The organism is Bifidobacterium sp. B4081 (assembly GCF_026537335.1).
Classification (GTDB): Bacteria; Actinomycetota; Actinomycetes; order Actinomycetales; family Bifidobacteriaceae; genus Bombiscardovia.
The window spans coordinates 57672-115342 of record NZ_JAFNMM010000005.1 but is presented as its reverse complement, the minus strand read 5'-3'; the positions used below and the strand labels follow the sequence as shown (position 1 = coordinate 115342).

The 57671-nt window shown below is 60.9% G+C and carries 41 protein-coding genes and 2 tRNA genes (1 of these 43 only partly in view); 20 read left to right on the top strand and 23 right to left on the bottom strand.

The window, feature by feature from the left end; all coding sequences use genetic code 11:
• Window positions 1-178: 178 nt before the first annotated feature.
• A complete protein-coding gene (locus J3T92_RS08420) occupies window positions 179-1243 on the top strand; it encodes an Abi family protein (protein WP_267401046.1) in 1065 nt (354 codons plus the stop codon).
• 340 nt (window positions 1244-1583) lie between these two features.
• On the opposite strand, the gene J3T92_RS08415 is transcribed toward J3T92_RS08420, so the two are convergent.
• A tRNA-Ala gene (locus J3T92_RS08415) sits at window positions 1584-1656 on the bottom strand.
• 38 nt (window positions 1657-1694) lie between these two features.
• Window positions 1695-1768: transfer RNA gene (locus tag J3T92_RS08410), tRNA-Ile, on the bottom strand.
• 104 nt (window positions 1769-1872) lie between these two features.
• Between J3T92_RS08410 and J3T92_RS08405 the strand changes: the two genes are divergently transcribed.
• Complete coding sequence (locus J3T92_RS08405; RefSeq protein WP_267401044.1) at window positions 1873-2481, top strand: M48 family metallopeptidase; 609 nt, start codon at window positions 1873-1875, stop codon at window positions 2479-2481.
• 478 nt (window positions 2482-2959) lie between these two features.
• A complete protein-coding gene (locus J3T92_RS08400; RefSeq protein WP_267401042.1) occupies window positions 2960-3727 on the top strand; it encodes an SDR family oxidoreductase in 768 nt (255 codons plus the stop codon).
• A gap of 110 nt (window positions 3728-3837) precedes the next feature.
• Here the strand turns inward: J3T92_RS08400 and J3T92_RS08395 are convergent, their stop codons facing one another.
• The 3 genes from J3T92_RS08395 to J3T92_RS08385 form a co-directional block, all read right to left on the bottom strand.
• On the bottom strand, window positions 3838-5097 hold the full coding sequence (locus J3T92_RS08395) for a Na+/H+ antiporter NhaA (RefSeq protein WP_267401040.1): 1260 nt from the start codon (window positions 5095-5097) through the stop codon (window positions 3838-3840).
• 423 nt (window positions 5098-5520) lie between these two features.
• The gene (locus J3T92_RS08390) at window positions 5521-6000 is read right to left on the bottom strand and encodes a Dps family protein (RefSeq protein WP_220236604.1); all 480 of its coding nucleotides are present in this window, start codon (window positions 5998-6000) and stop codon (window positions 5521-5523) included.
• Window positions 6001-6232: 232 nt separating this feature from the next.
• The gene (locus J3T92_RS08385; protein WP_267401035.1) at window positions 6233-7618 is read right to left on the bottom strand and encodes a hemolysin family protein; all 1386 of its coding nucleotides are present in this window, start codon (window positions 7616-7618) and stop codon (window positions 6233-6235) included.
• 157 nt (window positions 7619-7775) lie between these two features.
• Between J3T92_RS08385 and J3T92_RS08380 the strand changes: the two genes are divergently transcribed.
• Both J3T92_RS08380 and J3T92_RS08375 read left to right on the top strand, forming a co-directional pair.
• Entirely contained in the window at window positions 7776-8339 is a 564-nt protein-coding gene (locus J3T92_RS08380; protein WP_015021096.1) for a peroxiredoxin, read from the top strand.
• A gap of 121 nt (window positions 8340-8460) precedes the next feature.
• Window positions 8461-10212, top strand: coding sequence for an FAD-dependent oxidoreductase (locus tag J3T92_RS08375; protein WP_267401032.1), 1752 nt, complete (start codon window positions 8461-8463; stop codon window positions 10210-10212).
• A gap of 148 nt (window positions 10213-10360) precedes the next feature.
• Here the strand turns inward: J3T92_RS08375 and J3T92_RS08370 are convergent, their stop codons facing one another.
• Window positions 10361-11374 (bottom strand): LacI family DNA-binding transcriptional regulator, encoded by a 1014-nt coding sequence (locus J3T92_RS08370; protein WP_267401031.1) that lies wholly within the window; start codon window positions 11372-11374, stop codon window positions 10361-10363.
• 313 nt (window positions 11375-11687) lie between these two features.
• On the opposite strand from J3T92_RS08370, the gene J3T92_RS08365 reads away from it, so the two are divergent.
• The 5 genes from J3T92_RS08365 to J3T92_RS08345 are packed head-to-tail and all read left to right on the top strand — an operon-like array spanning window position 11688 to window position 18670.
• Complete coding sequence (locus tag J3T92_RS08365) at window positions 11688-12941, top strand: ABC transporter substrate-binding protein (protein WP_254478401.1); 1254 nt, start codon at window positions 11688-11690, stop codon at window positions 12939-12941.
• Between the two features lie 31 nt (window positions 12942-12972).
• The gene (locus J3T92_RS08360; protein WP_267401029.1) at window positions 12973-13956 is read left to right on the top strand and encodes a carbohydrate ABC transporter permease; all 984 of its coding nucleotides are present in this window, start codon (window positions 12973-12975) and stop codon (window positions 13954-13956) included.
• Window position 13957: 1 nt separating this feature from the next.
• On the top strand, window positions 13958-14821 hold the full coding sequence (locus tag J3T92_RS08355) for a carbohydrate ABC transporter permease (RefSeq protein ID WP_267401028.1): 864 nt from the start codon (window positions 13958-13960) through the stop codon (window positions 14819-14821).
• A gap of 45 nt (window positions 14822-14866) precedes the next feature.
• Window positions 14867-16987: an alpha-galactosidase gene (locus J3T92_RS08350; RefSeq protein ID WP_267401027.1), complete on the top strand. Its 2121-nt coding sequence runs from the start codon at window positions 14867-14869 to the stop codon at window positions 16985-16987.
• 45 nt (window positions 16988-17032) lie between these two features.
• Window positions 17033-18670, top strand: coding sequence for a glycoside hydrolase family 36 protein (locus tag J3T92_RS08345; protein ID WP_267401026.1), 1638 nt, complete (start codon window positions 17033-17035; stop codon window positions 18668-18670).
• Between the two features lie 295 nt (window positions 18671-18965).
• Here the strand turns inward: J3T92_RS08345 and J3T92_RS08340 are convergent, their stop codons facing one another.
• Together J3T92_RS08340 and J3T92_RS08335 are read right to left on the bottom strand one after the other, a co-directional pair.
• Window positions 18966-21746, bottom strand: coding sequence for an InlB B-repeat-containing protein (locus J3T92_RS08340; RefSeq protein WP_267401025.1), 2781 nt, complete (start codon window positions 21744-21746; stop codon window positions 18966-18968).
• A 277-nt stretch (window positions 21747-22023) separates the two neighbouring features.
• Complete coding sequence (locus J3T92_RS08335; protein ID WP_267401024.1) at window positions 22024-24783, bottom strand: phosphoenolpyruvate carboxylase; 2760 nt, start codon at window positions 24781-24783, stop codon at window positions 22024-22026.
• A 306-nt stretch (window positions 24784-25089) separates the two neighbouring features.
• Between J3T92_RS08335 and J3T92_RS08330 the strand changes: the two genes are divergently transcribed.
• Window positions 25090-26982, top strand: a complete 1893-nt coding sequence (locus J3T92_RS08330) for a threonine/serine ThrE exporter family protein (RefSeq protein ID WP_267401082.1) — start codon at window positions 25090-25092, stop codon at window positions 26980-26982.
• Here the strand turns inward: J3T92_RS08330 and trpS are convergent.
• A complete protein-coding gene (trpS, locus tag J3T92_RS08325) occupies window positions 26979-28064 on the bottom strand; it encodes a tryptophan--tRNA ligase (protein WP_267401023.1) in 1086 nt (361 codons plus the stop codon). The two genes, J3T92_RS08330 and trpS, sit on opposite strands and share 4 nt — an antisense overlap.
• A gap of 153 nt (window positions 28065-28217) precedes the next feature.
• Here trpS and J3T92_RS08320 point away from each other — a divergent pair, with 153 nt between their 5' ends.
• Entirely contained in the window at window positions 28218-28601 is a 384-nt protein-coding gene (locus J3T92_RS08320) for a DUF3073 domain-containing protein (protein WP_267401022.1), read from the top strand.
• A gap of 31 nt (window positions 28602-28632) precedes the next feature.
• Here the strand turns inward: J3T92_RS08320 and J3T92_RS08315 are convergent, their stop codons facing one another.
• Window positions 28633-29052: a sterol carrier family protein gene (locus J3T92_RS08315; RefSeq protein WP_220236617.1), complete on the bottom strand. Its 420-nt coding sequence runs from the start codon at window positions 29050-29052 to the stop codon at window positions 28633-28635.
• A 133-nt stretch (window positions 29053-29185) separates the two neighbouring features.
• Window positions 29186-29416 carry a hypothetical protein gene (locus J3T92_RS08310; RefSeq protein WP_220236618.1) on the bottom strand — a complete coding sequence of 77 codons (231 nt, stop codon included), beginning with the start codon at window positions 29414-29416 and terminating at the stop codon, window positions 29186-29188.
• Window positions 29417-29569: 153 nt separating this feature from the next.
• On the opposite strand from J3T92_RS08310, the gene J3T92_RS08305 reads away from it, so the two are divergent.
• A complete protein-coding gene (locus tag J3T92_RS08305) occupies window positions 29570-30331 on the top strand; it encodes a rhomboid family intramembrane serine protease (protein WP_267401020.1) in 762 nt (253 codons plus the stop codon).
• 342 nt (window positions 30332-30673) lie between these two features.
• On the opposite strand, the gene crgA is transcribed toward J3T92_RS08305, so the two are convergent.
• Window positions 30674-31093, bottom strand: a complete 420-nt coding sequence (gene crgA, locus J3T92_RS08300; RefSeq protein ID WP_229133395.1) for a cell division protein CrgA — start codon at window positions 31091-31093, stop codon at window positions 30674-30676.
• Window positions 31094-31183: 90 nt separating this feature from the next.
• Here crgA and J3T92_RS08295 point away from each other — a divergent pair, with 90 nt between their 5' ends.
• Entirely contained in the window at window positions 31184-31936 is a 753-nt protein-coding gene (locus tag J3T92_RS08295) for a DUF881 domain-containing protein (protein WP_267401019.1), read from the top strand.
• Window positions 31937-33052 carry a class E sortase gene (locus J3T92_RS08290; RefSeq protein ID WP_267401018.1) on the top strand — a complete coding sequence of 372 codons (1116 nt, stop codon included), beginning with the start codon at window positions 31937-31939 and terminating at the stop codon, window positions 33050-33052. It begins immediately after the preceding gene.
• A gap of 241 nt (window positions 33053-33293) precedes the next feature.
• On the opposite strand, the gene pknB is transcribed toward J3T92_RS08290, so the two are convergent.
• From pknB to J3T92_RS08250, 8 genes are all read right to left on the bottom strand, one after another.
• Window positions 33294-35453, bottom strand: a complete 2160-nt coding sequence (gene pknB / locus J3T92_RS08285; RefSeq protein WP_267401017.1) for a Stk1 family PASTA domain-containing Ser/Thr kinase — start codon at window positions 35451-35453, stop codon at window positions 33294-33296.
• Window positions 35450-36442 carry a serine/threonine-protein kinase gene (locus J3T92_RS08280; protein WP_267401016.1) on the bottom strand — a complete coding sequence of 331 codons (993 nt, stop codon included), beginning with the start codon at window positions 36440-36442 and terminating at the stop codon, window positions 35450-35452. The genes pknB and J3T92_RS08280 overlap by 4 nt, the downstream gene beginning before the upstream one ends.
• On the bottom strand, window positions 36439-37902 hold the full coding sequence (locus J3T92_RS08275; RefSeq protein ID WP_267401014.1) for a peptidoglycan D,D-transpeptidase FtsI family protein: 1464 nt from the start codon (window positions 37900-37902) through the stop codon (window positions 36439-36441). Before J3T92_RS08275 ends, J3T92_RS08280 begins: the two co-directional genes overlap by 4 nt.
• On the bottom strand, window positions 37899-39440 hold the full coding sequence (locus tag J3T92_RS08270; RefSeq protein WP_267401013.1) for an FtsW/RodA/SpoVE family cell cycle protein: 1542 nt from the start codon (window positions 39438-39440) through the stop codon (window positions 37899-37901). The genes J3T92_RS08275 and J3T92_RS08270 overlap by 4 nt, the downstream gene beginning before the upstream one ends.
• Before the next feature lie 2 nt (window positions 39441-39442).
• Entirely contained in the window at window positions 39443-41011 is a 1569-nt protein-coding gene (locus J3T92_RS08265; RefSeq protein WP_267401012.1) for a BofC C-terminal domain-containing protein, read from the bottom strand.
• A gap of 6 nt (window positions 41012-41017) precedes the next feature.
• Window positions 41018-41533: an FHA domain-containing protein FhaB/FipA gene (locus J3T92_RS08260; protein ID WP_396020000.1), complete on the bottom strand. Its 516-nt coding sequence runs from the start codon at window positions 41531-41533 to the stop codon at window positions 41018-41020.
• Window positions 41534-41569: 36 nt separating this feature from the next.
• Window positions 41570-42274 (bottom strand): FhaA domain-containing protein, encoded by a 705-nt coding sequence (locus tag J3T92_RS08255; RefSeq protein ID WP_267401011.1) that lies wholly within the window; start codon window positions 42272-42274, stop codon window positions 41570-41572.
• 197 nt (window positions 42275-42471) lie between these two features.
• Window positions 42472-43341 (bottom strand): InlB B-repeat-containing protein, encoded by an 870-nt coding sequence (locus J3T92_RS08250; protein WP_267401010.1) that lies wholly within the window; start codon window positions 43339-43341, stop codon window positions 42472-42474.
• 345 nt (window positions 43342-43686) lie between these two features.
• On the opposite strand from J3T92_RS08250, the gene J3T92_RS08245 reads away from it, so the two are divergent.
• The 5 genes from J3T92_RS08245 to J3T92_RS08225 all read left to right on the top strand — a co-directional run bounded on the left by J3T92_RS08245 (window position 43687) and on the right by J3T92_RS08225 (window position 53766).
• Entirely contained in the window at window positions 43687-46116 is a 2430-nt protein-coding gene (locus J3T92_RS08245; RefSeq protein WP_267401009.1) for a S9 family peptidase, read from the top strand.
• 57 nt (window positions 46117-46173) lie between these two features.
• Entirely contained in the window at window positions 46174-47481 is a 1308-nt protein-coding gene (locus J3T92_RS08240; protein ID WP_267401008.1) for a chloride channel protein, read from the top strand.
• Window positions 47482-47675: 194 nt separating this feature from the next.
• Complete coding sequence (locus J3T92_RS08235; RefSeq protein WP_267401007.1) at window positions 47676-50312, top strand: YhgE/Pip domain-containing protein; 2637 nt, start codon at window positions 47676-47678, stop codon at window positions 50310-50312.
• Window positions 50309-52639, top strand: a complete 2331-nt coding sequence (locus J3T92_RS08230; RefSeq protein ID WP_267401005.1) for a YhgE/Pip domain-containing protein — start codon at window positions 50309-50311, stop codon at window positions 52637-52639. Before J3T92_RS08235 ends, J3T92_RS08230 begins: the two co-directional genes overlap by 4 nt.
• Before the next feature lie 35 nt (window positions 52640-52674).
• Complete coding sequence (locus tag J3T92_RS08225) at window positions 52675-53766, top strand: alpha/beta fold hydrolase (protein ID WP_267401004.1); 1092 nt, start codon at window positions 52675-52677, stop codon at window positions 53764-53766.
• Here the strand turns inward: J3T92_RS08225 and J3T92_RS08220 are convergent, their stop codons facing one another.
• The 3 genes in view from J3T92_RS08220 to J3T92_RS08210 are tightly spaced (at most 36 nt apart) and all read right to left on the bottom strand, a layout consistent with a single transcriptional unit that may run on beyond the window.
• Window positions 53767-54387, bottom strand: coding sequence for a hypothetical protein (locus J3T92_RS08220; RefSeq protein WP_267401002.1), 621 nt, complete (start codon window positions 54385-54387; stop codon window positions 53767-53769).
• Window positions 54380-55675, bottom strand: a complete 1296-nt coding sequence (locus J3T92_RS08215; protein WP_267401001.1) for an AAA family ATPase — start codon at window positions 55673-55675, stop codon at window positions 54380-54382. Before J3T92_RS08215 ends, J3T92_RS08220 begins: the two co-directional genes overlap by 8 nt.
• Before the next feature lie 36 nt (window positions 55676-55711).
• Window positions 55712-57671: the 3' portion of a heavy metal translocating P-type ATPase gene (locus tag J3T92_RS08210; RefSeq protein WP_267400999.1), read on the bottom strand. The gene runs 899 nt beyond the window's last position; 1960 of the gene's 2859 nt are visible here — the last part of the coding sequence; its start codon lies off the right edge, out of view; its stop codon occupies window positions 55712-55714.

The following is a 57671-nucleotide window of genomic DNA, read 5'->3' as shown; positions in this document are numbered from 1 at the left end:
CTTTGTTTGCGTCAAAACCATATTTTCAACACGCGCGAAATAAATTGACAGATGCTTATATGTAATTAGCATTGTAGGTACAAAGTCAAAAGGGAGTTGGTCACATTGGCCAGCTCTTCACTAATGGGGCAGCGCTTTTCGAAGCGGATGCCCCATTAGTTTAGCTGCGGGGGCCAATGTGGACAGTTCAAAGCGCATGTGTCTGGCTAAAAGCCTCGATTTTCAAATTGCTAATTTGCAAAACGACGGCATCGTATTCGATATCTGTAATGAGGAATCCGCTAAAGCATATCTATCTGCGAACACCTACCTATTTCGGATTAAGCGATATGCTTCTAATTTCAACAAGCACGAAGACGGGAAGTACAAGAATCTCGATTTCGCTGTACTCAAAGATTTGGCGGTCATTGACTATGAACTCAGGATGGCACTGGAATATTTGGTAGCAAACGCGGAACATGATTTGAAAGTGCGATTCAATAATTTATTGATGTCAAATTCTGAGCTTGACGGCAGACGAATTGCAAAGCTGGTTGATCCATATGATCGCTTTGTATTTGATGAAAAGACTGGCTATCGAAATCAGCACGATGGCAGGCCTGGCAAGACAGGAATTAAGCTTAAATATTCTCCTTATTCAGATGCTATGGTTCGCAAATATTTCCCTGACCCAGAAATATGGAACTTATGGGAATGCTTCAATCTGGGTGATTTGATTGATTCATATATGAAGTATCTGGAGTCATTGCATCTGAGAGACAATGCTACAAAATTTTTTGGCAACTTCCGTAGGTTGCGAAATGCGGTATCGCATAGTGCCCCGTTACTGTTGGATGTGGATAGGACAAACAAGCATGGCCATGTGCCTCAGACTGAGTTTGTTGATGGATGTTTGTGCGATTTATTCCAAATGGATAACCCCCCGGCGCCTATTCCGAGTACGATTAAGAAGTCGCAACTTGTCTATGACTATTCAAGTTTCTTGTGCATGTTTCTTATAGTCTGTAACAGTATGCCCATACGACGCATAGCAGCAAAATTGATGTCAGATCTAGAACAAAGAATATGCAAGAATTACGAGCAGTATTATCAGGGGAATTCGGAGTGCATCCACTTAAGGAATACTCTTGCATGCATTATTCGTATTTCGCGAGCGTTCTCGGAATACATTAAAGCTGAAAGTGACCAGCCGCATCAAAGCGGAAGATTGCATTTTATCCCTCAGCCTTTTTCAGTTAAGTGAATCCTGCTCAGTCACCGGTTTAAGGTGGTCATTTTATCGGAGAGCAAGAGTTCTGACCATTTCCTTCTTCATCAGTGTTGAAACCGACTGTGTAACTCAATAGTGATTGCAGGCTTTTATAATTGATTTCTCTGTTCCTGCTTGCAGTATTGTTGAAAGTTCTCTTTACATAGAATGATTCGGCGGGGTGTGGTCATACATTCGGTTGTATGAGCTTCAGCTGCTAGAGTGTCCACCCCACTGGATCAGTGTTATCCACGCTGTAGTAGTCGTAGTTGGATAGTCGATATTTGCCAAAGATGATGTAAAAAAGCCTCGAAAGCCTCGGAAATACTATCTGTGGAGCTAGCCGGATTCGAACCGGCGACCCTCTGCTTGCAAAGCAGATGCGCTACCAGCTGCGCCATAGCCCCGTGAATGTGAAAAGAACTTCAACCGCGCAAGAAATGCGTGGGCCTGGGAGGACTTGAACCTCCGACCTCATCCTTATCAGGGATGCGCTCTAACCAGCTGAGCTACAGGCCCATGCCGTGTGACCGAAGAATCACACAGATGGTTAGCTTACCATAGTGTCCCCTCAAGTCAATCTCGGCGGCGTCGCGTCGCGTCTTGGCGGAAGAATGGGGGTCATGAGGCGGAAACGGCGTGCGGAACCAGTCCGGTCGGAGCAGCTGGAGGTCGGTGGTGAGACTGTTTTGGTTATCAGGAAGCGGATCGCCAACGTCTATCTGCGGGTCAAGCCGCCTGACGGCCATCTGGAAGTGACGGCGCCTCTAAAGCTGGGCGACGACCAGATTCGTGCCTTTATCGACGGCAAGCACCGCTGGATTGCAACCACTAGAGAACGTCTGGCCCACTCACGCGATGTCTACGCCCAATCCGGAGCCGATGGTCAGCTACAGCCAGGACGATCCGAGGACGAAGCCAAGAGAATTCTCCAAGAGAGGCTGCCGACTCTGCTTGATCGGTGGGTCCCCGTAGTGGGTCGTCGGCCCGAGCGCATCAGTCTGCGGAAGATGAAAACGCGCTGGGGCTCCTGCACCCCCGCCACTGCCAGTATCCGGCTCAACACCGACCTGGCTTGGCTGGATTCCGATCTGTTGGAGTATGTGTTGGTTCACGAGCTGACTCACCTCTACGAGCACGGTCACGGCCCCGGCTTCCGCGCGCGGATGGATCGCTATATGCCCGACTGGACTGAGCGCCGTCGTCGACTCAACCGCTATTTGGCTTTGTGACTACAGAAGCTAGACATATGAAGATATGACTTCGAGAGCCATGAATTCCGGAGCCATCAGCTCCACGTGATTTCAGAATTTGTGCAATGTGAGCTTGTAAATTACGAATCTGTGGCATCATACGTGCTGATGATTTCGCGTCCGAACCTCTGCTGTGTCTTTTGGAGCGAAGTCGGATTGGTTTTTGATGCGTTCTGTCTGTGCAGATCTAACCTGCCTATGCGGTCTGATTCAGACCGAACTGACTGTGAGCTGTTCTGACTCAGCTGATCTGCATTTGATTCGTGCTGACTCTACCCGAGGCTGGTTTAATGCGCCACATTTGTCCTCCAAAGCCGACAGGAGACTGCCGCAGCCCATGCTGGTGCGCTAGCGTTGAGGAAGAGGGGCGATCCTGCAGCAGCTAGGCAGGCTCCCTGCGGCCCGGAGGCGAGTGTGGAGCCGATCCGGGGCAATCGATCATGAAGGAGCAGATGAGATGACGGAATCCAAGAAGACAATCAAGCGTGCTGTGGTGACCGGCGCTTCGAGCGGCATCGGTCAGGCCAGTGTGCGAGCCTTGGTGGACAAAGGCTGGAAGGTGGTCGGACTGGCTCGGCGCGAGGACAATCTCAAGGCCCTCGCCGACCAGCTGGGTCAGAACTTCACCTATGAGGTATGCGATGTGACCGACGAGGACTCCACTCAGGTGGCCGTCGATGCTGTACTCAAGGGTGGACCGGTCAAGGCTCTGGTCAACTGTGCCGGTGCGGCATTTGGCAAGGACCCGGTGGCTACCTCCAGCCTGGACGATTGGCGCGGCATGTACGAGCTGAACGTCATCGGCACCCTGCGGGTCATCCAGAAGCTGCTCCCGGCCCTGAAAGAGTCGGAGGGCACGGTTCTCGTCATCTCCTCGACGGCAGGCATCGAGCCCTACGAGGGCGGCGGTGGATACTGTGCTTCCAAGGCGGCGGAACGGGTCATGGCCCGCATTCTGCGGCTGGAACTGATTGGCGAGCCAGTGCGCGTGGTCGATATCGCCCCTGGTCTGGTCCACACCGATGAGTTCTCCCTGAAGCGGTTCGGCGGTGATAGCGACCGGGCTGACGCGGTCTACGCCGGTGTGCCCGACCCGCTGACCGCCGACGACATCGCAGGATGCGTCACCTGGGCCTTGGAGCAGCCCGACACTGTGGACATCGACCAGATTGTGGTTCGTCCTCGTGCCGAGGGCTCATACACCAAGCTTTACCGTCGCAGCTGAGCCTGGTAAGGGACCGATTCTGGCAAAACTGATTCTGCCAAAAACCCAGTTTGACAGGTTGATTCTGGCAGGAACCGGGTCTGGCAGAGGTTGAGTCTTGGCAGCTAAGCCTATGTGTGCCTAGCGGAACGCAGTCGACCGGGGATAGTGCCGACGGCCACGATGAGCACGGACAGGACCGATCCCGCCAGCACGCCCAGCAGTGCTGGCTTCAGGCGCGGGGATCCGGCGAACGCCAGGTTGGCGATCAAGAAAGACATGGTGAAGCCGATTCCACAGAGCTGGCAGAGGCCGATCATGTTCCCGGTCGTGGAGCCAGCAGGCCGCCGTAGCCCCAAATGACCTGCTAGGATCACCACGGTCATGATTCCTAAGGGTTTGCCCAAGGCCAGTCCCAGCGTGGTGCCCCAAAAGACGCGGTCAGTCAGCAGTCCGGGCCCCAGCTGATCTAGGGAGATGGATAGCGAGAAGAAAGCAAACACGGGCAGGACAACTAGGGCGCTCAAAGGCGTCAGCAGGCGATCCAACTGTTCGGCAGGCGATGGTGCCCGGGAGTAACTCTGCTCAATTCCTATTGTCTTGGTCTCAGCTGGATTGGCCCCGGTAGATTCTGCTCCGGATGGTTCAGCCTCGCGTGACCTGGCCACAGGGGTCAATAGGCCCATCGCCACTCCCGCCAACACTGGGTGGATTCCAGCCTTGAAGAGGCCGTACCAGGCCAGAAGTCCGCCCGCTAAGGCGCCCAACAGGAACAGCAGCATCAACGGTCTCCAGAGTTGGGAGGAACGGCTCACCGCTCGGACCAGCAGGGCCCAGACCACAAGGCCGGCTAGGCAGACAAGCAGCCAGCTCTGTTGTCCCAAACTGGAGTAGCCCAGGGCTATCAGCAGGACGCCAATCAGATCGTCGAAGATGGCCAGGGTCATCAAAAAGGCCTGCAGGGCGGGCCCGGCCTTGGGCAGAAGCAGTTGCAGCGCCGCCAGGGAGAAGGCCACATCGGTGGCCGTTGGGACAGCCCAGCCACGCAAACCAGCGGGGGAGCCCAGGTTGAGCAGGCAGTAGATCAGGATCGGAACGGCCACACCGCCTAGAGCGGCCAGCATGGGCAGTAGGACCTGCCTGTGGTCGCGCAGAGTGCCCGTGGCAGCTTCCTGGCGCAGGTCAAGACCCATGGTCAGGAAGAATATGGTCAGCAGCCCGTCCTGTATCCAGTCCTTCAAGGACAGGTTCAGCCCGCTCGGCAGATCCAGAGGTACCCAGGCGGCAAGCGCATTCAGGCCTGGCCCGGCCTTCGGCAGATTGGCCAGGATCAGTCCGGCTACTGCGCAGACCATCATGAATGGCCCGGTGATCCGATCGTTTTCAGCCAAGGATGATAGGGTTGCGAAACAATTTGAACGATGATGTCTGTTGTGCTGGTCCCTGTCAGATCCGCCCTGCCCACGCTGTGGATTTGATGGTTGGGCATTCGATGGCTTGGAATTCTGCTGAGAATTCGAAAGTCGGGGGTCTGATGGTTCGGGGTCCTGACGACGTGGATTGATTTGAGATGTTGGGAATGTGGGCGTGGGCGGCATGATGCTCCTGGTCGGGCGGATAGGGTTCGGTCTTCCGTGGCCGACCAGTCTTCCCGGCATGAGGCGGCGCCCGGCCGTCTCCCAAATGTCAATTCTATCTTGTCCAAAGAGTTATGCCAGCGGCCCTGCACCTTTTACGATGCAGGGCCGCTGGCATACCGCCTATCGGAGGCGGCGATGAGCTCTCAGAGCTCAGAAATCGAGTAACTCAGTAACTCAGAACAGATGGCTGCGCATGAACCACTGGAAGTGCTCCAGCTCCTGCACGTGGTCCTGCAGGATGTTGGAGCTGACGATGTCCAGGTCGTCCAGCTTCTCAATGGCCTCGCGGTCGCGCTTGATGAAGGTGGTGTAGTAGGTGTCCAGGGCCTTCAGGTAGTCCAGGGCATCCTGGCGGCCGGTCATGGTGATGCCATCCCAGTCGCGGTTCTTCATGATGTCGTCGGGCCGTCCGGCGGGGGAGCCGCCCAAGGTGGCGATGCGCTCTGCGGTTTCGTCGGCCATGTTCAGCACCGAATCGACCTCGGGATCCATCATCTCGTGGATGCCGATGAATTCCTTGCCCTTCATGTTCCAATGGGCGTGCTTGAGAATCAGGGCAGTCTCCTGTTCCTGGCTCAGACGGCTCTGCAGGATGGAGATGACCTTCTCGCTGGTCGCTTCGTCGAGTCCCGGTACGGTAAAGTTCAATGCCATAATCGCTCCTTAAATATGAAATTATGCCTGCGGTCGGGTCAGCCCCGACCTTGTATCTCCAGACTAGAGGAAAAGGCAAGGAAACGCTTGGATTTTGCGGGAATCAACCAGTGAAATCATTCACGGACCATCGGCTACGCTGACAGTCATTTTTCCTTGACTAGCGTGGATGCTCGTAGGCTGACGGCCAGCCTCGGTCAAATCAATCTCAGTCAGATTAGAACCGCTCTGGTTATTCCCGGCCTGCTCCTGCTTCGGGATTCGACTTGTCTTCATCCGCTTCGTCTTCTCCGGCTTCGTCATTATCGCCAGCCTGGCCCTCAGCCTCCCGCCGGCGCCTGACCTCAATGGTCTCGATGCGCCGCCCGTCCACCTTGGTCACCACCATGTCATATCCGTCGTCGGAGTGGACCACGTCGCCCACCTGCCCCATCCGCCCGGTCTGGGCCAGGAAGTAGCCGGCCAGGGTCTCGTAGGGTCCGTCCTCCAGCTCGATTCCGGTCAGGTCCGCGAAGTCCTCGATCGTCATGCCGCCGTCAACCGTGGCCACGCCGTTGACGAAGGCGGTTGCCTGGGGATGGGCCGGGTTCTGTTCCTCAGGCAGGTCGTACTCGTCGCGGATGTCGCCTACCAGCTCCTCGGTCATGTCCTCCAGGGTGACGATGCCGTCGGTGCCCCCGTACTCGTCGATGACCACAGCCAGGTGGATGCCTTTCTTGCGCAGCTTCTCCAGGCTGGGCAGGAGCTTGGAGGTGCCGGGCAGGGCGATGCCGGGCCTGGTTACGTCGGCCACGGTCTTGGCCTGGGGATTGCGCACGTCCATCAGGTCGCGCACGTGGACGAAGCCCAGCACGTCGTCGAAGTCGCGTCCGGTCACCGGGTAGCGCGAGTAGGGCTCGTCGTGCACGAATTCGACCGCCTCCTGCAGTGGCATGTCTCCGGCGATGAAGACCACGTCGGCCCGGGGGCGCATGACCTCGGCCACGCTGGTCTCGGAGGCATCGAAGACGTCGCCCAGGATCATCCGCTCGTCCTTGCTCAGGTTGGTGTTGGAGGAGACCAGCATCCGCAGCTCGTCATCGCTGACCTCGGTGTCGGTCTGCTGGGGGTCGAAGCCCAGGATGCGCACGATGAGGTTGGTGTTTTTGCCGATCAGCCAGATCAACGGCCTGCACAGGGTGGTGAAGACGTCGATGGCCGGGACGACGGCCCTGGCGATGGCCTCGGTGCGCTGCATGGCGATCCGCTTGGGCACCAGCTCGGAGATGACGATGGAGCAGTAGGAGATGATCAGGGTCAGGATCACTGTGGTCAGGGTGCCGGCCAGGCTCTCGTGCACTCCCCACCCGGTCAGGACGGGCACTACGTAGGGGGCGATGGATGATGCGCCGAAGGAGGCCGAGAGAAAGCCTGTCAGTGTCACGCCGATCTGCACAGCGGAAAGAAAGGTATTGGGGTCGCGGGCGATGCGGGCCACCCGGGCGCCGCGTGCGTCCTGCTGCTCCATCTGTTCCAGTTGCGATCCGCGCAGGGAGACCAGCGCCAGCTCGGTCCCCGAGAAGACGGATCCGATCAGGAGGAAGAAGAGAATGAGCAGGATGTTCAGCCATAATGCCATAACCTCAATGCTAGGGTATGGACGCCCCATGTGCCCTATGTCACACCCCAGCGGCGAACCTCTGTCTTCCCCATGCAGTGCTTCCTGACTAGCATGAAATACGGAGACAGGTTCGGCTTCAGGCCGACGTTCCCAACGCTCCCGAAAGGATTTTCCCATGTCACAGCTTCAGCACGAATTGACTGAGTTCACCACGCAGGCCTACCAGGATAACAAGACCTTCCCGGTCTCCAAGAAGGATCTGCTGGGACACTGGTCCCTGCTCTTCTTCTACCCTGCGGACTTCAGCTTCGTCTGCCCCACCGAACTGGAGGATCTGGCCAGCAAGTACGAGGACTTCAAGAAGATCGGCTGCGAGATCTATTCCGTCTCCTGTGACACTGAGTTCGTCCACAAGGCCTGGCACGAGGCCAACGAGAAGATCGCCAAGGTCCAGTACCCCATGCTGGCCGATCCGACCGCAACCCTGGCCAAGGACCTGCAGACCTACAATGAGGCTGAGGGCAAGGCCGAGCGCGGCGACTTCATTCTGACCCCTGAAGGCAAGGTCGTGGCCTACGAGGTCATCTCCTCCAACGTGGGCCGCAACGCCGACGAGCTGCTGCGCCGCGTTCAGGCCTCCCAGTTCGTCTACGAGCACGGCGATCAGGTCTGCCCTGCCAAGTGGGAGCCCGGCGAGGACACCATTGAGCCCAGCCTGGATCTGGTCGGTCAGCTCTGATCTGCAGCTGCCAATATCGGGAACTCGCCGATCGGAAGCGACCAGGGCGGGTTCCCTTTTCTGTATTCACGACCAGTATCCAACACCAGCACATCCGTGCATTCCTTCGGAAGAGGCATTCATGACGGAAGACAAGAATCTCTATGACGTGGTCGTCATCGGCGGTGGTCCTGCAGGCCTGAGCGCAGGCCTCTATCTGGCCCGGGCGCGGTATCGCACCCTGATCCTGGAGAAGGACGACTTTGGCGGCCAGATCACCATCACGGCCGACGTGGTCAACTACCCGGGCGTGGCCAGCACTGATGGCCGCAGGCTGACCGATACCATGCGCCAGCAGGCCCAGAACTTTGGAGCCGAGTTCATGAGCGCCGAGGCCACAGGTATCGAGGCCCAGGGCGACATCAAGGTGGTCCACACCTCTCGGGGCGACCTGCGCACCTTCGGCATCCTGATCGCCACCGGCGCCAGCCCCCGCAAGATAGGCTTCCAGGGCGAGCAGGAGTATGCGGGCCGCGGTGTGGCCTACTGCGCCACCTGCGATGGCGAGTTCTTCACCGGGCGCGAGGTCCTGGTGGTCGGCGGCGGGTTCGCAGCCGCTGAGGAGTCGGTCTTCCTGACCAAGTACGCCACCAAGGTGACCCTGCTGGTGCGCGAGGAGGACTTCACCTGCGATGCTGCCGTGGCTGACGAGGCCCGGAAGAACGACAAGATCGAGATTCATTACTCCACCGAGCTCAAGGGAGTCTCCGCTGGCCCCGGCGGGCTGGTCGAGGCCGCTATCCTGGACCGCAAGAGCGGGCAGACCACCACTTGGAAGCCCCAGGATGGCGGCACCTTTGGCGTCTTCGTCTTCGCTGGCTACGTGCCCCAGACCGGCATGCTCAAGGGCGTGGTGGATCTGGATGACCACGGGTACGTGCTGACCCACGACTACCTGGAGACCTCGGTGCCAGGCATCTACGCCGCCGGGGATCTGCGGGTCAAGAACCTGCGGCAGGTCATCACCGCCGCCTCCGATGGGGCTGTGGCCGCCGTGGAGCTGGAGCGCTACGCCTCCAACATGTCGGACAAGACCGGCCTGGTGCCGCCGCGGCCCGAGGACTCCCCCTACGCCCGTTCCGAGCGGCAGGCCGAGAACTCCGCCCTGGCCTCGGGCACCTCGCCCGCGCCTGTGGCCCAGGAGGACGGCCAGGCCCTGGCCAAGACCTCCGGCTTCTTCGGGCCGGACATCCGCAAACAGCTGGGCATGGTCTTCGGCAAGATGACCGGAAAGCTGGAGCTGGCCCTGGATCTGGACGGCAGCCAGGTCTCCAAGGAGCTGGAGGCCTTCGTGGATGAGCTGGTCGGGCTCTCCGACGGTAAGCTGACCGTCAGGGTCGACTCCCGCACGGACGAGGACAGCAAGGACTACGATCCCGCCAGCGACCTGCCTGATGCACGTCCCAGCGTGCGCATCTGCCGGCTGGACGACCAGGGCGTCTCCCAGCCGACCGGGTTGGCCTTCCATGGCGTGCCCAGCGGCCACGAGTTCAACTCCTTCGTCCTGGCCCTCTACAATGCGGCGGGCCCCGGGCAACAGGTGGACCAGCCCACCTCGGACCGGATCGATGCCATCAAGGACCGGGTGGACGTGATGATGCTGGTCTCCCTGACCTGCACCATGTGCCCGACTACGGTCCTGTCCGCCCAGCGGGTGGCGGCCCAGAACGGCAAGGTGCGCGCCGAGGCCTACGACCTGGCCCACTTCCCCGAGCTGAAGGACCAGTACCAGGTCATGAGCGTCCCCTGCATCGTGATCCGCAAGGACGGCCAGGAGACCGTGGAGTTCGGCAAGAAGTCCGTTCCTGAAATGCTGGATCTGATCGGGGCCTGACCCTGGGTCTGAGCCTGAACAGAGTCTGAATGGGCGCTGGCATCAATGCCTTTGTGGCGATGATGTCAACGCCTTTTCTGATGTATATTGCAGGCCTGTATTGATGAGAAACTGTGAATATTATCCACGGTTTGATTAGTTTGCCATGTCAGCAGCCGCAGGAATGGCGGATGACCAGATCCGCCTTGATCAGTTGCACGTCAGGGACTTGGTCCGGATCCAAGGCCGCATTCATGGCGCAGGCGGTGATTTTCTGGGTGTCCTGCTGCATGGTGGTCAGCTGGGGCCAGGTGTAGAGGGAGTCGACGGTGCCGTCGAAGGAGACGATGGCCACGTCCTCGGGAATGCGCAGCCCGCGCTCATGTAGAGCCCGAAGAGCACCCATGGCTTCCATATCGGAACCAGCGAAAATGGCCTGGGGCTGGTGGTCGCTGTCCAAAAGCTGTAGCGTCGCCCGATACCCACCCTCGCGAGTGAAGTAGGACCGAATGATGCGGCCGGCCGGCAGATTGTTGTTCTGGTGGGCGGCATACCAGCCCCGTACGCGATCATCGGTTCGATCCTCCTCCGGGCCGCCGTAGAGCATGTCCACGCTGCAGAACTTATGCCCTATCAGATGTTCGGTGGCCGTCATGGCGGAGGAATAGAAGTCAGTTGAAACGCTCTTGGCATTCCTGACTCTCCGAGGCTGATCCATAAAGATAAATCGGCTCTGGTCGAGGGGTGCCATGCTGATCTGGTCGTAGGTGCGCGAGGTTGAAAGGAAGACGGCATCAACATTGCGTTCGATTAGTTTGCTGATTGCATCCTCCTCCAGTTTCGGATCACCTTTGACGTTCATGAACATCAAGGAATACCCATGGCGGGATGCGGCCGATTGCAGCTCGTTGTAAATGCCGGCGCTGAAAGGGTTGGAGGAGTCCGGGACGATGACGGCCATCATCTTTGAAAACCCGGTACGCAGGGCGCGGGCAGTGGTGTTGGGGCGATAATCGAGGAGCTTGGCTGCGCGTCGCACCTTTTCGGAAGTTGTAGGGGCAACCCTTCTTGGCCCGTTGTTGAAGACATAGCTGACCACAGCAGTCGAAACTCCCGCTAGCTGTGCCACATCAGCCCTGGTGGCCCGCTTTCGACGTTGTTCGTGCGTAGGAACCTCTGCCATTGCCCGCCCCTTTTTAAGCATGAAAACACTTTCAATTAAAGTGTATTCAATTCTTATGTTACTCGAGTATATTCCAATCAGCAACGGCGCCCAGAGGCGGGGAAGAGGCCCCGCATGGCATGGCAGGTGTCTGCTCAATGCTTTTAAAACAAGGGTTATGTATGCGTTATTTGAGCAGTCATGACTATCGGACAAAGCCTAGATCATTTGACAAGAGAATCTACTCGAATATACTGAGAGATTACCGGAACACCTATTGCGAGGATTTGCTTTAAGTGATTCGGGTAGATGACAACCTACAAAGGAGTGGTTGATGAAGAACGGCAAAGTAATTGCTTTGGGTATCAGTTGCGTCTTGGCCCTCGCACCTTTGGGGGCATGCGGATCATCTTCATCCTCGGGTGGTACAAAGACCTTGGAGTTCATGACCATGCAGTCTACGGGCACGCCACAACTTAAGGTCATTCAGAAGCTTACCAAAAAGTTTGAAAAAGCCAACCCCGGTATCACCATTAAGGCGAATCCGGGAACGAATAACAATCAGAACGACATAAGAGTACGTTTGGCTGGGCACAACCCGCCGGATATCTGGGCCACCCATGGATGGTCGAGGGATCGTTATGGCAACTTCCTCGAGCCGATGCAGAATCGTCCCTGGGCAAAGAGGTTGAAGCCGTTAGGCAATGAAGTCTACAAGACTTCTGATGGCAAATTCTATGCCCTGCCTGCGGATATACAGGTTTCCGGAATTATGTACAACGATACGGTTATGACGAAGGCCGGTATTGATACCAAGAGCATCGATTCCTGGGATGCGTTCAAGGATGCCTGCGAAAAACTGAAGGCAGCTGGCATGACGCCTATAGTCAGTACCCCAAAGGACATGGGTGCCGTCGGCGATATTGCAGACTATATCCTTCCCGGTATGTATACCGACGCTCAGCTCAAGGAACTCAAGGGCGGAAAATTCGATCCTTCCATCTACCAGAAGTATGCCGAAATGGTCAGCCAGTGGACTAAGAGCGGTTACTTTAATGTTGACTACACCTCCGCGACCCCAGATGACATCGCGCGTCTCATGGCTTCCGATAAGGCTGGTTTCTACTTCCGTTCGAACGGGAACGCACAGTTGATAGAGTCATACAATCCCAATGTCAAATTAGGTATGATGCCCATTCCTTCCGCTACGGGCAAGCCTTACTTCTCAACAGGCGAGGACATGCTGACCTTCGGAGTCTCCAAGACGAGCAAGAACAAGGAAGCGGCCTTGAAGTTCATCGACTTTCTTGCAGAGCCCGAGAATCTTCAACAGCTGGTCAATGTCAGCATGAACAATTCGGCTTTGACTGGTGTCAAATCTGCTTTGGGACAGTTCCAGACCTCTTATGACTACTGGATGAAAGATAAGAAGACAGCTACGGTCCCCTTCTTCGACCGCAAGTATCTTCCCGGCATGTACAGCACCATGTCCAAGTCGACCGACGGCATTATCACAGGTCAATTGACTCCAAAGGACGCTGCCGATCAGGCAAAGACGGCCTTTGAAAATCTGAAGACCAAGAAATAGTCGCTACCACAAGAGTTTCTTCGGGAGCTTGATGATGATCGATAAAGATGAAATAAATGCGTTGCGGAGCCAGCCGGATCGTTTGCCTGACCCAGCTGGTGGCGACAGTACGAGTAGAAATGCGCAGACGGTGGTTCATAAACGCAGAAGGTTCAAGGGTTCTTCAATCAACCTGTTCTATCTGCCGGCTGTAATCCTGCTGGTGGTGTTCATCATCTATCCGTTGATTTCGGGTATTGGCCTGTCGCTAACGAACTGGGATGGCTATAACGAGGCGAAATCTTTCGTTGGCTTGGCCAATTACAAGTCAATGTTCACGGATATGAATTTTATGCAGATCATCATCAACACCTTTATTTATGGTATTGGATCTACAGTAATTCAGCAGATTCTGGGTTTGGGCCTAGCGCTGTTGCTGAATACCAGGATTAAGGGCCGTACCTTGATGCGGGCTATCATCTATCTTCCCGCACTGGTTGCATCGGTGATTATGGGTATCATGTACTACTTTGTTTTCCAGTATCAGCAGGGAGCACTGAATGCCATACTGGGTGTATTCGGCATACAGAAGATACCCTGGTTCAACAATGCCGCTTTTGCAGTAGCCATTGTAGTTTTCGTTAATTCGATGCAATACGTCGGTATTTCAATGATTATCTATTTGGCTGGTCTGCAGACTATGGATCAGGAAGTGGTTGAGGCTGCAGAGGTCGACGGTGCATATGGGTGGAAGAAGTTCTGGAACATCACCCTGCCTCTTTTGGCTCCTTCTTTTACGACGAGCGTTGTCCTGAACCTAATTGGGGGTTTGAAACTCTATGACCTTGTCAAGGTTTTGACGGGTGGGGGCCCAGGTTATGCAACCAACTCCATATCAACGTACATAGGAACCATGTACTTCGATAATCAGACGGCTGGGTATGCCTCTGCAATCGGCGTATTCCTCTTTGTCTTGATTGCGCTGGTGACCTGGCTGGTCAATAAAGGCTTGGCCAAGCTCGATTGGGAGGCCTGATATGGCAAGAGGTAAGCAAACGAAACAGATGTCATATAGCCCTTCTGACTACCAGCGTGGAAGATGGGCGATTTATCTCTTTCTGATCATTGTCTGTATCTGCCAGCTGCTGCCGTTCTATCTAGCAATCACGACGTCGCTAAAGCCTTCCGACGACATGTCTCCATCCTTGGTGATGAGGACGCATGATCTGGCATGGAGCAACTGGATGCAGGCTGTCAATGAGGGTGGAATTCTGAAGGCAGTGTTCAACAGCGCAGTTGTGACTGTGTGCTCGACTTTCCTGGTCTGTGTGCTTGGAGCGGCTGCTGCTTATCCTCTGGCTCGCAGACTGACCAAGTGGAATAAGTTTATTTCAGCTTTCATTCTTTCCATGATGATGATTCCGCCCATGAGCATTCTTGTGCCCTTGTACACCTTCTTGGTGCAGATCGGAGGGATCAATAATTATTGGGGCATCGTGATAGTATTGACGGCTGAGAAACTGCCTCTTTCGGTCTTCCTCTATACAGCCTTCATCAAAGCTATCCCTCCGGCTATTGATGAGGCTGGCGCTCTTGATGGAGCCAATCATCTTCAGGTGTTTAACAGACTGATACTGCCAATGCTTAAGCCCGTGACGGCGACCGTCGTCATCATGACTGGTTCGGCTGTATGGAATGAATTTGCATTGTCGAGTTATATTCTGACCGACCCTCAATCTCAGACCATCGCTCCTCGCGTCGCTTCCTTCTTCTCTGTGAATACCAACAACCTCGGTATTGCTGCTGCGGCCGCTTTGATTGCCGCAGCGCCCATGGTGGTGGCGTACATGTTCCTGCAGAAGTACTTCATTGCAGGCATGGTCGCGGGTTCGGTTAAGTAATTGAGGTAGGAAACCGATCAAGCAACAAAGGAGTTGGTGACACCCATGATTGTCTTCCCAAGGAATGACCTTAGTAGGCTCGAAACTACCCGTCTGGCGCTGGCCTCACCACGGCCTGGCGGGGACCTGCCGAAGGTGCTGGGCGTGCAGGCTACACCGTGTTTTGACAGTTGCGGGAGCGCTGAGGCGGCCAACCTCAATACTTCTCTCCTTCTTGAGCACGCTACGGGTGTCTACCTGCATCCGGGCCTGACCGGGCATCGGATCGCGCAGGGCCCCGAGGGCATCCAGGCCGGACTCTCCTGGTCGCCCCGCTTCCTGGTGGAGGGCCAGCCCGAGCAGACGGCCGACTCGCTCGCCATCCGGGCACGGGACGAGGATGCCCAGCTTGGTTTGGAGACCAAAATGGAGGCCATGGTCGGTGGCTCGCTGCGGATTCGACACACCCTGCGCAACCTGGGTGCCGACCCCTTCCTGGTGGAGGGTCTGGAGGTCCGCCTGCCCCTGGACGACCAGCAGACCCAGATTCTGGACTTCGCCGGCAGGCATGAGCGTGAGCGCAGCCCCCAGCGTCATGATATGGCCGACGGGGCCTGGGTGCGTGAGTTTCGTTGGGGCCGCACCGGCTTCGAAGGGCCCGTAATCATGGTGGGCACCCCCGGGTTCAACTTCCACCATGGCAGGGTGCTCTGCGTCCAGCCGGCCTGGAGCGGCAACACCGTGCTCCGGGTGGACCGGAACAGCGCCACCCCGGCCGGCGTCAGCGCTGGCGAGCTCCTCCTGCCCGGCGAGGTGGTCTTGGACCAGGGCCAGGAGTACAGCACGCCCTGGATCGTGGTCACCGCCTCCGACCATGGCATGGATCCGATCATGAACAGCCTGCACGCCTGGGAGCGCACCCTAACCGAGCATCCGCGCGAGCAGCCGGTCATCCTGAACGTCTGGGAGGCCATCGCCTTCAACCACGACTTCAATACCCTGCGCGACCTGGCCGACCGGGCCGCCCGCATCGGAGTGGAGCGCCTTGTTCTGGACGACGGCTGGTTCCACCTGCGCCGGGACGACAAGGCCGGTCTAGGCGACTGGTGGGTGGATCCTGCTGTCTGGCCCCAGGGCCTGGAGCCTTTAGTTGATTATGTCCACAAGCTAGGGATGCAGTTCGGCCTCTGGTTCGAGCCGGAGATGATCAATCCTGATTCGGATGCCTTCCGCGACCATCCTGAGTGGGTCATGAGGGCATCCTCCAGAAACCCGGAGCTGCAGCGCAACCAGCTGGTCCTAGACCTGACCAACCCCCAGGCCTTCAACCATGTGCTGGAGGCCATGACCAAGGTTCTGGGGTCCTGCCAAATCGACTACGTCAAGTGGGACCACAACCGCGACCTTCTTGAGGCCGGCTCACAGGCCCATGGGGGCGCGCCGGCCATCCACGAGCAGACCATGGCTTACTACCGCCTTCTGGATGCCCTCCGCGCTCGCTTCCCTGAGGTGGAGTGGGAGTCCTGCGCCTCGGGCGGTGGCCGCATCGACCTGGGCGTGATCGAAAAGATCCGCCGCTTCTGGAACTCCGACATGACCGATGCCCTGAGCAGGCAGCTGATCCAGCGCTGGACCGAGCAGACCGTGGCCCCCGAGTACATCGGCGCCCACATCTCCCAGCCCTCCTCCCAGCAGACCGGCAGAACCTACAGCCTGGATTTCCGGGCCGCCACGGCCGTCTTCGGGTCCATGGGCATCGAGTGGGACATTCGCCAGGCCAGCGAGGAGGACCTGGAGCGGCTCAAGGAATGGATCGCCTGGTACAAGGTCAACCGCGGCTTCCTCCACTCCGGCCGCGTGGTTCGCCTGGACCTGGCTGACCCCTCGGCGCTGGCCCATGGCGTGGTGGCCCCCGACCGCAGCCGCGCCATCCTGGCCCATGTCCAGTTGGATGAATCTCTGCATAATCGTGGTGTTTGTCTACGTATTCCCGGTCTGGATCCCATGGCGCGGTATCGGCTCACCTGGACCGGCCCCGCCAAGCCCAGGGCCTCGTTGGAGCATTTGGATCCAACAGGTCCGCTGGGCACCGCCGAGGTCACCGGCACCTATCTGGAGCGTGTGGGTATCCGCATACCCCGTTGCCAGCCCGAGACCATCCGCCTGATCGACCTGGTCCGGGTCTGACCCGCCGCCGTCTGCCACACCACAGGGATGAAGGAGCACTGAGTCATGAACCCAACCAGCCTTAGCCTTGGAGAGCCGGATTGGATCACGCTGACCACCGATGCCGACAGGGAGACTGTGCCTGCGGGAAGACGCTTTCACACAGCCCCTGACGTGAGGGCCAGCCTTAAGGGCGGGTCCGCTCTGACAGTCAGCCTGACCGCCGGTTCAACCCCCATCCGGTCCCTGGTGCTGCGCTGGACCAGGCCCATGCCCTCTGATGACTTCTACCTGGGCGACGCCTGGGAGCGCGGCTACGGCCGCATGGGTTTCCAGACCATGCGTGCCAACCGGTTCATGCCCTGGTACTTCTTGGCGGTGGGTCAGGAGCAGGCCGAGGGGTACGGGGTGGTCACCGGGGCCAACGCCTTCTGCTTCTGGCAGGTCGATACGGCCGGTGTCACCCTCTTCCTTGATCTGCGCAATGGAGGCACAGGCCTGGTCCTGGACGGCAGGGAGCTTGAAGCGGCCACCATCGTTTGCCTGCAATATCCGCTTCAGGAGCGGGCTGGTGGTCCGGTCTTTGCTGTGGCCAGTGACTTCTGCTCCCGGATCAGCCGCAAGGGCCTCATACCCACCGAGCCAGTCTACGGGAGCAACAACTGGTACTACGCCTACGGGGACTCCAGCCGCTCCCGGATTCTTGCCGATGCCGAGTATTTGGCCTCCCTGACCCAGGGCAGCGCCAACCGCCCTACCATGGTCGTGGACGACGGGTGGCAGGACCACCACCGGCTTGAGGACTACAACGGCGGTCCCTGGCGGCGTGGCAACGAGAAGTTCGGAGACATGGGCGCCCTGGCCGACCAGATCAAGGCCATGGGCATCAAACCCGGCATCTGGTACCGTCCGCTCCTCAACGATGACAAGACCATTGCAGACCAGTGGAGGCTCCCGCACAACGGATGCCTGGACCCCTCAAACCCGCAGGTCCTGGACTACATCCGCCAGGACATTGCCCAGCTGGGGGAGTGGGGCTACCAGCTGGTCAAGCACGATTTCAGCACCTTCGACCTGCTGGGCAGGTGGGGCTTCCAGATGAACCCCTGGCCCAGCCCGGACGGCTGGCACTTCTACGACCGGAGCCTGACCAGCGCCCAGGTGGTCAAGCAGCTCTACCGGGCCATCTTCGAGCAGGCCGCTGAGACCGGGATGCTGGTCCAGGGATGCAACGTGGTCGGTCACCTGGGCGTCGGCTTTATGCAGATCAACCGGACCGGCGACGACACCAGCGGCCTGCAGTGGGAGCGGACCAGGCAGATCGGGGTCAACACCCTGGCCTTCCGTCTGCCCCAGAATGGGAGCTTCTACGCCACTGACGCCGACTGCGTGGGTATATCCGACTCAATCGACTGGGAGCTCAACCGCCAGTGGATGGATCTCTTGGCGCGGACCGGCACCCCGCTCTTCTTCTCGGCCCGCCCAGGCAGCCTGACCGCTGAACAGGAGGGCCAGCTCAGGCAGGCCTTGGCCATGGCCTCGACCGGAGGCGCCCATGCCCTTCCCTCGGACTGGCTGGTCAATGACTGCCCTGAGATTTGGACTGACGACGGCGGCACCCGCCGATACTCCTGGTATCAGCCGGCTGGCCTGGAATTCGCTGACATGCCTGAGCGCTACGATGGGTACCTTTCAGCCGTATAGAGGTAATTGGCATAGGCGTACATGGCTGGCGCGCTCGGTTGGGGTGGGCGCAACCGCCAGTTCGCCGAATTGCAGTGATGGAAATCTGACCATACTTGCAAAAGGTACAGTGGCAAATGCATTGAATGCATGAGCCTGTTTTATCAGACTCTTCCAGGACGAGCCTGCGCGCATCGCGTCTTCGACTGCTTATCCGGCAGCTGGCTCATGCTTTTCTTTTCTGCTCCATTGTGCGAAGTGGTTGGGCTGTGCCATTGTGCGGAGACTATGGCACAGCCCTGTCCTGGTTTGCTTTTCAGCGGCCGGTGCGGGCTTGCTCGTGTCGGCGCCGCCGTGAGGCCAGGATGGCGCCTGTGCCGGTGGCTCCGGCAGTCAGGGTGAGCAGGATGCCTGCTCCTCCCGCCTTGGGCAGGGCCAGGGGTTGGTAGGTATAGGTCAGTGAGGTGTTGGTCATGGTGGGACCTGTGCCGCCTAGTGTGTAGTCGATGCTGACGGTCACCGGGCCGGGCTGATGGGGCGGGGTCACCGCCGTGACGGTGTTGCTGGCGGTGCGGGACCGGCTGATGGCAGCGGGGGAGGCATCGAACCTGGCTGCGGTGATGATCGGTGCCAGGCTGGACTTCACCTGCACTGGAACATTCGAGCTGACGGTGCTGTTGTTGCCGAGTTCGCCGTCACCATTGTATCCCCATGCCCAAATGCTCCCCTCCTGGTCATCGAAAGCCAGAGAATGATAGAAGCCTGCACCGATGGCCTGTGTGGCTTTGAGTCCGGCGTTGGGGTCGTTGGGGTGGGCTGGGTCGCGCACGCGCACGGGGACGTGTGAGTCGCTGGTGCTGTTGTTGCCGAGTTCGCCATACTGGTTCCGCCCCCAGGCGTATACGTATCCGTCGCTGCCTATGGCCAGAGAGTGGGGGCCTGCAGCGCTGACTTGCGTGTAGGTGAAGTCCTTTGATGTTCCCGTGGGTTTTCTGACGGTGATTGGTGCGCTCCTGTCGATGGTGGTGCCGTCGCCGAGCTGGCCGTTGCTGTTGCTTCCCCAGGCATAGGCGTTGCCGTCGCTACTTATGGCCAAGGAATGACTGGTGTCGGGCCCGCTGCTGATTTGGTTGAATTGGATGCCGCGGGTGGCTGGGGGGGTGATGGTTGTGGCCTGTCCGCCGAGCTGACTGCCTTGCTCTGGGTTGATGGCCCAGGTGTCAGGTGTCCAGCGGGCGGTAAGAGCGAGGTTCTGGGTGACGGGTCTGCTGAAGTCGTAGGCAGCCTTGCCATTGAACCATCCGTCGAACAGGAAGCCGTCTCGTTCCGGGTCGGGTGTGGGCCGTCTGACTCTTTGGTAGGGGCTGGCGATTTGTTGGCTGACGGGCTGGGGGCTGCCCCCGGCTGTGTCAAAGCTGACAGTGAAGGCCGCGTCTGGCTGGGCCGTCCGGGCGAGGCCCGGGGTCTGGCCAGCATCTTGTTCGAAGGTGTATTCGAGATTTTCGGCAAAGGGCTGTCCGGCTTGCCTGCCAGAGATGGCGATGCTCGCTGGTCCGGGCTTATGGGCGGGTGTGGTGGCCTGCCAGGCATTGCGGATCCAAGTGAGTCTGAGGGGCTGGCCGTCAAGGCTGGCCGCCTCCAGCAGCGGGGGCGAGGCAATGGTGATGACGACTGGTTTGCTGGTCTGGCCTGGACTCCATGAGGCGAGGCCGCCCTGCCTATCCAGGGCGGTGATTCTGCCGTCCGCGCTGGTGGCTTGTGTCCAGACGCGCCCGTCGTCGTGGATGCGGGCTGTGGGCTCGCCTGGTTTCCAGGCCCAGAGGTGTCCGTCTGCGTCCGTGATCACGGCCTGACCCTCGTTGGTGTTGATTAGGCTGGCCGGTCTGCCGCCGGTCAAGTTGACTGGATTAGCGTCGTTCGCTTCGTCAGCCAGCCAGTGGGCCTGGCCGTCTGCGTCCAGAAGGAGGATCCCCTGGCTGAGGGGCTCGGCCTGGATAATGCGTCTGGACGGATTCTGACTGATGCGTGTGATGTGCGGGTCTGCTTGACCGGGGCTCCATGACCAGGCCTGCCCGTCCTCGTCCACGGCCAGGAGTCGGCCGGCTGAGGCGACCGCGAGCACGGCCCGTCTACCCTGAGGCAGGACTGTTTCGGCTTGCCTCAGGGTAGACGGGCCGTGGTCCTGCCGGCCTGTTTGGAAGACGTGGACGCGGCCCTGCCGGTCCACGGCCATGAGCCATTCTCCATTGCCGCTGATGTGCATGTACCGGGTGCCACGTCCCGCGTCCAAGGGGACGGGGGTGGGATGAGAAGCGGTCCAGACGTAGATCTGCTGGTCGGAGCCCAGGATCATCTGCCAGTCTCCGACTGAGACGGCCTGCAGGTAGCGGAACTCGCTCCCGGCCTGGGCGGGGGCGGGCAGACGCGTGAGCGAGGAGGTCGCGGTCCATGTGTACAAGCTGCCGTCTCCGCCCAGGGCTGTCAGTCTGCCGCCGGAAGCCTGGACGCAGGTTAGGGTCGGCTCTTGCCCGGAGGGCGGGTTGATGGTCAGGTGGATGCCGCCTGCGGCGGGTCCGCGATCCGGGCTGAGCGCCCAGTCCCCACTTCGGGCCCACTGGGCAGTCAGGACCATATCTTGAAGGACGGGGGTCCGGAAATCGAAGAGCCTGCCCTCCTGCATCCATCCGTCGAATCTGTAGCCGTCGCGCTGGGGATTCGCGGGAGGGCTGGTGAGACCCCCCTCCCGCACAGTTGACCTCACTGGCGCACTTCCGTTTGCAGGATCGAAGCGCACCGCGTGCACGGTCTGGCCGCCAGTTACCGACGAGGACGAAGGCCTGCCGACGGATGTCCCGGCATCCGCCAAGGGGGAAGGCGAGACAGACACGCCCCCCTCACCACGAGGGGAAGGCGAGACGGCTGAGGACCCGTCCGTTAGGCGGAAGGACTGCTCCTCCCCGGCGGGGATAGAAGGTTTCGTCTTGTCGGCAACAGCAGCCGAGCCTCCTGCGGCAGCGGCCACTACGCCCAAGCTTGACAGCAGGATCAGCAGGACCAGCGCCAGCATCAGCTGGCGTAGTCTGGACCTTAAACGCATGACAACCCCTTCGCCGGCAACGTCAGCCGTCGCCTGTCATCCCCTAAGGCAGAGTAGCCAACACAGCAGTCCCAAACCAATTGCCCCCACACCGACCATCAACACTATACCACCACAAATGCCCGGCGACGTCCTCGGTCGCGTATGGGGGAGACAAGCGTTCGCAGCTTCTGCGGTTCCGCCGCTTGACGGCCATGCCTGCGTGAATACAGGAGGAGCCCCGCCTCCTGCAATATGCGGGAGAGCCGAGCTCCGCAGCTGGACTGCCTGGCGCGGATCAGCCGGTGTTCTGCAGACCGGCGGCGACTCCCGAAACGGTGCAGAGGATCAGGTAGATGAAGTCGGCCTGTTGGCTCTTGCTGAGCTCCTCCTTGTCGTTGCGACGACGCAGGGCACGCAAGGCGCGCACCTGGGTCACCGACAGGGCGTCCACATATGGAGAGCGGATTCGGATGGCCTGGCCCAGCACGTGGCGGTGCTGCAGGGGCCACTCGTCGCCCACGATCTGCAGAACCCACTTGCGGGTCAGCTCCATCTCCGAGAGGACCTTCTGGCTCAGGTCGTCCCGGTCGCCCAGGGAGAGGTACATCTTGGCGATACGCTCGTCGGTCTTGGCCAGGCTCATCTCGATGTTGTCGATGAAGGTGCTGAAGAGCGGCCACTCCTCGTAGGCCTGACGCAGGGTATCCAGGTCGCCGAACTTCTCGCAGGCGGTGCCCAGGCCGTACCAGGCGGCCAGGTTGATTCGGGCCTGTGCCCAGGAGAAGACCCAGGGTATGGTCCGCAGATCGTCCAGGGACTTGGCGCCCAGACCACGCTTGGCAGGCCGGGAGCCGATGGGCAGCAGGCCGATCTCGTTCAGAGGCGTCACGATGGAGAACCAAGGGGCGAAGTCCGGAGTATGCAGCAGGTCCAGGAAGCGCTCGTGTGCGGCTTGGTCCAGTTCGTCGGCCATATCCGCGTACTTCTCGGTCATAGTGGTGTTGCGCTCCTCCACGCTGGGCGCGGATTGGAGCAGGGTGGCCGCAGCCACGGACTCGATGTGGCGGATGGCCAGGACCGGGTTGCCGTAGCGGGCGAAGATGACCTCGCCCTGTTCGGTCAGCTTGAACCGGCAGTTCACCGAACCCACAGGCTGGGCCAGCACGGCCCGGTTGGCAGGGCCGCCTCCACGGCCTACGGCGCCGCCGCGTCCGTGGAAGAGGGTCAGGTCAATGTCATGGCTCTCAGCCCACTTGGCGATGCGCTCCTGGGCGGAGTGCAGGGCCAGGGTCGCCGAGACAGGGCCGGCATCCTTGGAGGAGTCGGAATAGCCCAGCATGACCTCCATCTTGTTGCCGGTCTCCTTGAGCCGGGCCTGGACCTCGGGGATCTTGATGATCTCCTCCAGCACGTCCACCGAGTTCTGCAAATCCTCCAGCTGTTCGAACAGGGGGATCACGTCGATGACCGGCACGTCCTCGGCATGTTCGAAGGCCAGCCGGTTGAGCTCGTAGACGTCCTTGACGTTCTGCGCCGACTTGGTGAAGGAGATGATGTAGCGGCGGGCGGCCTTCTGGCCGTTGCGCTTCTGGATGGCTCCCAGGGCCCGGAAGGTGTCGAGCACCTCGTGGGTCATGGGCTGCAGCTCGCCGCGCTCGCCATGCAGGCCATGCTCACGGATATCCTCCAGGGCGCGGGCGTGGACCAGGGAGTGCTGGCGGAACTCCATCTCCACCATGTGGAAGCCGAAGGTTTGGGCCTGCCAGATCAGATCCTGCAAGGGGCCGTAGGCCTGACGGACTGCGCCCGCCTTGGCCAGGGAGTCCTGGACCACGCGCAGGTCGGCGATGAAGTCGTCACAGTCGGCATACATGAGGTCGGCGTCACGCTGGATGGTGGCCTGCAGGCGGTCTGCGATGACCAGGACTACGGCACGGTGCAGTTCGTTGTGAGAGATGGTGGCGGCCCGATCGGTCAGCCGTTCGCTCATCTCCTTCTGGTGGCTCCACAGGCTCCTCAGCTCGGGGCTGGGGGGTGTGGTGGTCACCTCCATGGTCATGTTGCGGCCCACGGTGGTGGTGGCCTTGACCAAGGCCTTGAGCATGTGGTCCGAGAACTTGCGGGCTACTTTGCGCGAGACCTTGGCAGTCACATTGGGGTTGCCGTCACGGTCGGAGCCGATCCAGCTGCCCGGGTGGAAGAAAGCAGGGCAGACCGGCTTGACCATGCCGGCCTTCCTGCCCAGCATCCAGTCATCGAAGCGGCGGTAGACCCTGGGAATGGTCTCGAAGAGCGTGGAGTCGAAGATATCCAGGATGGTGTTCGCCTCTTCGACGGGCGTCGGCTTCTTGGCTGCGATGGGCGAAGTCCGGAAGAGGGCGTCGATCTCGTTATGCAGCAGACGCTCGTTCTCCTCCAGTTCGGAACCGCCCAGACCACGGCGAACGGCCAGCAGGTTGGCGATGCGCCGGATCTTGCCCTCCACGGCCTTGCGCCGCGCCTCGGTGGGGTGGGCGGTGAAGACGGGGTGGAACTCCAGCTTCTCCAGCAATTCTAAAGCCTTGGCCGGGCCCATCTCCTGAAGGAGCTGGCTGTAGGCGCTGGTCATCTCGTTGATGGGATCGGTGCCCTTGGCCTCAAGGTTCACCTTGCCCTCACGCTCATGCAGGACCTTCACCCGGTAGTTCTCTTCGCAGAGGTTGGCCAGGTGGAAGTAGGTGGTCAGGGCGCGGGCCAGCAGCTGGGAATCCTTGACTGAGGTGTCGTCGATCAGGGCCACGGCCTTGGACAGGCCGTCCTCGTCAGGCACGGGGTCCGAGGGGTGGCGGTTGAAGTGCTCGGCGCTGGCCGTCATTACGTCCTCGCGCAGGGAATCGAACCGCTTGAGCAGCTGTTGATCGAACTCCCCCAACACATCCCTGAGCAGCCGCAGGCACAAGGCCATGTCCTCGTCCAACGATTGAGGCAGCTTACGTTCCTCCGGCCCCTTGGTCCCGGTGCCGGATGTGACCAGGGTCGCATCGGCAGCCGTGATTTGCTGATTACTATCTGTCATCAGTCCTCCTTGTCAAATCGCAGGTTGCCCGGTCTTCGGCCATTCCACGGCTCCTCCGCGGTTATTGGTGGTCGGCGTTGCAGGCCCACAGCCTTCGATTCGATGGCTCGCGGCCCATTCTAGGACGTTTTCGGGTCGAATACGTTTCATGGTCCCATGCGGCGGTGCAGGGGCACGTGACCCGGGTGGAGTATGAATGTGGGTGTGAAATTCAAGAGCAGAAGTTCCAAGGATGGCTATCGCGGCAGGACCGCAGCCGAGGTCAGACGGGTCAGCAAGTACCACACCCACTCCATTCCGCTGGACATGGAGGATATTGAACGCGATTACGACAAGCCCATTGTCGAGGCTTGCATCGCGGCCAAAACCAGTCTGATTGTGCGGGTGGGCATGCTGGAGCTGGGGGCCGGCACGGGAAGCTTCCGCGTGCGCGAGATGATGCACAGGATTGCCTACCCCATGGGCGTGCACGTGCGGGCCGACGTGAACCTGACCGACATCGAGGCCACCTGCACGGATGGCGTGTCTCGGATTACCGAGGTGGTGGACCTGCCCACTACGGGGGTCAATACCGAGCGGATCTGGCTGCTGGAGCACTTCGCGGACTGGCTCAGCGTCAAGTGCGGGCAGGCGGGGACGTACCACGCCATGTCGGTGGTCTCCCGGGAATTGGTGGACAACCTGGACGAGCCGAACATCTACGCGGCGGCCCGCAAGGCGGTCAAGGAGGTGCTGGCCCAGGACCAGGATGCGGCCAAGGCGCTCAAGGATGTGGTGGCCACCGCTGTGCACAACGAGGACGAGATCAGCCAGAGCCGAATCGATGCGGCGGCCATGGACACCAGGACGGCCGCCGGTCTGGGCACTGTAGGCTCCACGCCTCGGTCCGAGGATTCCAACGATCCCAAAGCCGCTTCCGCTTCTGCTGCTGACGTGGTTGAGAATTCAGATTCGAGTGCCGCCAGCTCTGCAGCCGCTGAATCTTCTGCAACCAGTCAAGGACGCGATTCGGGGGCTGGGCGGCCCGCTTCCGGACAATCTGCGTCAACTCAAGGCGGAGCGCGTGAGAAGGCCAGGTCTTCCGAGGGCGCCGCGTCCTCCGAACAGTCGGTGTCTTCCGTCTGGTCCGCGTCTTTCAAAGAGGCTGTATCTTCCGATGGGCCTGTTTCCTCTCACGAGTCCGCATCCTCGCAGACGCGGGCTACGGATGGCATCACAGTCCGACAGGCGCATGAACGCCTGGACCTGATCGAGCGACGCAGACCCCTCTACTCGCCCCTCTTCTCGGGCTTCGCCTCGGCCGTGGCCTGCGCGGCCTTCGTCTTCCTGCTGGGCGGCGGCCCCTACGACATGGCCGGAGCTTTCGTCGGCGCTGGCATAGGACAGTGGGTGCGTCGTCAGATGCTGGGCAGGCGGATCAACCAGTTCTTCGCCACCGGAGTGGCGGTCATCATCGCCGCCCTGGCCTGTGTCGGCACGCTGAGGTTGGCGGGTATCTTCGACCCCGTGGCTCTCAAGCACGACACGGCTTACATTGGCGCCATCCTCTTCGTCATTCCTGGCTTCCCCCTGGTCACTGGCGGCCTGGACATCGCCAAGCTGGACTTCCCCTCGGGAGTGCAGCGCATCACCTACGCCTTCTCGATCATCCTGGTGGCCACACTGGGCGGCTGGGCCGTAGCAAGGATGGTCATGCTCAATCCCCAGGGCTTTGAACCCATGAACCTGAGCCCCTGGCTGATGGCTGGCCTGCGCTTGGTAGCAGCCTTCTGCGGGGTCTGGGGCTTCTCGGTCCTCTTCAACTCACCCCAGCGCATGGCCCTGGTGGCCGCCGTCATCGGCGCCCTGACCGACACCATGCGCTTGGAGATGCAGGATCTGCTCCACGTTCCTCCGGAGATGGCCGCCTTTTTGGGCGCCTTTCTGGCTGGCATGCTGGCCACGGTCTGGCGTTCCTCAGTCCGCCACGGCCTGCTGCCGCCCGATCTGGGCTATCCAAGAATCAGCCTGACCGTGCCCTCAATCGTCATTATGGTGCCCGGCCTGTATATGTACCGGGCCATGTTCTACCTGGGGCAGTTCAATACGCTCAACGCCCTGGACTGGGCCTTCCGGGCCTTCATGGTCATCATCTGCCTGCCTATCGGCCTGGTTACGGCTCGGGTGCTGACCGACCGCTCCTGGCGGTACGACGTCTAGTAGCGCATGCCCATGGCCGAGCGGACCTGATCGAGGGTCTCCTCGGCTACCTGGTTGGCACGCTTGTTGCCTTCAACCAGGATGTCGCGCACGGTGTCCATGTCCTTGGCCAGCTCGGCGCGGCGCTCGCGGTGGGGTGCCAGGAATTCGTTGACCGACTTGGTCACATAGGCCTTGAGGGCGCCCGAGCCGGCATTGCCGATCTCCTTGGCGATATCCTCGGGCTTCCGGTCGGTCACCAGGCCGGCCGTGGTCAGCAGGGCCGAGACTTGGGGGCGGTTGACAGGGTCGAAGGTAATCCTGCGCTCGGAGTCGGTGGGGGACTTGCGGATCAGCCTGGCTGTCTCCTCCGCGGTGGCGCCCAGCATGATGGAGTTGCCGTAGGACTTGCTCATCTTGCGGCCGTCCAGACCTGGAATCTCAGGGGTGTCAGACAGGATGGCCTCAGGCTCGGGGAAGACCGGAGCCTGGCCGGGGTAGCGCTCATCGAAGCGGCGGGCGATGGTCCGAGTCAGCTCCACATGCGGCAGGTTGTCCTTGCCGATGGGCACTACGTTGGCCTTACAGAAGAGTATGTCGCAGGCCTGGTGGACCGGGTAGGTCAGCAGCAGGCCGGTCAGGGCGTGGCCACTGGCCTCCATCTCGGCCTTGACGGTGGGATTGCGATGAAGCTCGGCCTCGGTCACCAGGGAGAGGAAGGGCAGCAGCAGCTGGTTCTCTGCTGGGGTGGACGAATGGGTGAAGATCATGGTCCTCTTGGGGTCGATGCCTGCGGCCAGATAGTCCAGCACCAGGTTGAGCACGTTGTCGCGGATGTGCTCGGTGGTGTCCCGGTCGGTGATGACCTGGTAGTCGGCGATGACGATGTTGGTGTGTACGCCGCGATTCTGCATCTGGACGCGCTCGCGGATGGAGCCGAAGTAATGGCCCAGATGAAGCCTGCCGGTCGGGCGGTCGCCGGTCAGCATGGTGTAGCGGCTCGGATTCTTGCCCAGCTCGGCCAGCACCTGGTCGGACCGATGCTTGGCGGCTCTGAAGCTGTCGCTGATCTCGTTGCCTGCCGCTGTGACTTCTTCCTGCATGGTCCCACCCTCGTCGTCGTGCCGAATGTCCTTCTGGGAATTGCTTTTATGGTAAAAGTCCGAGCCGACAAGATACTCAGGTGGTACTCTCATAAATGATGCAAATTCACATTCAAGTTGCCTAAGCGCACTTTACCTGGCGAAGGGGGTCGGATGGGCCGCGGACGTCAGAAGGCTAAGCAGACGAAAATAGCCCGGAAGCTCAAATATCTGACAACGGACACGGATTACGACGAGCTGGCCAAAGAGCTCAGCAGCAAGGAACCCGGAACCAGGGGCAAAGATCCCTTCAAAATGGTTGAAGAGGAGTACTCCAAACCGGATTCTCGCAAATCGGGGAGCCAGGACCCCGAGGATTCCCCGGACGATGATCTGGATGATTACGCCCGGTGGGCCGCCGAAGCTGCTGCCAAGGCCACATCTGGGGAGATGCCGACCACGCCCAAGCCGCACAAACGCATACCAATTCCCGTGCCCAGCGCGCTCAAACATCACAAGGAGCAGAAGACCGCAGCCAAGGGGTCATCAAGCAAGTAGCCCCAGCAGCCAGAGGTAGTCGACTAATTGGTCATACCAGGGGCAGCAGCTCGTGCAGATCGTCGCGCTCGCCCACGGCGCTGATATGCCCGGCTGCGGCTTCTTCGGTCCAGCTGGTGATGCCGGCGGCCAGCCGTAGCCAGACATCCGGGTCCAGTTCGATTACGTCGGGCGGGGTCAGGTTATGCGGGTCGGATGCCGGTCCGTCCAGAATCTTGACGGCTCCCCAGGGGGCCACCCTGACCTCCACGCCGGGGCCGGGGGCCTTGATCTCAAGCATGTGCAGGGAGTAGCGGACGGCCATGGCCTTGCTGCGTCTATCGATTTGCGGGGCCACTGACAGGCGGTCGTCCCCAGGGCCCAGATTATTCGCGGCCTCCTTGGCCGCATCGCGCCAGGCCAGAAAATCCCGGCGGCCTTCTTCCATGTCTGCTTCCCGTATGGCACTCATGGCTCCATTGTGACGCGCCGCCCCAACAGGCGTGTCCAGCAGGCTGCGGTCGAGCCAAAATCAGGCATGAAAAAAGGAATCCGTTGCCCTCACGTTCTTGACGCTGGGTCGGATTCCTTCCCGACCGGAACGGTCAGGCCTGTGCGCCCGCTTGCAGAGGGGTCTCGGGATCCTCGGGCCCCTTGTCCTCCTCATCCTTGGCCAGGCCCAGGTCGACTGGCGATGAGCTGTTCTCCCAGGGCTCCTCCCAGGGATCATAATCCGGGTTCTGCTGCTTGTATACGAACAGAGCGACAACGCCGGCCAGCAGCGTGCCGAAGAGCAGTGCAAAGAACTTCCAGCCGTTTGAAGATGAATTCTCCATGTTTGGCTCCTTTCGACGACTTTCGTCGGTCCTGCCCACTTCGACCGACCTAGTCAACATCCTAGTAGAACGCAACGAATTGTGGGATGCATCGATGCCATTGCGGCACGGAAACCGCACACCCCGGCCGGACGGTCAGGTAATGTATGGTTCATGGTCAATGGCATGGGCACCAGTTTCACAGGCGGAGGGAATGGTCGGGGGCCGCTGGGATGGATCCGGCGGCGCTGGGGTGACCATGCTCCGGTCGTGACCATAGCCATCACCCTGATCTGCCTGGCGGCCTGGGTCATCCAGATGGCCTTGTATCTGTTGGCTCCGCTTCGCTATCAGCGGCTTTTGCTGGGATACTGGGCTTTCGTGCCGATTACGGCCATTCATGAGCCCTGGATGTTTGTGACCAACATATTTCTGCACGCCACCAATGTCTCGCACATCCTCTTCAACATGATCACCCTTTGGGTTGTGGGGCCGGTGCTGGAAAATCTGATAGGGCACGGGCGTTTTCTGGCCCTCTACCTGATCAGCGGGCTGGGTGGAGACCTGGGGCTGATGGTCTATGCGGTCCTGGCGCCCAATGGATGGGGCACCTCGGCCATCGGGGCCTCGGGCGCACTCTTCGGGCTCTTCGCCGCCATCCTGGTGGTTTACCGCCGTCTGGGGATTGACATCGTTTCCATGGTGGTCTGGATGGCCATCAACTTCTGCATGCCCCTGTTTGTGCCCGGCATCGCCTGGCAGGACCATGTGGGCGGATTTATAGTCGGCGGCCTCTTCATGCTGGCCCTGCTGTACATGGGCCGGCCTAGCTCGCGGGTGCATGGCCTGCTCTCCTGGCTGCTGCCCACGCTGATCTTCCTGGCGGTCCTGGTTCTACTGGCTCTGGGCTGCAATATGGTCAACCCAATGCGCTGAAAATCGGCATCTGTCTGCTGCGTTGCTGCCTTCCGTAATTGATAAATGACATGGGTGTCATCTATCCACATTTGTTGACAATCGTGTGGATAACCTGGGAATAAGTATCCAGAACTGGTGCATATATAGCAGCAAAAAGTGGATAAGTGAAGGCAGAATCCAATCAGCAGTACGGCTGTGGACGAGTGTCCTAGTGCGTCCACGAGAAATTCGGGCGATTGTGGATAACTTTGGCTTGAGTCTGGAACTGGTGGATGAAATCGGTGGAGCTGAGTAGCCGAATCCACACATGCCTGATGCTCAGGTGTGGATGGGTATACAAAGAACAATGTGGCAGATGGATCAGTGCCACCACATGGTCATGAGGAAGCCGACCAGCAGAATGCCAAAGCCTACGGCCAGGTTCCAGTTGCCGATGCCGGGGATGGGGAAGACATTGCCCCGAGTGGAGGCGATGTAGTAGACCACGATCCAGATCAGGCCCACCACCATCAGCGTGACGAAGAGAGGCACGAACCAGCGTGGATTAGCCTTGGTGCTCTTGATGGTGTCCTCCACGCGGCGGGTGTTCTCCTCCTGTCGCTGCACGATGCGACGCATCTGCGGGGTCATATGCTTTTTGTCAACGCTCTGGTTGAGCACGGCCTCCACCTTGTCCATGGACAGGCCGTACTCCTCGTCCTCGGCATCCTCACCAGTGTCAGCGGTCTTGGCCTCGTCCACCGCCTGGTCCTCGTCATCATGGAGTTGATGCTCTGCCATGAGGTTATTCTCCTTCAGTAGATCTACTAAGCCATAGTAGCGGTTAGACTCGAACGTAATACTATCGCAGACGAGGATGAGGGTATGCCTATGACCAGACGGACGGGACGGCACGGTGCGCGCAGGTCCCTGGTCGGCACAGTGTCCGTGGCTGTGGTGCTCGCCTTGGTGGGGTACATGCTGACCACCAACATCCGCGTCAACAGGACGGTCACGGTCACCTCGGATACGGCCGGGCTGGTGGAGGAGCGCCAGAACAAGGCTGCCGAGCTGCGCAAGGACATCAATGACATGAGCTCGCAGATCAACGCGCTGAAGACCCTGACCGATGACAAGGGCAGTTCGGACCAGTCCCGCGAGGACCCCGGCTCGGGCACGGTGCTCAAGGCCGTCCAGGGGCCGGGGCTGACGGTGACCCTCAACGATTCCTCGCTCTGGCAGCAGAAGGTGGGGTCCGACGGGTCGACGGCCAACATCAACGATTACGTCATCCACCAGCAGGATGTGGAGAGCGTGGTCAACGCACTCTGGGCCGGGGGAGCCGAGTCCATGCGAATCCAGGATCAGCGGGTGCTGCCCACCACGGCCGTTCGATGCGTGGGCAATGTGCTGCTGTTGCACGGCCGAAAGTACTCGCCGCCATATAAGATTTCAGCCATAGGACCAGTCGATCGGATGACCAAGTCCCTGAATGCTTCGCCATCCATCCGCGTTTACAAGGAGTATGTGAACACGGTGGGTCTGGGTTGGAATGTCGAGTCTTCGGACAATCTGAGATTCCCTGAGACGACGGCTGTCCTGCAGCCACTCCAGTACGCATCGCTAGATGAGAAGGCACGGTAAATGACGACAGAAGACTCGGAGAACGACAAAACGCCGGCCGATAAGCCGGCGGATAAAGGGCGAACTTGGCTGGTGGGCATTGCAGAAATCATAGGGGAGCTGCTGATTACCCTGGCCGTCATCTGCGCACTCTACGTGGTATGGCAGCTCTGGTGGACCGGTGTGCAGTCCGAGCATCAGCAGTTGCAGGCCCGGGCCTCGACCTCCTGGAGCAACCCGGGATCGGGCGACACCCGCAAGGTGGCCAAGCCTCAGAAAGGGGCGCCGCCGGTGCAGCCCAAGCAGGCCTCCGAGGGTGAACTGATGGCTCAGGCCTATATTCCTCGTTTCGGACAGCATTGGGAGCGCAACGTGGTTCAGGGCACGTCGCCCCGAGAGCTGGCCTACGCGGGACTGGGGCACTACCCCAATACGCAGATGCCGGGCGAGATGGGCAACGTGGCCATAGCCGGACACCGTGCCGGCTATGGTGAGCCGCTGGGCCATGTAGACGAGCTGCGAGTGGGCGATGCCATCGTTCTGCGCACCAAGGATTACTGGTACGTCTACCACTACACCCGCTACAAGATCGTCTCGCCCGAAGAGGTGAGCGTCATCGCCCCCAACCCTTATTCGCCCAACGACGCTCCTGATCGGCGCATGATCACACTGACCACCTGCGAGCCCAAATACACCACGGCCACCCATCGGTGGATCAGCTGGGGCGAATTCGGCTACTGGGCCAAGGTGTCAGACGGTGTGCCCAAGGAACTGCTGGGCGACCGGGGCAGCAATGTGGCCTTTGCCGACGACAAGGGCTCGATCATGGCCAGGCTGGGTTCTCTGCAGCCGGTCTTCCTGGTTTTGGCAGCAGCCTATCTGATCATCTACCTGGCGGCACTGGCTGCCTGGCGGTACCCCTTGCTGAAGCAGATTCGCAAGGGCGAGAAGCCCCAGCCCATGATCAGCCTCTACGGCTGGCTGCTGCGGCACCAGTCCGGCATAGCCCCGATTCGATGGCTTCTGCTGATTCTGCTTCTGCTGACTCTGGTTTGCGCCCTGATGGAATGGGGCTTCCCATGGTTGGCCAGCAACGTGCCCATGCTCAGACAGATGTCCAACTACTCCACCTTCTGACCTAGGCGGCATAGGAAGAGCGGCGGGGCCGCAGGATCCAATGTGATCCTGCGGCCCCGCCGCTTATTGATGTCATATCTTGCCGACTGCCGGAAGTGATTACCCTGGTTTATCTAAGACACCACGGTGGCCATGGTCTGGAAGGCGCCGCTATATTCACCTCGTACTCATGCTGCCTGGCCTTATATGAACCAACATATGGCCCCGACGGCAGGACTGTGCCCGCCGGGGCCATATCAGGTCAGTTGGTGGAGCTGATGGTGGTCACCGTGATGGGTGTGTTGTCGTCCACCCTGCTTCCTGCCGCTGGGTTTACAGCGGTCACCTTGTCCGTGTCCTTGCCGATGGAGGTGACCCTGTCGGCGCTGACACCGCTGTTGGTCAGCTTCTGCCGGTAGCTGCCCAAGGTCTCGCCCTGTGAGAAGGGCGGGATGCGGATGGCTGTGGTCAGGGTGATGGTGTCCTTGGACTTGTCGAAGGAGGCGCCAGCGGCAGGATCCTGGCCGGTGACCTCGGCGTTGTCGTTGTTGGGGCCATTGACCTTGATATTGACCCCCTGGCCCAGGGTGCGCTTGGCCTCGCCCAGAGTCATACCGATATAGTTGCCCAACTGCATGCCGTTGCTGACGGTGACCGTGATCATGGCTCCCTGCTGGACGGAGGATCCGGCAGCCGGATCGGTGCTGATGACCATATCCTTCGCCACGCTGTTGGATGCCTGCTCGCGGATGGTGATGTTGAAGTGCAGACTCTGCAGGGTCTTGGTCGCGTCGTCCTTGCTCTTGCCAGACAGATCAGGCACCTTGGTCATGCCCGAGGAGATGTAGATCAGGATGCTGGTTCCCTTGGCCACGCTCTGGCCTGCGGCGGGATCCGTGCGGGTCACATGGTCCTTGGGCACGTCCTGGCTGTCTTCCACCGAGGCTGCGGGGGAGACCTTGAATCCGGCTTTCTCCAGGGTTCTGCGGGCCTCCTGCTGGTTCATGCCCTTGACGTCGGGAATGGCTGTGTCCTTAGGCCCGGAGGAGAACCAGACGGTCACTGTGGAGCCTCTGGGAGCCATGCTTCCGCCCTTGGGGCTTTGCTTGGTGAAGGTCCCCTTGGGCTCGGCCGAGTCGTGGTCCTCCTTCTCCTGATAGTGGAAGCCTGCGGCGGTGACCTTCTCGCGGGCGAGGATCCGTGACATCTGCGCGTTGATGGTAGGCACCTCGGCCATCTGATGATGGTTCCGGTTCACGACCGTCCAGAGACCCAGTCCGGCGGCTACCAGAAGCAGGGCTCCCAGGACGGCGCCGATGATGATCTTCTTGCGCTTTTTGGCCTTCTGCTGGGCCGTCTTGGCGGCTGTGCGCTCAGCTGTGGCTACGCCGGTGGCAGCAGGGTTAAGCGAATCCTGGACGGGGTTGAAGGCCTGGGTGGCGGCCGTCTCCTCTTCGGTCAGCGGCATGGTGGCCGTTTCGGCCCCCTGCTCGGCATCCTTGCGGGCCTTGACGTTGGCCAGGTCGGTCAGCGGGTTGAAGGCGGCAGCCACCGGGGTTCCGCCGTTCATGAAGGCCAGGATGTCGCTCTTGAAGGCGGAGGCCGTGGCATACCGGTTCTGCCGGTCCTTGGCCATGGCCTTGGCGCAGATGGAATCCCACATCTTCGGCAGGCCGGGCACGATGCTGCTGGGCGGGGTGGCCACCTCGGTGACGTGCTGGTAGGCGATGGCCACGGCCGAATCCCCGTTGAAGGGCGGCCGTCCGGTCAGCATCTCGTAGAGGACGCAGCCGGCCGAATAGAGATCGGAGCGCATGTCCACGCTCTCGCCGCGGGCCTGTTCGGGGCTCAGGTACTGGGCCGTGCCCACCACGCCCTGGGACTGGGTCATCGTGGCGGCAGAGTCGTCCATGGCCCGGGCGATGCCGAAGTCCATGACCTTGACGATGCCCTGCTCCGAAATCATGATGTTGCCGGGTTTGATGTCCCGGTGGATGACGCCCATATGGTGGGAGTAGTCCAGGGCGCTGAGCATACCCAGCATGACCTGCTCGCTGTCGCGCTGGCTCAGGGCGCCGTTCTCCTTGAGGATGGACCGCAGGGTCTGGCCTTTGACGTATTCCATGACCAGGTAGGGCACCCGCTCATGGTTGCCCTGGTCGTCGGTCAGTATCTCCTCGCCCGAGTCGTAGATGGAGACGATGTTGGGGTTGTTGAGCAGGGCGACCGAGTGGGCTTCCCGCCGGAACCGCGATAGGAAGACCTCGTCGTTGGCCAGATCGGATCGCATGATCTTGACCGCGACGGTCCTTCCCAAACGTGTGTCCACAGCCTTGTGAACCTCGGCCATGCCACCGCGTCCGATCAGCTGTCCCAGACGGTATCGTCCGTCCGCTAGGGACGGCGGCAGTGTGATGCTCATAGGGTATCCCCTCCGTTCGTCGCTTCAAGGCCGCGCTGTGCGCTTCCTTCTCCATAGTGCCCCCAGAAGGGCCTGAAGATGTCTTTTACCGCGTGCGGCCTGCTCATAATGCGTCGAGGCATGGGTGCGCGTGGATTGATGACCTCCGTCTCGCCCAGCTGCTGGTCCAGCAGCCGTTGCTCGATCCTGGCCAGCGTGTGCGAGACCACCAAGGCATTCGCCGGGCGGTCTCGCGGGTCCTTGGCCAGCATGGACATGACGAAGTTCATGAGTTGGTTGTCCACTGAGTCGGGCAGCGGCGGCACCGGGTCGTTGACGTGTGCTGCGGCGATGTCCACCGGGGTGGCGCCGGTGAAGGGCCGGTGCCCACAGAGCCCCTCGTAGGCCACCACGCCCAGGGAGTAGATGTCTGACTGGGGCGTGGCCTGGAGACCCTGGGCCTGCTCGGGCGAGATGTACTGGGCCGTGCCTACCACCATGCCGTCCTGGGTGATCTGCCCCTGGTTGGTGGAGTAGGAGACGCCGAAGTCGGTGATCTTGACCTCGCCGGTGTCGGAGACCATGATGTTGGCCGGTTTGACATCCCGGTGAATGACACCGTGGGAGTGAGCCACGTAGAGCCCTCGGGCCGTCTGGATCAGGATGGGCAGCAGCTCGATGGGGCCCAGGGTGCCCCGGTCTCGGTAGATGTCGGCCAGGGATTGGCTGGGCACGTATTCCATGATCAGGAATCCGATGCCATCGTGCTCGTAGTACTCGAAGAGGGCGGCGATGTTGGGGTGGGCCAGGTTGGCGGAATTGTGGGCCTCGGCCCGAAGCCGAAGCAGCTTGGACTCCTCGTTGGTCAGGTCCTCGCGCAGGGCCTTGATGGCCACCACGCGGCCCAGTTCGATGTCATAGCCCTTCCAGACCTCGCCCATGCCCCCCTGGGCCAGGCGGCGGTCCAGGCGGTACCGCCTGTGGATGAGCTGTCCCTGCACCAGTTTCACTTGGCAGCCTCCTGCATGACGCGTTTCATGATCGGCCCGGCGATCTCCATTCCATAGGAGGAGATGCCGTGCACCACGACGGCAACGGCCACCTTGGGGCTGTCGGCCGGGGCGAATCCTATCATCCACCCGTCATTTGCCGCATTGCCAGCGCCGATCTGGGCTGTGCCGGACTTGGCAGCCACCTGCATGCCGGGGATGGCCAGATTGGGGTAGCTCTTGGTGGTCACTGCTTCCATCATGGTGGTCAGGGCCTTGGCGGTGTCCGAGGAGAAGGCCTGCGAGTATACCGAGGGCGTGGTCTCGCTGATGACGCTCAGGTCGCTGGAACGCACCCGGTCCACCAGGGTCGGTTGCATGAGCTTGCCGCCGTTGGCCACGGCAGCGGCCGTCATGGCTGCCTGCAAGGGGGTGGACAAGGTGTCCCCCTGGCCGATGGATGCCAAGGCCAGCCGATCCTGGGACTGGTCCTCGGGAAACTTGGAGGCCACGGCCTTCATGGGCCGGCCTGTGGAGTTTGTCCCGTCCAAGGTGATGGTGGAACCGTAACCGAACTTGCGGGCTTGCTCGGCAAGCGTTTTATTCCCCAGACTGACACCCAACTGAGCGAAGGCGGTGTTGGAGGAGTATGCCAGCGCGTTCTCCATGCTGATCCTGCCGTTGACCCCGCTCCCCGTGGCTGTGGCGTTGGTCAGGTTGTAGTTGGTGCCCGGCAGGGTGTATGAGGCCCCGGCCGGCAACTGGCTGTCGATGTGGTACTGGCCGGACTCCAGGGCGGCCGCGGCCACGACCACCTTGAAGGTGGATCCTGGAGGATACAGCTGCGAGGTGGCCCGGTTGAGCATGGGGTTGTCGGAACGGGATGCCAGTTTCTGATAGGCCTGGGAGGCATCGCCGCTGTCGTGGGCGGTTAGGTCGTCGGGGTTATAGCTTGGCGTGCTGACCAAGGTCAGCACGCGGCCGGTGGAGGGTTCGATAGCCACCACCGACCCGGACAGGTTGCCCAGCATGTCGTAGGCGGCTTCTTGCATCTTGGGATTGATGGAGGTCTCAATGGAGGCACCCTTGTTCTGGGTTCCGGTGAAGAGGGACTTGAGCCGATCCATCCACAGACTGTCTGACTGGCCGCTCAGCAGACGGTCGCGCGAGGCCTCTATTCCCCGGTCTGCCGGGCTGGTGATGGAGTAGTAACCGGTGATGGGCGAGTAGGCGGCACCATTGTTGTAATGCCGCTGGTATTGGAAGGAGTCGTTGATGGGATCGGACTGGGCCATGACGGCGCCGTCCGAGGTCAGGATGGCCCCCCTGGGTGCTGCGTACTCATGGTAGAGGGCGCGCAGATTGCGAGGGTCCGAGTTAAGGCTCCCAGCCTTGATCACCATGATGATGGAGCTGGAAAGCCCTAGGATGACGAAGAGGACGATGACGGCGTTGAAGAGTTGACGCAGGGCCTTGTTCACTGTCCGCCTCCTCGCACCTGGCGGATTGGGATGCGGCCGGTGGCTGGCAGGTCGGTCTCCTCATCCCGATCAGTCGGCTCGCCCGGTTCGGCATGACGACCATGGACTTCTTGGTCGTCGGAGTCAGAATCAGAGTCCGAGTCGTCCTGTCCGCTGCGCTTGCTGGTCTCCTGCTGGCGCAGGACGGCCAGGGCCTCGTACTTGAAGGTGTCCGAGCTGACCTCCGGCGCAGGCTTGTTGGCCGCGTTGGAAATGATGATCAGCAGGACGGCCAGGATGCAGTTGGCCACCAGACTGGAGCCGCCCGCCGCCATATAGGGCATGGTCAGGCCGGTCAGGGGGATGACCAGGGTGATGCCGCCCACCACGGTGAAGACCTGGAAGGCCATGGTGAAGACCAGACCGGAGGCTAGGAGCTTGCCGAAGCCGTCCTTGATCTTCATGGCCGTGATCATGCCTGAAGCCACGATAACCAGGTAGAGGGCCAGAACCACCAGCAGGCCGCTCAGCCCCAGCTCTTCGCCCACTGACGTAAAGATGAAGTCGGAGTTGGCCAGAGGGGTGATCCAGGGGCGTCCCTGGCCCAGGCCGGTGCCGGTCAGCCCGCCGGCAGCCAGGCCGAAGATGCCGCGTACCAGTTGGCCTGACCCGCCGAAGGTCTTGCCGAACTCAGCATCGCTGAAGGGGTGCAGCCAGGCATCCACGCGGGCGCCTACGTGGGCGAAGACCATGGAGGCGGCCACCGCCCCGATGACGAAGAAGACGGCGCCGATGGCGATCCAGCTGGTGCGGCCCGTGGCCACGTAGAGCATGGAGACGAACATGGCGAAGTACATCAGCGAGGTGCCCAGATCATGCTGGATGACCAGGACGGCCAGCGAAATAAGCCAGACGATAATGATGGGGCCCAGGTCCTTGATTCGAGGCATCCGCATGCCTAGGACCTTCTTGCCGCCCACAGCCAGCTGGTCTCGGTGGTCGAACAGATAGGCAGCAAAGAAGAAGGCCAGGAAGAGCTTGGCGAATTCGCCGGGTTGCAGGGTGTGCGACCCTACGCCGATCCAGATGCGGGCGCCGCCGATTTCGCGGCCGATGCCGGGCAGCATGGGCGACAGGAGCAGGACCAGGCCCGCCACCATGCTCACATAGGAGAAGCGTCGCAGCAGCCTGTAATCCCGAAGCAGCACCACCAGCAGGCCGCACAGGACCAAAGCCAGACACAGCCAGATAAGCTGGGTGAAGCCCACTCGTGTGGGCTGGCCGATCCGAGCGTTGCGCAGATCTATGCGGATGATCAGAGTGATGCCTAGGGAGCTCAGGATGACGATGCTGGGCAGGATGGCCTGGCTGCCATAAGGCTGGAAAATCTCCAACAGGACCCAGAGGGCAATGAAGAGGGCGGCAGTGACTGCCAGCAGGGCGGCGTAGTCCCCGGGGAAGCGGCCTGCAGCTCGGGCGAACATCTGGAAGAAGCCGATGAACCCCACCAGCAAGGAGAAAAGCAGAAGGCCTATGCGGCGCAGACGCGTGGTGATCATGACTACTGCCGCCTGCTCTGGTCGGTTTTCGACGGTGAGGGCGAGGTTGACGGGGAGGCCGCTGTCTGGACAGACTCGTTCTTGCCCTCCTTGGCGCGCTCGCGTTTGAGGTCGCCGGCCTCCTTGCGGATAAGACGGGCGTGCTCTTGGGCATCATCCATGCTGGAGACGGTGATGCCCTCTTCCAATTGGTCGCGCCAGGATTGGGGAAGCCCCTTAACGGAGATGTCTGTGGTCTGCACCGGGTGGGACAGCGAGAGGGCGAAGGCTTTAGTGGGCACGCCCTGGTAGATGACTACGCGGCCCTGGTCCGCGCCCAGGTAATACTGTTCCTGGCTCCAACGGTAGGCAGCCGTCGTGCCTCCGGCCAGTGCAAGGATTACCAGGGTGATGATGCCAGCCAGGATCAGCCGAATCCGCCGATGCCGGGAACGCTGGCGCCTGCGCTGTTCCAAATGCTCCTTGTGGATGGCGTCGGCCACGTCTGGGTCGTAGGGATCGGCTGAGTCCGAACCGTCCTCCTTGTGGACGACGGGGATCTCGCTGGTGTCGGGCACTTGCCGTTCGCCGCTCTCTTCGCGGGCAGCCGAGGGCTGGGCGGTGTGGCTATCGCTATCCTCGCCCTCCTGCTTGCCGGAATCCCGGTCTTGGGTCAGATCGGCGGCCCGCTTGGCGGGCGATTCCCGGGACTCGTCACGCAGGCGCGGTGCGGCCGTCACGGGCTCATCCAGAATGTCGGCCAGAGCCTCCAGGTTGGAGCTGGCTGCACCACCGACCAGAGGGGTCTGATGGGGCAGATCGAAGGCATCGGCATCCAGGGCCAGCGTGGCATCGGCGATGACCACGGTTACGTTGTCGGTGCTGCCGGCTTTCAGGGCGAAGGTGACTAGCTGCTGGGCGCACTCCGCCTGGTCCGAGACCGAGGACAGCACCTCGGCGATGGTCGAGTCCTCCAAAACGCCGCAGAGACCATCCGAGCAGATCATCCAGCGGTCTGCAGGCAGGGCCTTGGAGATGGAGATGTCCGGGCGAGGGTCGATGTCGAAGTCACCCAGAACCCGCATGACTACGTTGCGCTGAGGGTGGTTGCGGGCTTCAGCCGGGGAGATGCGGCCGGTGTCGATCAGATGCTGCACGTAGGAGTGGTCCTGAGTCATCCGGATCAGCTTGCCCTCCCGCAGGAGGTAGCCTCGGGAGTCCCCGATATGGGCCAGCACCCAGGAGTCGTCGGCCAGAGCCAGGGCCGTTACCGTTGTGCCCATGCCTGACAGGCGGTGTTCGCGCTTGGCCTTGCCCACGATGGCGTCATGAGCCGCGATGACCGAGGTCTCCATCATCCGGGCCAGGGATTGCACGTCCTGCTTCCTGTCGTCGCGTTCGATGTGGGCCAGGGATCGGATGGCTATGGTCGATGCCGTGTCCCCCCCCGCATGACCGCCCATGCCGTCGCACATGGCTACCAGGCGCTCGCCGGCGAAGGCCGAATCCTGGTTGTTGCTGCGCACGTACCCCACGTCTGAAACCGCCGTGGAGTAGAGGAACAGCTTTTGGTTCGCATCGTTCCTGGTCATGGGCGGCTACCTCAACTCGAAGGTGGTGGCTCCGATGCGTACGGGAACCTCCGCCGGTAGGATTGTCGGCGCCGTTATTTTCTGCCCCGAGACGACGGTGCCGTTGGTGGACCCAAGATCCTCAATGGCCCATCGGCCCGATGCAGGATCCTGGTAGACCCGCGCATGATGGCCGGAGACGAACTCGTCGTCCAGCACCAGGGTGTTCGAGGAGGAGCGGCCCAGGGTGATGGGCCGTCCTGACAGTGGCGTGGAGGAGCCGGCCAGGGGTCCGTCGATGACCACGAGCAGGGAGGGCTCGTCCCTTGCGGGCTCTGTCTTGCTGACCGGGGCGATAGGCACGGATCTGGCGCTTGCCGGCAGCTTGCGCTGGGCTGCGCGTTCGCTGCGTCTACGGGAGTGCGAAGTTTTGGGGCTGAAAGTTTCGATGTCTTTGCGGAGTGAACGGATGGCCAGCCAGACGAATACCCATAGCAGAGCCAGGAACCCGTATTTGAGGATGGCGAATGTCAGTTCAGTCAGCATAATGGTTCGACCTTACTTCAAGGTCTGGGCGATTTACGAATCCTGTTCCTGCGACGATGCCCAGTAGAGGATGCGGGTACGGCCGATGGTGATGGTATTGCCGTCCAGCAGAGTGGCTGCGGGAACCTGATGTCCCTCTACATAGGTGCCGTTGGTGGACCCCAGATCGCGGGCTACCACGCCCTTGTCGGTGATCTCGATCTGAAGGTGTCGGCGCGAAATGCCTGCGTCGTCGATGACGATATCACAGGAGGATCCACGGCCGATGGTAGTGACGGGGGCGGTCAGCAGGTACTGGCGGCCGTTGATCTCCAGAACCGGGCAATCCTTGGACTCTTCGGGGGTGGTGACGGGTGCCGCGTTGCCCTGGACTGACTCGGCAGATAGGTGGAAGTCGCCCTTGTTCAGGTTAAGGTCCTCCTCGAAGATGACTACAACCGGACCGACGAAGGCATAGTGCTGGCTTTCGGCATACTTGGTCAGGTTGTCTGCCAACTCGTTGGCCAAAGCCTCCGAACCCCACTGCTCAATGCGGTCGAAGTCTAGGGTGGATAGTCTGAACCGATACTCGTTGGGCGCCACAGTGCGGTCGCGACCGACGGGCATGGCCTGTGAGTCTATCTCACGCTCGAGGGCGCTCGACAGGTCGACGGGCTGTAGGTCCTTGGAGCCGAACTTCGAAAAGACACCGTTAACGGCGCCTTCCACGCTCTTCTCGAAACGATCGAGAACGCTCATAGTCATCCCTTTCCATATAACCCTTTCATAGTACGTGACACTGCTGAAAGGGGGTAATGGGCGGTCGGATGCTTGCAATTTCTTCAATGAACAGGTTCGAACGAACGCGATTGCCAGGCATGGATAAGGCCCGTGGCCACAATGGGCCAGGGGCCTTTGACCTTCGATCGTCATGGGTCAGGCCGAAGCCTGTCGACTCACAGAGACAGCTTGCGGCGCAGACCCAGGGTGATGCCGGCGCTCAGGCAGAGGCCAGCGGCAATGGCCAGAGGGGCCATAGCATCAGCGCCGGTCTTGGCCAGAGCGGTGTCGCTCCTGGCGGCCTTTCCGGCCGGATCCTTGGCGGCGGCCTTGCCAGTTGCTTTGTCGGCGGTCTTGTCGCCGGCCTTGGCAGGCTCCTTGGCATTGTCGGCCGGGTTGGTCTCAGCAGGCTGAGCAGGAGCAGCCGCCTTGGTGTACTTGGCTACGAAAGTGGCATCTTCAGAGAAGACGGCATCAGGGTTGAAGGCTGCGTTGCTGTCAGCACCGAACCATCCTTCGAAAGTGTATCCGGGGTAGCTGGGCGGGGCACTGGGCTGTGCCGCCAGCTTGTGGCCCTCGCCAGTATACAGCGTCTGCGTGGCAGGTTCGTGGTCGAGGTTGGTCGGGTCCTGAGCGACGAAAGTGACTGCATTGGCTTGGTCCCATTTTGCGAAGACAGTGGTGTCCGCCGTAAAGGGCTTCGTGAAGTCGACTGTCTCAGGACTCGTCGCTACATAGGTCCAGCCGACGACAGTCCAAGGCTTGTCGGGCGACTGCGAATCCTGCATGGAATCAGGTACTGGTATGTTAGTGGGGATCTTGCTTTTATCCAGCATGCCCTGATCGTTGGTCTCTACACGAATCCCGTGAGCGCCTTCTGTGTCCCATGGATCGCCGACGAAGGTGATCTGGTAGGGGGCGGACTTGGCCTCGGCCCCCTTGTTGCCCTCCACAGCCTGGGCCACGGTAGGCAGCAATGCCAGGCCGCCGGCCAAGGTGGCGCCGGCAGCGAGCACCGCGCATGCGCGTTTAAAACGAACCATCATGTTCATTGGTTACCTCTATTTTCTCTATTGTCGATTGCTCCCCATGTGCAGTCATGGTGTCCTACCTTGACACCCCTATCCCCTGGGAAACAGGGATTATCGGCCAGTCATTGGCGATAAAGCGATATTATTTTATCGCAGGGAGTGGCCATCGGCTGGTCGTAGTCCGGCGGCACGCCTTATCCGTGATACAAATTTCCCATGTAGAACGATTGACGTCTGCTGCTGGCCAAGGTGGCGCATTGCGGTTGAGGCTGATCGAATTCCCCTTTGGCACCTAGGCGCTTATCATCGTGGCAGACACAAGATCATGAGGATCATGTCAGAGTTATCCGAGGAGCGAGCATGACCGAAGAGGTGGATCGGGCAATGGAAGCATATCCGCGGGTCAAGGCCCGGACCCTGCGGTTCACCTTGGGCGCGCCACGATCGGCCTCAGCGGTGGGGGATGGCTCACGTGCCGTCTTTCTGCGCTCCGACGGGCCTGAGGATCTGGTGACTGGGCTCTGGCTGTCTGTCTTTGATCAGGAGGGCCGTCATCATGAGGTGCTCCTGGCCGACCCCAGGGCTCTGCTGGAGGATGCAGACATGGAACATGTGCCGGCTGCCGAGCTGGCTCGAAGGGAGCGTTCGCGAGAAGGCGGCGAGGGCATTGTCGACTACAGCGTGGATGCTGCCGGGGATCGGGTGGTCTTTGCCCTTGGTGACCGACTCTGGCTCTCGTTGATCGCCCCAGATGGTCTCACTGCCTCCACGCGGGCCCTGAGCTTGGAACACAGCGATTTGGCTGTGCTCAATCCAGTCATCAGCCCGGACGGCACCATGGTGGCCTATACGACTGGTGACCAGCTGATGGTGGTCGCCATCGGTCAGGATGCCGGACAGGACCGTGAACGGGCTGTCCTGGCCCTGCGTCCCGGCACCGATGACCGGATGCTGTTGGGGCTGGCCGAGTTCGTGGCTGGCGAGGAGATGGATCGCTATCAGGGATTCTGGTGGTCGCCGGACTCCCGAGCCTTGCTGGTCGAGCACACGGATTCCTCCGACGAGCCGATCTGGTACATCAGCGATCCGGCCAATCCCCAGGTCGGGCCGCGCGCCCGGCGGTATCCCCAGGCTCTGACGTCCAATGCCCGTGTCGGGCTGAGCCTGGTCCTCCTGGGTCAGGACGATGCCCATCCCTGGGTGGGCGAGGTGGACTGGGATCATCAGGCCTTTGAATACCTGGCTGTGGTCCGCTGGCAAGAAGGGCATCGGCCGCTGCTGCTGGTTCAGAACCGTCGGCAGACCGAGGACAGGATCCTGGAGGTACAGGTGCCGGATGATCGCCAGGGTTTGGATCGGGGACAGGACATGACCTTTCTTGATTCCGATGCAGCACCCAAGGTGGCTACCAGGGTGATGCAGGAGCATGGCAATGACCAGTGGATCGACCTGGTGCCCGGGTTGCCGGCCTATCGGCCCCAGGGCGGGCTGGTGGACGCCTTCATTGACGTAGAAGCCGACACCACGAGGCTGCGCTTGGATGGAAGGGTATTCTCCCCGGCTGGCTGCCAGATTCGGCGGGTGTTGTCTGTGGAGGATCGCGATGTGTTGGCGGTGGTTTCCACTGATCCCCGCAGCTTCGACCTGATGCGCCTGAGCTATGACGGTTCGATCCATGTGCTCAACCGGCTGCCCGGAGTGTGGTCCGCCTCTCGGGCCGGTCATGGCATCGTGGTCAGCGGCCGGACTATGGCCTCGGCGCATGGGCAGGTGCGCCACTGCTATCTGGGTGCTGATGGAGATCTGGACCGCCTGGGGGCCGAAGGGCTGGGCCTGGTGAGCAAAGCCCGCTCTGACGGCAGCGTAAGATCCGCTGGTGGCTCCAGTGCCTCAGGCCGGGTTGGCGGTCGGCAGGAGCACCATGATCGTCCTGATCGCCGGGCCATGGATGCCGGCCATATCAATAGCCAGGGGGTCATGTGCGCCGTCCTGGCCGATGTCAGCAGTGATCCCGGATTCATCCCCAACGTGGACTTCGTACGCATGGGCCAGCGCGAGCTGTTCGCAGCCATCGTCAGGCCGTCTGAATCCAGTCCCTACGCCAGCGCCGACAGCCTGCCCGTCCTGCTCAAGCCTTACGGCGGTCCAGGCGCCCAGCAGGTGGTCTTCAATCAGTCCTACTACTGGGAGTCCCAGTGGTGGGCGGATCAGGGCTTCCTGGTTCTGACCGTCGATGGCCGGGGTACGCCGGGTCGTGGGCCTGCCTGGGATCGGGCCATCTTCGAGGATATGGCCCAGGTGACTTTGGATGACCAGCTTGAGGCTTTGAAGGTTCTGCCTGATTTCGCTCCCGAGGCCGACCTGGGGCATGTGGCCATGATCGGCTGGTCCTATGGCGGCTTCCTGTCGGCCCTATCGGTTCTGCGGGCTCCCGACCGGATCCATGCAGCCTGTGCAGGTGCCCCGCCCACGGACTGGACCCTTTACGACACCCATTACACCGAGCGCTATCTGGGGATGGACCCGGCCGTTTACCGCCGCAACGGAATTATCGACGATGCGCCTTCGCTGCGCCGCCCGCTGATGCTGATACACGGGTTCGCGGATGACAACGTCTCCGTGGCCAACACCCTGAGGCTCTCCAGCGCTCTCATGGCGGCCGGTCGCCCTCATACGGTCCTGCCGCTGACCGGCATCACCCACATGACCAACGACGAGACTGTGGCCGAAAACCTGCTTATTGTGCAGCGGGACTTCCTACAGGAGGCCCTCATGAACAAGACGGACTGACGGAAAGGCTGCTTGGGCTAACGCTCTGCTGGCGGTTGCTTCCGCTAGATTGGAGTTGTGTATATCCAACGAAAGCCTGACCAGGATCCAGGTCCCGAACGCGGATTCCGGCTTCCTCGTAGCTGGGGTCTGGCGGTCTCGGTGCTCTGCCTAGGTCAATTGGTCGGGCTTTCCTCGGGCCTGCTGGCAAGGTTCTTTGAGCTGACTCAGGTCGGCCTGCTGGGTTTCGCTGAGACCCCAGGGGCTCCCACGGCTGAGGTGGTTCCGCCGATCAGAAGGCTGGCCTCGGTGACCTTGGCCGGGCTGGTGGCCGGTCTGGTATGGGCCTGGCTGCGGACGAGGACCAGGCTGGTTCCCTCGGTCGATCAGGCCGTCAAGGGTGCATCCATGCCCCCGGGCCGGACCGTGGTTCATGTGCTTACCCAGATCTTCTTTGTGGCTGCTGGTGGCTCCATAGGCAGGGAAGTGGCCCCTCGCGAGGCGGGGGCTCTTCTGGGCGGTCTCTGGACCAGGCTGGGACGACGGCTGGGGCTGCGTGATCAGGACGGTCCGCTGCTTGTGGCTTCGGCGGCAGGTGCAGGGTTCGCCGGCATTTACATTGCGCCTCTGACTGGGGCCTTCTTCGGCATCGAGGTGCTGCTGCGGCGGGTGGATACCGAAGTGGTGGCGGTCAATCTGGCTATGTCGGCCTTGGCTACCCTGGTCGGCGGATCTATAAAGGGTTTTACCCCTTACTATAAGGTCGGATCCGATCCCTTCCGGCCATGGCTTATGGCAGTGGTCCTCTTGATCGGACCAGTCATGGGGCTGCTGGGGGCCGGATTCCGCTGGATGACATCCTGGGCAGAGTCCCATAGAACTACTGGCCCTGCCGCCATCTGGCAGCTGACGGGGGTAGCTCTGTTGACCGGGCTGGTCGCTCTGGCTGCCCCCCAGGTCATGGGCAACGGCCGGGCTCTGGCCCAGATGGGCATGGATCAGCTGCTGTCCGTCGGATTCTCAGGGCTCCAGCTGGCTCGGTCACTTGCCCTCTTGGCCCTCTTTGCGCTGGCCAAGGCTCTGCTGACCACAGCAACCATCCGTGCTGGGGCTTTCGGCGGCACTCTGACGCCATCCATAGCCCTGGGATCCGCCATGGGCGCTGTTTTGGGCCTGCCGCTGGCTTGCCTTGTGCCCGGCCTGCCGGTCTGGCAGTGTGCCGTGATCGGCGCCGCCTCCCTGCTGGCCGCCTCCCAGCAGGCTCCGCTCATGGCCATGGCCATGCTCATGGAGGTCTGCCGCCTGCCGGTCATGGCCTTCATGCCCATGGGCCTGGCTGTGGCCCTGTCGATGGCGGTCTCGCGTCTGTTCGTGGCCAAGGCATAAACCGTCGTCAGAAGCCCTTGCTGCTCTGACGGTCCGGCCTTGCATGGGCATTCACAATCAGCTGACTGGTCTGGGCCAGTAAGGAAGGGTGGCTATACTCAGGCCGGACGTAGGTCCCGGGAGGATGCAGCCGATCCGAGTGGAGCAGGCCAGTGCCGTGATCCCCTGGACAGACAAGAAGGAGGTTCCTGGCGGTGAAGACCGTGTTGGCCATCTTCAGGCGAGATCTCTGGCGGATACTGCGCAACCCCGTGGCCCTGGTGGTGACCATCGGCGTGGCCGTGCTGCCCTCCCTCTATGCCTGGTTCAACATCATGGCTCTCTGGGATCCCTACAGCAACGTCAACAATCTGCCCGTGGCCGTCGTCAGCATGGACCGAGGGGCGCAATCCGCGGAAACCGGCAGGATCAACGCCGGTAGATCGGTTATCCAGGAGCTGCGCGGCAATAAAAGCCTGGGCTGGAAGTTCATGGATGATGATGAAAGGGCCATCGAAGAGGTCCACTCGGGCCAGTGCTACGCGGCCATCATCATTCCTGAACGGTTCAGCGCCGACCTGGTCGGCATCGTCGAGGGGGCCGGGAACAGGCCCGCTCTGAACTATTACGTCAATGAGAAGAAAAACGCCATCGCTCCCAAGGTGACCGACACCGGCGCCTCCACCATCGACCAGGAGATCAACGCGGTCTTCGTCTCGGCCGTCAGCGACGCCTTGGCCGGGAAGGTCCTGCAGACCGTCGGCGATGCCCAGGGCGCGGCCGAGCAGAGCCGCAGCCAGGTGGTGGGCGACCTGGGGGAAATTATCGACCAGCTGGATCGGACGGACGGCCAGCTTGACCGGATCGGTTCCACCATGGGCCAGGCCCGGCAGACCGTGGCCGGCTCCAGAAGCGACATCAAGGACCTGCAGAGTCAGATATCGGCCACCCAGGCCACTCTGAACAGAGCTCAGAGCAGCATGGCCAAGACCCGCGACGACAGTCTTCGGTTCTCTTCTGCCCTGAACCAGGCCCTGGCGGACGGGTCAGTGCGGCTGTCCAGCGCGGTCACGGATGTGAATACAGTGGCAGGCGGGATCACCGCCGACCTGAACGCCACCCAGGACAAGGTGGACCGGGTCAATTCCGGCTTGGGTCAGCTGGTCGATGCCAATGGGGAGGCTGTGGACCGGCTCCAGTCGGGTCTAGACCAGTCCGGGCTACATTCTGGGGATCCGGCCTATGAGAGCATCCAGCGGCAGATTGACGATCTGAAAAAGACCAACCAGAAGCAGAAGTCATCCCTTGATGCCTTCAAGAAGAACTCCTCGACGGCTCTGGACTCGGGCAGGCGGGCCGCATCAGACCTGAGCTCGGCCATGACCGACACCGGCGGCACAGGCATCAAGGCTCTGGCTGCAGCCAGCCAGAGCCTGGCTGGGACCACCATGCCCAACCTCCTTACCGGGCTGGATGCCCTCAATGCCTCCAACGGCTCTCTCCAAGGTGCCCTGAGCAACCTGGCCACCACGGCCGTCCAAACCGATGCCCTGCTGGATCAACTGGATTCCACCATCGGTCAGGCCCAGTCGACCCTGTCCACCACCAGGGCCTCCCTGGCCTCGGTCAGGTCCGACCTGAAGGGGGTTCGGACCGATGTGGCAGCCCTTGGGTCCTCGGCTGCTTGGAACCGGATGACCCAGACCCTGGGGTTGAGCCCGGAATCCTTCGGAAAGGCCATGGCCTCGCCGGTGGAGCTGGCCTCGCACACGGTCTATCCGGTCAGCAACTACGGGTCATCCGTGGCGCCCTTCTATACCAATCTGGCTCTCTGGGTGGGTGGGTTCATCCTGATAGCCATCTACAAGCTGGAGGTCGACAAGGAGGGCATCCGCAAATGCACCGCCACCCAGGCTTACCTGGGTCGTTGGCTTCTGCTGGTCTTCGTCGGCTTCTTCCAGGCGCTGATCGCTACAGTGGGCGACCTGATGCTGGGCATCCAGTGCCGCCAACCCGCCCTGTTCGTCCTGGCCGGGGTCTTTGCCTCCTTCGTCTACATCAATATCATCTATGCCCTGGCCGCCTCTTTCAGGCACATCGGCAAGGCCTTGGCTGTGGTTCTGGTCATCCTGCAGATACCTGGGTCCTCGGGCATGTACCCGATTGAGATGATGCCCGACTTCTTCCGCAATCTGAACCCGTGGCTGCCCTTCACCTACGGAATCAACGCCATGCGTGAGACCATCGGCGGCATGTACGGCAACCACTATTGGCAGGACATGCTCCACATCTTCTGGTACCTGCCGGTGGCCCTCCTGATCGGACTGGTGGTGCGGCGGTACCTGCTCAACCTGAATGCCCTCTTCGACCGGCGGCTTGGTGCCACTGACCTGATGCTGACCGAACAGAACCATTCAGCCGACCGCCGTCTGAGCCTGGGCAGCCTGGCCCGCTCCATCCTGGGCGAGGGCGACTACCGCGCCGTCATAAGGCGGCGTGCGCATCGCTTCCTGGCCCTCTATCCAACGCTGATCCGGGGTGGTCTGGTCCTGGTTCTGCTGCCAGTGCTCTTCCTCATCCTGTTGTTCAGCACCGAAGCCAAGATCGTCATGCTGATCGCCTGCATCGCTTCCATCGTCCTGATAGACGCCTACCTGATCATCGTCGAGTACATCTGCGACAGCTATGTTCGGCAGCTGGGCCTGACCGAGCGTCCCGGCATGGACTTCCTCACCCTGATTCGCCCGCGTCGGCAGGGTCCCTCGGCCATGACCAGGCTGACCACGGCCGTGCGCGAATCAGTCATGAGCCGCGATGAGGAGGACGCTCCCGAGGATGGTGATCGCCGATGAGGAACATCTGGAGGATCCTGCGCAAGGACCTGGCCGATGCCACCAGCAACGTCATCGCCATCATCGTCCTGATGGGCCTGATTATTGTCCCGGCCCTCTATGCCTGGTTCAACATCGCCGCCAGCTGGGACCCCTACAAGAACACCAAGGCCATCAAGGTGGCCGTGGCCAACACCGACAAGGGGTACAAATCCGACCTGATTCCGGTCAGGATCAACGTGGGGGAGACGGTCACCAGCACCTTGCGGGCAAACGACCAGCTGGATTGGAGGTTCGTCAACCGCGACCAGGCCCTGGAGGGGGTGCGCTCAGGCGAGTACTATGCTGCCATCGTCATTCCCAAGGATTTCAGCGCGGACATGATGACCCTCTTCTCGCAGGACGTGAAGCATGCCAGCCTTGAGTACTACCTGAACGAAAAGAAAAACGCCATCGCCCCCCATGTCACTGAGCAGGGGGCCGACACTGTGGCCACAACCATCGACAAGACCTTCGTCAAGACCGTGGGCCAGGTGGGGATCGACCTGGCCAGCCAGGTTTTCACTTACTCCCAGAGCCCCCAGGTCCAGGATTATCTGGCCAGGGCGACCGGCCACATCGATCAGATGTCACAGCGGCTGACCACTGCCTCCAGTCAGGTGAATGCCTATGCGGGCCTTCTGGATTCCTCCGGAAAGATGATCGACGCCACCGGCAGGATTCTGGGTCGGTCTGACTCCGCCATGGCCGATGCCAGGAAGGCCCTGAACCAGGGAACCAAGGGGTCCAAGGATCTGGGCAAGTCCCTCTCCGGGTCGGCCCAGGCGGTCGACGTTGCCCTTGACCAGGCCTCGGGTGCCTATGACACCATCGGCTCTAAGATCGATGACGCTTTCGACAAGGTGGGCCAGCAGAGCGATGCTGTCAGCAGCCAGCTGAACTATCTGAACGAGCGGATCAGAGACTCGGCGGCCGACTACGACGGGATGATCGCCAGCCTGGAGGATCTGCGCAGCACTGTGGAATCCGATGCCAATCTGACAGCTGACCAGCGCCAGGCCCTGCTGACCGCCATCGATCAGGCCCAGGCCGGAATGCGCACAGCCCAGGCGGCCCAACGTGACCTGGCCGACCGGATCAGCCAGGCTTCCCAGGCAGCCAAGGAGGGCAAGGACAAGCTGGGCGGTCAGCGTCAGGATCTGAAGAACAGGATCGCTCAGGCCCGTGCCTCGGTGGATCAGGTCCGCACCCAGTACCGCAATGACCTGAAGCCTCGCCTGGACGACTTGGCTTCATCCATGGACACCGTGGTCACCTCGACCGATCGGCTGCTGACGGGTCTGGATGGAACCGTCAAGGGCGCCTCTGGGCTGACGGGCCCTATGACCAGGGATATCAGCCAGGCCAAGGACCAGCTGGGTGAGATCTCCCAGCGCCTGGAGCAGGCCTCCAAGCGGCTGACCGACCTAGGGGGACATCTGACCCAGGCTTCGCAGGGCAAAGATACGCAGGAGGTCAAGACTCTGCTGAGCGGGGATTCCGAAACCATGGCCGCCCTTCTGTCCTCACCGGTAGGCATCCATCGGCATGCGGTCTTCCCAGTCATGAACTACGGGTCGGCTATGACCCCCTTCTACACCATCCTCTCCATTTGGGTGGGTGCCACCATTCTGGCGGCCATGATGAAAGTGGCTCTGTCAGACAAGAAGAAAGCCTCCGTCCTGCACCTGGACTCCCTGCAGGATGCATGGAAGAGGGCCGATGACCTGGATGAGGATTCCGAAGGCCGCCGCTCCTGGGGAGACTTCCGCCCCGAGTCGCCAGGCAATGCCCGCCGCTTCGGCCTTCAGCTCTACCAGGAGTACTTCGGCAGATTCGCGGTCTTCGCCCTGATGGCCATCCTCCAGGGCTGCCTGATCGCTCTAGGAGACCTCTTCTACCTGAAGGTCCAGTGCGTCCATCCGCTGATGTTCGTGCTGGTGGCGGTCTTCGCCTCATTCGTCTTCATGAATCTGATCTATACCCTGGTCGTCTCCTTCGGGGACATCGGCAAGGCTATTGCCGTTATCCTCCTAGTCATGCAGGTGGCCGGCTCGGGCGGCACCTTCCCCATGGAGACCCTGCCTGGCTTCTTTCAGGGGGTCTATCCCTTCCTGCCCTTCGTCCATGCTATAGGAGCCATGCAGTCGGCCGTTGCCGGCGCCTACGGCATGGAGTTCTGGCGGGAGATGGCCACCCTGGCCCTCTTCCTGGTGCCCTCGTTGCTGCTGGGGCTGGTCCTGCGCAAGCCCGTCATCCGCTTCAATGACTGGATCGTCAGAAACCTTGAGAGCACCCGGCTCATGTAGGGCGAGTCCAACAGAAGGTGGTATAGGGTGAGAGCATGAGCGTCCAACTGGTTGAGGAACGCCGCTACGACCAAATCATGAAGGATCGTGTCCTTCCTGACCTGGCCTCCTGTCGCAGTGACGGATGGATGATCTCCCATGACGGCGGCGGGGACGGGGGAACCCTCCTGGACAAGGCCCATCTCAGCGGCGTGGACCCCTCCCGGCTTCTGCATTACGTTTGCTATGACAGGACGCTGTTTCGCAAGGGTGCGGTGGAGTCCGGCTCAGCTCGTGTGCGCGGGGCCGCGATCATCTCCTTCGGTTTTTCGGAATTCGCCGACAAGTACCAGGAGATGGCCTGGTACTTCCTGATGCAGGGGTACTCCGTCTGCATTCCCGAGCATTGGGGGCACGGTTTCTCTGGCCGTGGTGTGAACGATCCCAGCCTGATCTGGGTGGACCGTTGGCAGCGGTATGTGGCGGATCTGGCCGCCTTCTGCTCCCAGGTGGGCCAGCAGTATGCCCAAGACGAGCCCATGGTGCTCTATGCCCATTCCATGGGCGGCGGCGTGGCTGCGCGGATGCTGGAAACCTTCCCCTCCCTCATCGACAAGGCGGTCCTGTCATCACCCATGATTGCTCCGCGGACCGGGTTCATGCCTTCGGTGGCCTGGACGGCAACAAACGCCGCCTGCATGATGGGCCGCTCGCGCAGCATGGTTCCGGGATTCGGGCCATTCCGCCCCGAGCTGGACATGGGCAAGTACCCCAATGGCAGCCAGGCGCGGGTGGCCTGGGCCCATAAGTTGCGGGCCCAGGAACTGCACTACCAGACCAGTGCCGCCACCTTCGGCTGGGTCAGGGAGAGCCTGGAGATGAGCCGGGCCATACTGCGTCCCAACCGGTGCAGCCGAGTGGAGACCCCTCTGCTGCTTTTCCAGGCCCAGCCCGACCGGTTTGTGCTGCCTATGCCCCAGAACCGTTTTGTCGACCAGGTCCAGCAGGGCGGCTGCCAGGCCACGCTGGTGCGCATTCCGGGCAGCATGCACGAGCTCTACCAAATGCCGGACAAGGTCCTGAGGCCTTACTTGGAACGCATCTTCGACTTTTTCGACCAGCCCTGGCGGCTCGCTGACGACCGCTGATCAGACACTGAGCAGATCGGCCAGCAGAAAGTCACCACCCTGCTTTTTTGCCGGGGCTAGTTCCCTGTATAGTTCTAAAGCTCTAACCAGCGCATCCGCATCGTCCCAGTATTGATTCAGAAAAGGATACTTCTTGACATTGCGGAAGTTGCGGTCGTCCTGTCCCAGCTCCTCCTTGCAGAAGAGACTGGGCTTCAGTTTGCTGTTTTTTGCGCCGCGATGGTGCGACTTCCAACTGTTGTACTCGTCCAGCCTGCCCTCGCGGTAGACGATCAGCATCTCGATCTCGGGATGCGTGGTGACGTTGATGGTCCGGGCATGCTCGGCGTAAGGCTGGCGTAGCAAGGTGCGGTGGCCCAGCTGGTCCTGTATGCAGAGGATGGTCACGTTTCGTCCGTAGTCCTGGGTCAGGAAGTCCCGAGCCAGGCTCTCACCGCTTCTGTCGCGGGTTGACCAGGCATCGTTGTTGTAGGGATCGGTGATGATGCGATCCCGATCGATGAAGGTCAGGTGCTTGGTGACCAGTTTGTCGACGATAACCTGCTCGGCTACGCCTTCGCATGAGAAGAGAACTGTATCATCCCCGATGGCCCTTGCAAGCTCCTCCCGCCTGCTATGCATGATGTTCTTGCCTTGCTACCTGGTCGGCTACGTAATGGCGCATGGCCTTGAGCTCCGCTGCCTTGGGGGCAGTGCCTCCGATGTAGTTGGACAGGAAGACTTCGCTGTGCTTGAGCTCCCCGCGCTTTACTGCCTCTGAGTAATTGATCGCCTGGATGCCCTTGCGCTCGTCTTCGCTACGTCTGAGGAAGTAAATATTGTCCTTGCGCTGGATCAAGTCAAGCAGTTCCGCATAGTGGGTCGTGAACACTAGAGTGGCACCATAGGGGTTGCTGGTCGCAGACATGAAGAGGTTGATGATCATGCGCACCAGCTCCTTGTTGATGCTGTTCTCGATTTCGTCGATCAGCAGATAGCCGCCTGTGCGCAGGACCCAGATGGCTGCTTTGACTATTCGGGATCCGCGGACTGTGCCTAGGGAGAGCAGTCCGGCTGTGTCCATGTTGGACATGACCACCTCTCGAGAGGTGCCGGCGAATCTCAGATGGGCGCGGTGTTCCTGGTCGATATGAAAGTAGTCGATGCTGTCATCGAAGACGTGCAGCACAGGATCGGCGATGGTGTCGACAGGAACGATGGGAAAGTAGGTTTCTGGACCGATGCGGGTGATGACCTGAGCGCTAGTCGTCCTGGTGTAGGGCAGAACAATGCTGGAGTGAGGGGAGAGGTAGTCGAAGGCCTCCTTGGTCAGGTAGGTGTCGGTGGATGCATCACCTGAGGATTGGGCTGCCGGACGCCGGACCTTGATCAGCTTCGAGCGTTGTTGGAAAGCGTCTGTATTGCGAAGTACGGACTTGGGCAGGGGCTTGCTTGGATAGCGCCAAAGTTGCTCCTGAGAAAACCGGTAGGTGCTATCGGTCAGGAGATCCATGCTTTCGTCGGAAGTGTCGTCGTGGACCGCATCCAGCTGTGACTTGAGCAGGTAGAAGCGCTGCTTGGACTCGAAGATCAGAGAAATCTGCAGGCTGGACCCGAAGGCGCTGAGGGATCTGACGGAGGACAGCATAGGGCTGGCATCCTTGCTCAGGACGCTGACGGCCAGGGCCAAGGCATTGAGTGCCGTGGTTTTGCCGGATGCGTTGATTCCTGTAAGGCACAGCACGTTCTGCGCGTAAATGTGACTGCCCGGACTGTTTTCCAGATAGGTCAGTCCGTTGCCAGGGGTTCTCGAGCGGACCTGGTCACGGGCGTAAAGATCCAGGGCCAGGGTCTGGTTTTCAAAGGGTTGAAGTCCCTCGACGACCATTCTGAGCAGACGCATGATAACCACCAGTATTCCTGTAGACATAAAAAGTGTCTACAGGAATATGATACGCCTGCAACCCTACTTGTTCAGCACCTTCTCTGGGTCGGCATCGAAGGTATCGACGCAGTTCTGCGAGCAGAAGTAGTAGGTCTTACCCTGGTAGTCGCGCTTGGCTGCGGCCGTGCTGGGGTCGATGGACATCCCGCAGACCGGGTCGGTGACCTTGTCTGTTGCTGTCTGATCCTGCTGCATGTCGTCGTGATGATGGAAGAGTCCCATCTCATTTCCTTTCTCTTGTTTGTGTTCTTGGTGGGTGGAAATACTGAGGTCTCTGGTCAGGGCATCCATGTCGATTGGCTTGGCTTCCTTGACCGGCCTGGCCTTCAGGGGCGTGTGCCGCAGCCTGTTGGCGTTGAGCACCACTGACAGGGAGGAGAAGGCCATGGCTGCACCGGCGATCATGGGGTTGAGCAGGAGGCCGATGAAGGGGTAGAGCACGCCGGCGGCGATGGGGATGCCCAGGCCGTTGTACCCGAAGGCGAACCAGAGGTTCTGATGGATGTTGCGCATGGTCGCTGCTGAGAGGTCGAAGGCCTTGACTGCCGCGTTCAGGTCGCCCGAGACCAGGGTCACGTCAGCGGATTCGATGGCCACGTCCGTGCCGGTGCCGATGGCCATGCCCAGGTCGGCCTGGGCCAGGGCCGGGGCGTCGTTGATGCCGTCGCCGATCATGGCCACCTTGTGACCCTGGGCCTGAAGGGCCTTGACGATGCTCGCCTTGTCCTCGGGATGGATCTGCGCCACTACTCGGGTGACTCCCACCTGGCCGCCGACCTGCTCGGCAGTGCCTTGGTTGTCGCCGGTCAGCATGATGGTCTGGATGCCGCGCTCGTTCATGTCGTGGATGGCCTGCTTGGAGCCGGTCTTGACCTGGTCGGTCACAGCCAGGACACCGGCAAGCCTGCCGTCGATAGCTACGAAGATGGTTGTGCGGCCCTGGTCCTCCCAGCTGCGGGCGGTGTCGAAGAGGGATTGCGCGCCTGCCTGGTTCGCTGTTTCGTTCTCCAGTTCGATTCCCTTGCCCTCGAGCAGCCTGCGGTTGCCGACAAGGACATGCGAAGTGCCCTTGCTTCCTTCAAAAGACCCAGAGGGGAAGGTTGCATCGATGCCGGCGCCGGTGACCGAGTCGAAGTCCTTGGCCGGTACCAGCTCCAGGTTGCGGTCCTTGGCGGCCTGGACGATGGCCTGGGCCAGGGGGTGCTCGGAATTGCTCTCGGCGCTCGCGGCCGCCCTGATCAGCAGGTCCTCATCCAGTCCCTGCACGCTCAGGGCATCGGCCAGTTCAGGTCGGCCCTGGGTGATGGTGCCGGTCTTGTCAAGGACGATGGTATCGACGTCATGTGCGCCCTGCAGGGCCTCCGCCGACCGGTAGAGCACGCCGGCACGGGCGCCGCGTCCAGTGCCGATTGTCACGGACAGGGGGGTGGCCAGGCCCAAGGCGCAGGGGCAGGCGATGACCAGGACGGATACCGCCGCCACGATTCCGTATACTCCGCGAGGCATGGGGCCGAACATCCACCAAGCTACGAAGGTCCAGAGCGCTACCAGGATGACCCCGGGGATGAAGATTGACGATATCCGGTCGGCCAGTTTTTGGATGGGCGCCTTGGAGGTCTGGGCCGTCTTGACCAGCCGGATGATCTGGGCCAGAACCGTGTCCTGCCCTACCTGGGTGGCCTTGTAGCGCAGGGAGCCTGTGCCGTTGACGGTGGCTCCAACCAGGGAATCGCCCTCCTGCTTGAGGACGGGCATGGGCTCGCCGGTCACCATGGATTCGTCCACTGAGGATGATCCGGAGATTACCTGGCCGTCCACTGGCAGCTTCTCGCCCGGATGGACCTGAATCACGTCTCCGATGGCCACATCGTCGACGGCGATTTCCTGGGTGGTTTCCCTGCCGTCCTCGCCGGTCCTCACCACTGTGGCGTTCTTGGGCCTGAGTCCAACAAGGGCGCGGATGGCATCGCCGGTGCCGCGT

Excerpts from the sequence above, each read along its gene's own strand:
- J3T92_RS08350 (WP_267401027.1), top strand. The coding sequence starts at position 14,867 with ATGATTGTCTTCCCAAGGAATGACCTTAGTAGGCTCGAAACTACCCGT.
- J3T92_RS08355 (WP_267401028.1), top strand. The coding sequence starts at position 13,958 with ATGGCAAGAGGTAAGCAAACGAAACAGATGTCATATAGCCCTTCTGAC.
- trpS (WP_267401023.1), bottom strand. The coding sequence starts at position 28,064 with ATGCAGGAAGAAGTCACAGCGGCAGGCAACGAGATCAGCGACAGCTTC.
- J3T92_RS08215 (WP_267401001.1), bottom strand. The coding sequence starts at position 55,675 with ATGTCTACAGGAATACTGGTGGTTATCATGCGTCTGCTCAGAATGGTC.
- crgA (WP_229133395.1), bottom strand. The coding sequence starts at position 31,093 with ATGGCAGAGCATCAACTCCATGATGACGAGGACCAGGCGGTGGACGAG.
- J3T92_RS08340 (WP_267401025.1), bottom strand. The coding sequence starts at position 21,746 with ATGCGTTTAAGGTCCAGACTACGCCAGCTGATGCTGGCGCTGGTCCTG.
- J3T92_RS08320 (WP_267401022.1), top strand. The coding sequence starts at position 28,218 with ATGGGCCGCGGACGTCAGAAGGCTAAGCAGACGAAAATAGCCCGGAAG.
- J3T92_RS08305 (WP_267401020.1), top strand. The coding sequence starts at position 29,570 with ATGGTCAATGGCATGGGCACCAGTTTCACAGGCGGAGGGAATGGTCGG.
- J3T92_RS08385 (WP_267401035.1), bottom strand. The coding sequence starts at position 7,618 with ATGGCATTATGGCTGAACATCCTGCTCATTCTCTTCTTCCTCCTGATC.
- J3T92_RS08365 (WP_254478401.1), top strand. The coding sequence starts at position 11,688 with ATGAAGAACGGCAAAGTAATTGCTTTGGGTATCAGTTGCGTCTTGGCC.
- J3T92_RS08270 (WP_267401013.1), bottom strand. The coding sequence starts at position 39,440 with ATGATCACCACGCGTCTGCGCCGCATAGGCCTTCTGCTTTTCTCCTTG.
- J3T92_RS08250 (WP_267401010.1), bottom strand. The coding sequence starts at position 43,341 with ATGATGGTTCGTTTTAAACGCGCATGCGCGGTGCTCGCTGCCGGCGCC.
- J3T92_RS08345 (WP_267401026.1), top strand. The coding sequence starts at position 17,033 with ATGAACCCAACCAGCCTTAGCCTTGGAGAGCCGGATTGGATCACGCTG.
- J3T92_RS08230 (WP_267401005.1), top strand. The coding sequence starts at position 50,309 with ATGAGGAACATCTGGAGGATCCTGCGCAAGGACCTGGCCGATGCCACC.
- J3T92_RS08390 (WP_220236604.1), bottom strand. The coding sequence starts at position 6,000 with ATGGCATTGAACTTTACCGTACCGGGACTCGACGAAGCGACCAGCGAG.
- J3T92_RS08360 (WP_267401029.1), top strand. The coding sequence starts at position 12,973 with ATGATGATCGATAAAGATGAAATAAATGCGTTGCGGAGCCAGCCGGAT.
- J3T92_RS08370 (WP_267401031.1), bottom strand. The coding sequence starts at position 11,374 with ATGGCAGAGGTTCCTACGCACGAACAACGTCGAAAGCGGGCCACCAGG.
- pknB (WP_267401017.1), bottom strand. The coding sequence starts at position 35,453 with ATGAGCATCACACTGCCGCCGTCCCTAGCGGACGGACGATACCGTCTG.
- J3T92_RS08375 (WP_267401032.1), top strand. The coding sequence starts at position 8,461 with ATGACGGAAGACAAGAATCTCTATGACGTGGTCGTCATCGGCGGTGGT.
- J3T92_RS08220 (WP_267401002.1), bottom strand. The coding sequence starts at position 54,387 with ATGCATAGCAGGCGGGAGGAGCTTGCAAGGGCCATCGGGGATGATACA.
- J3T92_RS08225 (WP_267401004.1), top strand. The coding sequence starts at position 52,675 with ATGAGCGTCCAACTGGTTGAGGAACGCCGCTACGACCAAATCATGAAG.
- J3T92_RS08245 (WP_267401009.1), top strand. The coding sequence starts at position 43,687 with ATGACCGAAGAGGTGGATCGGGCAATGGAAGCATATCCGCGGGTCAAG.
- J3T92_RS08255 (WP_267401011.1), bottom strand. The coding sequence starts at position 42,274 with ATGAGCGTTCTCGATCGTTTCGAGAAGAGCGTGGAAGGCGCCGTTAAC.
- J3T92_RS08265 (WP_267401012.1), bottom strand. The coding sequence starts at position 41,011 with ATGACCAGGAACGATGCGAACCAAAAGCTGTTCCTCTACTCCACGGCG.
- J3T92_RS08310 (WP_220236618.1), bottom strand. The coding sequence starts at position 29,416 with ATGGAGAATTCATCTTCAAACGGCTGGAAGTTCTTTGCACTGCTCTTC.
- J3T92_RS08335 (WP_267401024.1), bottom strand. The coding sequence starts at position 24,783 with ATGACAGATAGTAATCAGCAAATCACGGCTGCCGATGCGACCCTGGTC.
- J3T92_RS08315 (WP_220236617.1), bottom strand. The coding sequence starts at position 29,052 with ATGAGTGCCATACGGGAAGCAGACATGGAAGAAGGCCGCCGGGATTTT.
- J3T92_RS08330 (WP_267401082.1), top strand. The coding sequence starts at position 25,090 with ATGGAGGATATTGAACGCGATTACGACAAGCCCATTGTCGAGGCTTGC.
- J3T92_RS08405 (WP_267401044.1), top strand. The coding sequence starts at position 1,873 with ATGAGGCGGAAACGGCGTGCGGAACCAGTCCGGTCGGAGCAGCTGGAG.
- J3T92_RS08295 (WP_267401019.1), top strand. The coding sequence starts at position 31,184 with ATGACCAGACGGACGGGACGGCACGGTGCGCGCAGGTCCCTGGTCGGC.
- J3T92_RS08380 (WP_015021096.1), top strand. The coding sequence starts at position 7,776 with ATGTCACAGCTTCAGCACGAATTGACTGAGTTCACCACGCAGGCCTAC.
- J3T92_RS08400 (WP_267401042.1), top strand. The coding sequence starts at position 2,960 with ATGACGGAATCCAAGAAGACAATCAAGCGTGCTGTGGTGACCGGCGCT.
- J3T92_RS08290 (WP_267401018.1), top strand. The coding sequence starts at position 31,937 with ATGACGACAGAAGACTCGGAGAACGACAAAACGCCGGCCGATAAGCCG.